This is a genomic window from Methylocystis sp. (assembly GCF_051062815.1).
Classification (GTDB): domain Bacteria; phylum Pseudomonadota; class Alphaproteobacteria; order Rhizobiales; family Beijerinckiaceae; genus Methylocystis.
In genome coordinates this window covers 1-55465 of the sequence record NZ_JBPFDU010000029.1, presented here as the reverse complement: position 1 = coordinate 55465, position 55465 = coordinate 1, and the positions used below count along the sequence as shown (strand labels likewise).

At 62.6% G+C, this 55465-nt stretch carries 56 protein-coding genes and 1 tRNA gene (1 of these 57 cut by a window edge); 20 read left to right on the top strand and 37 right to left on the bottom strand.

Annotation, left to right across the window (positions count from 1 at the left end):
• Positions 1 to 1376, bottom strand: partial view of a hypothetical protein gene (locus ACR65W_RS04165; protein ID WP_434498024.1) — the 5' portion only. The gene continues 25 nt to the left of window position 1, outside the view; 1376 of the gene's 1401 nt are visible here — the first part of the coding sequence; its start codon is at positions 1374 to 1376; the stop codon falls past the left edge of the window.
• Between the two features lie 214 nt (positions 1377 to 1590).
• Between ACR65W_RS04165 and ACR65W_RS04160 the strand changes: the two genes are divergently transcribed.
• On the top strand, positions 1591 to 2457 hold the full coding sequence (locus ACR65W_RS04160) for a D-amino-acid transaminase (RefSeq protein ID WP_434498023.1): 867 nt from the start codon (positions 1591 to 1593) through the stop codon (positions 2455 to 2457).
• On the opposite strand, the gene ACR65W_RS04155 is transcribed toward ACR65W_RS04160, so the two are convergent.
• Positions 2454 to 3119 (bottom strand): DUF6629 family protein, encoded by a 666-nt coding sequence (locus ACR65W_RS04155; RefSeq protein ID WP_434498022.1) that lies wholly within the window; start codon positions 3117 to 3119, stop codon positions 2454 to 2456. The two genes, ACR65W_RS04160 and ACR65W_RS04155, sit on opposite strands and share 4 nt — an antisense overlap.
• Before the next feature lie 154 nt (positions 3120 to 3273).
• Between ACR65W_RS04155 and ACR65W_RS04150 the strand changes: the two genes are divergently transcribed.
• Complete coding sequence (locus ACR65W_RS04150) at positions 3274 to 3447, top strand: DUF1328 domain-containing protein (RefSeq protein ID WP_123175971.1); 174 nt, start codon at positions 3274 to 3276, stop codon at positions 3445 to 3447.
• A 64-nt stretch (positions 3448 to 3511) separates the two neighbouring features.
• Here the strand turns inward: ACR65W_RS04150 and ACR65W_RS04145 are convergent, their stop codons facing one another.
• The 3 genes from ACR65W_RS04145 to ACR65W_RS04135 all read right to left on the bottom strand — a co-directional run bounded on the left by ACR65W_RS04145 (position 3512) and on the right by ACR65W_RS04135 (position 6286).
• Positions 3512 to 5545: an NAD(+) synthase gene (locus ACR65W_RS04145; protein ID WP_434498021.1), complete on the bottom strand. Its 2034-nt coding sequence runs from the start codon at positions 5543 to 5545 to the stop codon at positions 3512 to 3514.
• A 145-nt stretch (positions 5546 to 5690) separates the two neighbouring features.
• On the bottom strand, positions 5691 to 6071 hold the full coding sequence (locus ACR65W_RS04140; RefSeq protein WP_434498020.1) for a type II toxin-antitoxin system death-on-curing family toxin: 381 nt from the start codon (positions 6069 to 6071) through the stop codon (positions 5691 to 5693).
• Positions 6068 to 6286: a hypothetical protein gene (locus tag ACR65W_RS04135; protein ID WP_154453624.1), complete on the bottom strand. Its 219-nt coding sequence runs from the start codon at positions 6284 to 6286 to the stop codon at positions 6068 to 6070. The genes ACR65W_RS04140 and ACR65W_RS04135 overlap by 4 nt, the downstream gene beginning before the upstream one ends.
• Positions 6287 to 6501: 215 nt before the next feature.
• Between ACR65W_RS04135 and ACR65W_RS04130 the strand changes: the two genes are divergently transcribed.
• Positions 6502 to 6885 carry a nuclear transport factor 2 family protein gene (locus ACR65W_RS04130; protein ID WP_434498019.1) on the top strand — a complete coding sequence of 128 codons (384 nt, stop codon included), beginning with the start codon at positions 6502 to 6504 and terminating at the stop codon, positions 6883 to 6885.
• A 79-nt stretch (positions 6886 to 6964) separates the two neighbouring features.
• On the opposite strand, the gene ACR65W_RS04125 is transcribed toward ACR65W_RS04130, so the two are convergent.
• Entirely contained in the window at positions 6965 to 9145 is a 2181-nt protein-coding gene (locus tag ACR65W_RS04125; RefSeq protein WP_434502349.1) for a sodium-translocating pyrophosphatase, read from the bottom strand.
• 344 nt (positions 9146 to 9489) lie between these two features.
• Between ACR65W_RS04125 and ACR65W_RS04120 the strand changes: the two genes are divergently transcribed.
• Both ACR65W_RS04120 and ACR65W_RS04115 read left to right on the top strand, forming a co-directional pair.
• Positions 9490 to 10140 (top strand): hypothetical protein, encoded by a 651-nt coding sequence (locus ACR65W_RS04120; protein WP_434500006.1) that lies wholly within the window; start codon positions 9490 to 9492, stop codon positions 10138 to 10140.
• A 107-nt stretch (positions 10141 to 10247) separates the two neighbouring features.
• The gene (locus tag ACR65W_RS04115) at positions 10248 to 11762 is read left to right on the top strand and encodes a tyrosinase family protein (protein ID WP_434500005.1); all 1515 of its coding nucleotides are present in this window, start codon (positions 10248 to 10250) and stop codon (positions 11760 to 11762) included.
• A gap of 160 nt (positions 11763 to 11922) precedes the next feature.
• Here ACR65W_RS04115 and thiL read toward each other — a convergent pair whose 3' ends face one another.
• The 7 genes from thiL to glyA all read right to left on the bottom strand — a co-directional run bounded on the left by thiL (position 11923) and on the right by glyA (position 17959).
• Positions 11923 to 12894 (bottom strand): thiamine-phosphate kinase, encoded by a 972-nt coding sequence (gene thiL, locus ACR65W_RS04110; RefSeq protein WP_434500004.1) that lies wholly within the window; start codon positions 12892 to 12894, stop codon positions 11923 to 11925.
• 143 nt (positions 12895 to 13037) lie between these two features.
• Positions 13038 to 13490 (bottom strand): transcription antitermination factor NusB, encoded by a 453-nt coding sequence (nusB, locus tag ACR65W_RS04105; RefSeq protein ID WP_018408555.1) that lies wholly within the window; start codon positions 13488 to 13490, stop codon positions 13038 to 13040.
• Positions 13487 to 13969, bottom strand: coding sequence for a 6,7-dimethyl-8-ribityllumazine synthase (gene ribH / locus ACR65W_RS04100; protein WP_434498016.1), 483 nt, complete (start codon positions 13967 to 13969; stop codon positions 13487 to 13489). Before ribH ends, nusB begins: the two co-directional genes overlap by 4 nt.
• A 327-nt stretch (positions 13970 to 14296) precedes the next feature.
• A complete protein-coding gene (locus tag ACR65W_RS04095) occupies positions 14297 to 14899 on the bottom strand; it encodes a riboflavin synthase (RefSeq protein ID WP_434498015.1) in 603 nt (200 codons plus the stop codon).
• Complete coding sequence (gene ribD / locus ACR65W_RS04090; RefSeq protein WP_434498014.1) at positions 14899 to 16029, bottom strand: bifunctional diaminohydroxyphosphoribosylaminopyrimidine deaminase/5-amino-6-(5-phosphoribosylamino)uracil reductase RibD; 1131 nt, start codon at positions 16027 to 16029, stop codon at positions 14899 to 14901. The genes ACR65W_RS04095 and ribD overlap by 1 nt, the downstream gene beginning before the upstream one ends.
• On the bottom strand, positions 16026 to 16523 hold the full coding sequence (gene nrdR, locus ACR65W_RS04085) for a transcriptional regulator NrdR (protein ID WP_434498013.1): 498 nt from the start codon (positions 16521 to 16523) through the stop codon (positions 16026 to 16028). The genes ribD and nrdR overlap by 4 nt, the downstream gene beginning before the upstream one ends.
• 161 nt (positions 16524 to 16684) lie before the next feature.
• Positions 16685 to 17959: a serine hydroxymethyltransferase gene (glyA, locus tag ACR65W_RS04080; RefSeq protein WP_434498012.1), complete on the bottom strand. Its 1275-nt coding sequence runs from the start codon at positions 17957 to 17959 to the stop codon at positions 16685 to 16687.
• Positions 17960 to 18367: 408 nt separating this feature from the next.
• Here glyA and ACR65W_RS04075 point away from each other — a divergent pair, with 408 nt between their 5' ends.
• From ACR65W_RS04075 to ACR65W_RS04060, 4 genes are all read left to right on the top strand, one after another.
• The gene (locus ACR65W_RS04075) at positions 18368 to 18976 is read left to right on the top strand and encodes a hypothetical protein (protein WP_434498011.1); all 609 of its coding nucleotides are present in this window, start codon (positions 18368 to 18370) and stop codon (positions 18974 to 18976) included.
• 10 nt (positions 18977 to 18986) lie between these two features.
• On the top strand, positions 18987 to 19634 hold the full coding sequence (locus ACR65W_RS04070; protein WP_434498010.1) for a TetR/AcrR family transcriptional regulator: 648 nt from the start codon (positions 18987 to 18989) through the stop codon (positions 19632 to 19634).
• A 114-nt stretch (positions 19635 to 19748) separates the two neighbouring features.
• Positions 19749 to 20582, top strand: coding sequence for an intradiol ring-cleavage dioxygenase (locus ACR65W_RS04065; protein ID WP_434498009.1), 834 nt, complete (start codon positions 19749 to 19751; stop codon positions 20580 to 20582).
• Between the two features lie 46 nt (positions 20583 to 20628).
• Positions 20629 to 20772: a hypothetical protein gene (locus ACR65W_RS04060; RefSeq protein ID WP_434498008.1), complete on the top strand. Its 144-nt coding sequence runs from the start codon at positions 20629 to 20631 to the stop codon at positions 20770 to 20772.
• Between the two features lie 33 nt (positions 20773 to 20805).
• Here ACR65W_RS04060 and ACR65W_RS04055 read toward each other — a convergent pair whose 3' ends face one another.
• The gene (locus ACR65W_RS04055) at positions 20806 to 22386 is read right to left on the bottom strand and encodes a peptide chain release factor 3 (RefSeq protein ID WP_434498007.1); all 1581 of its coding nucleotides are present in this window, start codon (positions 22384 to 22386) and stop codon (positions 20806 to 20808) included.
• Between the two features lie 226 nt (positions 22387 to 22612).
• Between ACR65W_RS04055 and ACR65W_RS04050 the strand changes: the two genes are divergently transcribed.
• The gene (locus ACR65W_RS04050; RefSeq protein WP_434498006.1) at positions 22613 to 24421 is read left to right on the top strand and encodes a family 1 glycosylhydrolase; all 1809 of its coding nucleotides are present in this window, start codon (positions 22613 to 22615) and stop codon (positions 24419 to 24421) included.
• Complete coding sequence (locus ACR65W_RS04045; protein ID WP_434498005.1) at positions 24414 to 24953, top strand: hypothetical protein; 540 nt, start codon at positions 24414 to 24416, stop codon at positions 24951 to 24953. Before ACR65W_RS04050 ends, ACR65W_RS04045 begins: the two co-directional genes overlap by 8 nt.
• Positions 24954 to 24978: 25 nt before the next feature.
• Here ACR65W_RS04045 and ACR65W_RS04040 read toward each other — a convergent pair whose 3' ends face one another.
• The 7 genes from ACR65W_RS04040 to ACR65W_RS04010 form a co-directional block, all read right to left on the bottom strand.
• Positions 24979 to 25569 carry a DUF3501 family protein gene (locus tag ACR65W_RS04040; RefSeq protein ID WP_434498004.1) on the bottom strand — a complete coding sequence of 197 codons (591 nt, stop codon included), beginning with the start codon at positions 25567 to 25569 and terminating at the stop codon, positions 24979 to 24981.
• A gap of 153 nt (positions 25570 to 25722) precedes the next feature.
• Complete coding sequence (locus tag ACR65W_RS04035) at positions 25723 to 27069, bottom strand: heterodisulfide reductase-related iron-sulfur binding cluster (RefSeq protein ID WP_434498003.1); 1347 nt, start codon at positions 27067 to 27069, stop codon at positions 25723 to 25725.
• Positions 27070 to 27220: 151 nt separating this feature from the next.
• Entirely contained in the window at positions 27221 to 27640 is a 420-nt protein-coding gene (locus tag ACR65W_RS04030) for a rubrerythrin family protein (RefSeq protein WP_026223003.1), read from the bottom strand.
• Between the two features lie 155 nt (positions 27641 to 27795).
• The gene (locus ACR65W_RS04025; protein ID WP_434498002.1) at positions 27796 to 28806 is read right to left on the bottom strand and encodes a methyltransferase; all 1011 of its coding nucleotides are present in this window, start codon (positions 28804 to 28806) and stop codon (positions 27796 to 27798) included.
• A 42-nt stretch (positions 28807 to 28848) separates the two neighbouring features.
• The gene (der, locus tag ACR65W_RS04020) at positions 28849 to 30249 is read right to left on the bottom strand and encodes a ribosome biogenesis GTPase Der (protein WP_434502347.1); all 1401 of its coding nucleotides are present in this window, start codon (positions 30247 to 30249) and stop codon (positions 28849 to 28851) included.
• A gap of 38 nt (positions 30250 to 30287) precedes the next feature.
• Positions 30288 to 31073: a tetratricopeptide repeat protein gene (locus ACR65W_RS04015; protein WP_434502345.1), complete on the bottom strand. Its 786-nt coding sequence runs from the start codon at positions 31071 to 31073 to the stop codon at positions 30288 to 30290.
• 86 nt (positions 31074 to 31159) lie between these two features.
• A complete protein-coding gene (locus ACR65W_RS04010; RefSeq protein ID WP_434502343.1) occupies positions 31160 to 32494 on the bottom strand; it encodes a PQQ-dependent sugar dehydrogenase in 1335 nt (444 codons plus the stop codon).
• 164 nt (positions 32495 to 32658) lie between these two features.
• Between ACR65W_RS04010 and ACR65W_RS04005 the strand changes: the two genes are divergently transcribed.
• The gene (locus ACR65W_RS04005) at positions 32659 to 33468 is read left to right on the top strand and encodes a DUF72 domain-containing protein (protein WP_434502341.1); all 810 of its coding nucleotides are present in this window, start codon (positions 32659 to 32661) and stop codon (positions 33466 to 33468) included.
• A 105-nt stretch (positions 33469 to 33573) separates the two neighbouring features.
• Here the strand turns inward: ACR65W_RS04005 and ACR65W_RS04000 are convergent, their stop codons facing one another.
• Both ACR65W_RS04000 and ACR65W_RS03995 read right to left on the bottom strand, forming a co-directional pair.
• The gene (locus tag ACR65W_RS04000; RefSeq protein WP_434502339.1) at positions 33574 to 34686 is read right to left on the bottom strand and encodes an endonuclease/exonuclease/phosphatase family protein; all 1113 of its coding nucleotides are present in this window, start codon (positions 34684 to 34686) and stop codon (positions 33574 to 33576) included.
• Positions 34687 to 34772: 86 nt separating this feature from the next.
• Positions 34773 to 36329, bottom strand: coding sequence for an MFS transporter (locus tag ACR65W_RS03995; RefSeq protein WP_434502337.1), 1557 nt, complete (start codon positions 36327 to 36329; stop codon positions 34773 to 34775).
• A 162-nt stretch (positions 36330 to 36491) separates the two neighbouring features.
• On the opposite strand from ACR65W_RS03995, the gene rlmN reads away from it, so the two are divergent.
• The 3 genes from rlmN to ACR65W_RS03980 are packed head-to-tail and all read left to right on the top strand — an operon-like array spanning position 36492 to position 38286.
• Positions 36492 to 37673, top strand: a complete 1182-nt coding sequence (gene rlmN, locus ACR65W_RS03990) for a 23S rRNA (adenine(2503)-C(2))-methyltransferase RlmN (protein WP_434502334.1) — start codon at positions 36492 to 36494, stop codon at positions 37671 to 37673.
• A complete protein-coding gene (locus ACR65W_RS03985; protein WP_434502332.1) occupies positions 37674 to 38021 on the top strand; it encodes a BrnT family toxin in 348 nt (115 codons plus the stop codon).
• Positions 37987 to 38286 (top strand): BrnA antitoxin family protein, encoded by a 300-nt coding sequence (locus ACR65W_RS03980; RefSeq protein WP_434502330.1) that lies wholly within the window; start codon positions 37987 to 37989, stop codon positions 38284 to 38286. Before ACR65W_RS03985 ends, ACR65W_RS03980 begins: the two co-directional genes overlap by 35 nt.
• Here ACR65W_RS03980 and ACR65W_RS03975 read toward each other — a convergent pair.
• Together ACR65W_RS03975 and ACR65W_RS03970 are read right to left on the bottom strand one after the other, a co-directional pair.
• On the bottom strand, positions 38261 to 38800 hold the full coding sequence (locus ACR65W_RS03975) for a disulfide bond formation protein B (RefSeq protein WP_434502328.1): 540 nt from the start codon (positions 38798 to 38800) through the stop codon (positions 38261 to 38263). The two genes, ACR65W_RS03980 and ACR65W_RS03975, sit on opposite strands and share 26 nt — an antisense overlap.
• Positions 38801 to 38817: 17 nt before the next feature.
• Positions 38818 to 39396 (bottom strand): YqaA family protein, encoded by a 579-nt coding sequence (locus ACR65W_RS03970; protein ID WP_175095167.1) that lies wholly within the window; start codon positions 39394 to 39396, stop codon positions 38818 to 38820.
• 131 nt (positions 39397 to 39527) lie between these two features.
• Here ACR65W_RS03970 and ACR65W_RS03965 point away from each other — a divergent pair.
• Positions 39528 to 39612 (top strand) — tRNA-Leu (locus ACR65W_RS03965).
• 151 nt (positions 39613 to 39763) lie between these two features.
• A complete protein-coding gene (locus ACR65W_RS03960; RefSeq protein WP_434502326.1) occupies positions 39764 to 40993 on the top strand; it encodes a tyrosine-type recombinase/integrase in 1230 nt (409 codons plus the stop codon).
• 1199 nt (positions 40994 to 42192) lie between these two features.
• On the opposite strand, the gene ACR65W_RS03955 is transcribed toward ACR65W_RS03960, so the two are convergent.
• Positions 42193 to 42441 carry a hypothetical protein gene (locus tag ACR65W_RS03955; protein WP_434502324.1) on the bottom strand — a complete coding sequence of 83 codons (249 nt, stop codon included), beginning with the start codon at positions 42439 to 42441 and terminating at the stop codon, positions 42193 to 42195.
• A gap of 942 nt (positions 42442 to 43383) precedes the next feature.
• Between ACR65W_RS03955 and ACR65W_RS03950 the strand changes: the two genes are divergently transcribed.
• Positions 43384 to 43839 (top strand): hypothetical protein, encoded by a 456-nt coding sequence (locus tag ACR65W_RS03950; protein ID WP_434502322.1) that lies wholly within the window; start codon positions 43384 to 43386, stop codon positions 43837 to 43839.
• Between the two features lie 910 nt (positions 43840 to 44749).
• Here ACR65W_RS03950 and ACR65W_RS03945 read toward each other — a convergent pair.
• From ACR65W_RS03945 to ACR65W_RS03915, 7 genes are all read right to left on the bottom strand, one after another.
• Complete coding sequence (locus tag ACR65W_RS03945) at positions 44750 to 45268, bottom strand: hypothetical protein (protein WP_434502320.1); 519 nt, start codon at positions 45266 to 45268, stop codon at positions 44750 to 44752.
• A complete protein-coding gene (locus tag ACR65W_RS03940) occupies positions 45253 to 45522 on the bottom strand; it encodes a hypothetical protein (protein WP_434502318.1) in 270 nt (89 codons plus the stop codon). The genes ACR65W_RS03945 and ACR65W_RS03940 overlap by 16 nt, the downstream gene beginning before the upstream one ends.
• Before the next feature lie 89 nt (positions 45523 to 45611).
• A complete protein-coding gene (locus ACR65W_RS03935) occupies positions 45612 to 46259 on the bottom strand; it encodes a hypothetical protein (protein WP_434502316.1) in 648 nt (215 codons plus the stop codon).
• The gene (locus tag ACR65W_RS03930) at positions 46256 to 46543 is read right to left on the bottom strand and encodes a hypothetical protein (RefSeq protein ID WP_434502314.1); all 288 of its coding nucleotides are present in this window, start codon (positions 46541 to 46543) and stop codon (positions 46256 to 46258) included. The genes ACR65W_RS03935 and ACR65W_RS03930 overlap by 4 nt, the downstream gene beginning before the upstream one ends.
• Positions 46540 to 47970, bottom strand: coding sequence for a DUF4055 domain-containing protein (locus ACR65W_RS03925; RefSeq protein WP_434502312.1), 1431 nt, complete (start codon positions 47968 to 47970; stop codon positions 46540 to 46542). Before ACR65W_RS03925 ends, ACR65W_RS03930 begins: the two co-directional genes overlap by 4 nt.
• Positions 47970 to 49400 (bottom strand): hypothetical protein, encoded by a 1431-nt coding sequence (locus tag ACR65W_RS03920; protein WP_434502310.1) that lies wholly within the window; start codon positions 49398 to 49400, stop codon positions 47970 to 47972. The genes ACR65W_RS03925 and ACR65W_RS03920 overlap by 1 nt, the downstream gene beginning before the upstream one ends.
• Positions 49397 to 49774 carry a hypothetical protein gene (locus tag ACR65W_RS03915; protein ID WP_434502308.1) on the bottom strand — a complete coding sequence of 126 codons (378 nt, stop codon included), beginning with the start codon at positions 49772 to 49774 and terminating at the stop codon, positions 49397 to 49399. The genes ACR65W_RS03920 and ACR65W_RS03915 overlap by 4 nt, the downstream gene beginning before the upstream one ends.
• Positions 49775 to 50018: 244 nt before the next feature.
• On the opposite strand from ACR65W_RS03915, the gene ACR65W_RS03910 reads away from it, so the two are divergent.
• Complete coding sequence (locus ACR65W_RS03910) at positions 50019 to 50594, top strand: recombinase family protein (RefSeq protein WP_434502306.1); 576 nt, start codon at positions 50019 to 50021, stop codon at positions 50592 to 50594.
• Positions 50595 to 51154: 560 nt separating this feature from the next.
• Here ACR65W_RS03910 and ACR65W_RS03905 read toward each other — a convergent pair.
• From ACR65W_RS03905 to ACR65W_RS03895, 3 genes are all read right to left on the bottom strand, one after another.
• On the bottom strand, positions 51155 to 51589 hold the full coding sequence (locus ACR65W_RS03905) for a hypothetical protein (RefSeq protein ID WP_434502304.1): 435 nt from the start codon (positions 51587 to 51589) through the stop codon (positions 51155 to 51157).
• Positions 51586 to 52395, bottom strand: coding sequence for a hypothetical protein (locus ACR65W_RS03900; protein WP_434502302.1), 810 nt, complete (start codon positions 52393 to 52395; stop codon positions 51586 to 51588). The genes ACR65W_RS03905 and ACR65W_RS03900 overlap by 4 nt, the downstream gene beginning before the upstream one ends.
• Positions 52396 to 52806: 411 nt before the next feature.
• Positions 52807 to 53109 carry a hypothetical protein gene (locus ACR65W_RS03895; protein WP_434502300.1) on the bottom strand — a complete coding sequence of 101 codons (303 nt, stop codon included), beginning with the start codon at positions 53107 to 53109 and terminating at the stop codon, positions 52807 to 52809.
• An 812-nt stretch (positions 53110 to 53921) separates the two neighbouring features.
• Here ACR65W_RS03895 and ACR65W_RS03890 point away from each other — a divergent pair.
• Positions 53922 to 54155 (top strand): hypothetical protein, encoded by a 234-nt coding sequence (locus ACR65W_RS03890; protein WP_434502298.1) that lies wholly within the window; start codon positions 53922 to 53924, stop codon positions 54153 to 54155.
• Positions 54156 to 54334: 179 nt separating this feature from the next.
• Here the strand turns inward: ACR65W_RS03890 and ACR65W_RS03885 are convergent.
• On the bottom strand, positions 54335 to 55465 hold a 1131-nt coding region (locus ACR65W_RS03885; RefSeq protein ID WP_434502296.1), incomplete at its 5' end, for an efflux RND transporter periplasmic adaptor subunit.

Below are 55465 nucleotides of genomic sequence, written 5' to 3'. Positions count from 1 at the left end.
GCGCCGCTCCGCTGGCGCTCGCAATAGGCCGCCATCAGGCCATAAAGGTCCCCGCCGCGCGCCTCAAGGGCTTTTCGCTGCCAAGCCGCCCCGGTCTGCCGCGTCTGCACCCGAGCTTCGATGATATCGAGGAAATCGGCTTCGGCGACGCCCAGGTCGCGCAGCCCCGCCCTGGCGTCGGGAATGAGCCGTTCCAGCAGCAGACGATCGGCGGCGATCTGCCCTTCTCCCGGCCATTCGAGCTTGGCGTCGAGGCCAAAACGCGCCGCGGCGTAAAAGTTTCGTTTGGCGTCAGCGAAGCCGACGCCGCCGGCGCCGCAGTTCCCGCTCATCGCGATGGCGCGCGCGAGACCCAAATAAAGCGCGGCGTTCGCCATCATATCGATGAAGGTCGGTCCGGCGGGCAGAATGCGGTGTTCGACGCGCAGATGCGGCGCCCCGCTTTCGTCGAAGCCGATCAGCGGACGGTTCCAGCGCCAGATGACGCCATTATGCAACCGCAGGTGACGCATCGCCTCGGGCGGATCGTCATAGGCCATCGGAAGCAGCGAGTCATAGTCGCGCAAATTCTCCTCGAAGATTTCGATGAGAGAATCCGTCGCATAGCCTGAACCCATGCTGACCCTGGCCGGGCCTGGCACCTTCACCGCCTGTTCGAACAGCGGAATGCGCGTTTCCTCCCATAGCGCCTTGCCGAACAGGAAAGGCGCGTTGCCGCAGGCCGCCAGGATCGGCCCCGACGCCGCCACCGAGGCGTTGTAATAGAGATGCGCCAGATCGGCCGGGGCCTTGAGATGGATCTGAAACGAGGTCGTCGCAGCTTCGAGCATCACATCCTTGTGCTCGGACGCAAGCCGGTCGCGGCCGGCGATGTTGACGTGCAAGGGCTGTCCGCCGCGCAGACGAAGCACTTCCTTGTTGAGCGCATAGTAGCGGTTGAGCGGCGACATATTGGCGAGCGTCAGATCGGCGTCGCGGATCGTGGGCAGCGTGCCGATCATCACAAGATTGGCGTCGAGCTGATGGGCCACGTCGTTGCATTTCGCCCATAGATCCGTCAGCGAATTATGCGCCTGCGTCAGCGCATCGCCTTTGAGGCGGAAGGGCGCGCAATTCAACTCGACGTTAAAGCGCGACAGCTCCGGCACGACGAGCGGATGATTGAGGGTTTCCAGGAGATTTTGGTTGATCGAGGACGGCGCATAATTGTGGTCGACGATCCAGGTTTCGATTTCGAAGCCGACCATGTGGCCGTCACGCGAAAATTTGTCCTGTTCAAATAGGGCGCGGGCGAGATGCGTTTCCTGCGCGAGCCGGCCGGCAAAGCGCGCCTTGTCGGCGGGCGTGAAGCCCGTGGTCTTGATTTCTTCGCCCAAGTATCCCCCTTCCCGCCCGTAGGCGGAGTTTTCCGCTTCTCACGCGCGCCAGCGCAACGGCGTCCGCGACCGAGGTCGCGAGGGGCCCTCATGAGCGATCCGCCGCAGATGATTCTATTTAGGCATCCCCCGCCCTATCGATAGAGCCCGAAGCGTCGGCAGGACAAGCCGCGAGCGCTGCTGTAGATTGCGCTCCCCTCACCCGGAGCCGACCGTGTCTGATATCGCTTACGTGAACGGAGCTTACACCCCCATCGACGAGGCGCGCGTGTCGATTCTCGACCGCGGCTTCCTGTTCGCCGACGGCGTCTATGAGGTTGCGGCCGTCATCGGCGGAAGGCTGATCGATAATGAATCGCATCTTTCGCGCCTCGAGCGCTCTCTACGCGAACTGCGTATCGGAAGTCCCATTCCAGTGTCGCGCATCGCGGAAGTTGAAGCCGAACTCGTCGCAAGAAACGGTTTGAGCGAAGGCCTCGTCTATCTGCAGATCACCAGAGGCGCCGCCGCCGAACGCGAGTTCGGGTTTCCCGCGGAAGCGGCGCCGACCTTCGTCGCCTTCGCTCAGAAGAAAAACATCATCGCCTCGCCCGCCGCCGAAACCGGCGTGAAGGCGCTCACTGTTCCGGATCTGCGATGGGCGCGACGCGACATCAAGAGCGTCGCGCTTCTCGCGCAGGTTCTGGCGAAGCAAGCGGCGCTCGAGGCAGGTTGCCAGGAGGCTTGGATGGTCGATCAGGATGGTTTCGTGACCGAAGGCTCATCCTCGACCGCCTTCATCCTCACCCGCCAGGATGTGCTCGTGACGCGTCTAAACTCCTCCGCAGTTCTTCCGGGCTGCACACGGAGAGCCGTGCAGGTGATCGCGGAGCGGGAAGGGTTGACCGTCGAGGAGCGGAGTTTCTCGGTCGCCGAGGCCTATGACGCAAAGGAAGCCTTCCTCACGAGCGCCTCCAATCTCGTCCTGCCGGTCGTCTCGCTCGATGGCCGCCCCATCGGATCTGGCGCGCCGGGCGACACGAGTCGCCTGCTGCGCCGGCGCTACATCGAATGGGCGACGAACACGTCCCGGACCGACTAGCGCTGCATTTCCAGCTCATCGTAGTCAGAACTGCGCTCTTCTTCGATCGCGAAGGCAATGACAAAACTGAACACCGCCGCAGCGAGACACCACACGGAATACCAAGCCGGTCGATTTGCTGCGAGCGCCATGACAAACGTCAAGAACACCGCGACGCCGAAAATTTTGATCGCCCTGCGCTCGCTCAAGATGAGCGGCGCGACCGTCAACAAGAGATAGAGAAAGTCCGTCGCCAGCGGCGGGCGCTCGAACAACGGATCATAAGCGAGCGAGTGCCGATAGACCGACAGGTCGATGCCGTCGGCGCCGGCGAGTTTGGCGATAAGATAGGCGGCCAGGATAAAGCCTACGCCGCCCATGGTCCACCAAAGACGATTTCGCTCCGGATCCGATTCCGCATAAGCGGCGGCCGCTGGCGTCAGCACAGGCCACATCGCAAAGGCGATTAAGGTGTAGAGATAGCGGAAGGGCTGCCCGGCGACGGGATCGTTCCGCGTGAGCCACACCGCAGCCTCGACGAACTGATGCGCAGAAAACACCAGCGGGAATGCGGCGAACAGCAACATGCGCCGGTCGTGGCGCAGCGCTTTTGCAACCATGCCGTAGCCCGCCAACCCCAGGCCGAGCCCGGCCGTAATGCTTGCCTCAAGCGAATAGCACATAGCATTTCAGCCCAAATGGACGTTAACGCTTCGAACTACTTTAATTGCGGATTTCGCCTGCGTCGAGACCTGAGCAATAGCTGGGATGAGTTCGCGCCGGAACATGTATGGAGCAGACGCGTTCTAGGACGTGAGTTCACACGCGGAGGTCAAAATGGGCAACCTTCTGTATTGGGCCGTCGTGTTTCTGGTCGTCGCTCTCATCGCCGGCTTTCTGGGCTTTGGCGGCGTCGCCGGCGTCGCGGTGGATGGCGCGCGGATATTGTTCTGGCTGGCGCTGATTCTGCTGGTCGTGTCGGTCGTTCTCGGCCTGATCCGGCGCGCCTGAGCGGTCGTCGCTCGTCCGCTCGTTATGAGCCGGCCGCTTTTCGTGAGCGGCCGGCTTATCGGCGTCAGGGAATGTCGTCGAGCGAACTCAGCCACGCGTCCGCAACCGAATCCGATGGCGCGCGCCAATCGCCGCGCGGCGACAGCGATCCTCCCGAACTGACTTTCGGGCCATTGGGCAGCGCCGATCGCTTGAACTGGCTTCCCTCAAAGAATCGCTTCACGAAAACGCCGAGCCAATGTTTGATCGTCGAGAGGTCATAAGCGACCTTGTCCTCTTCGCCGACGCCTACAGGCCATGAGCCCGCGGCCGCATGCCGCCAGGCGCGCCAAGCGAGAAAGGCGATCTTCGCCGGCGTAAATCCATAGCGCGTCGCATAGTAAAGATTGAAATCCTGCAGCGCATATGGCCCGACCGTTTCCTCGGTCCGCTGTCTCGCTTCGCCGGGCACAAGCTCGGGGGAGATTTCCGTCGCGAGAACGTCCTCAAGCACCGCCGCCGTTTCCGCGCCAAATCGCGCGTCTCGAGCGCACCAGCGGATGAGGTGCTGAATCAGCGTCTTGGGGACAGAGGCGTTGACGTTGTAATGCGACATCTGATCGCCAACGCCATAGGTGGACCAACCGAGGGCGAGCTCGGACAGGTCGCCAGTGCCAATGACGAGCGCCCCATGGCGATTGGCAAGACGAAACAGCAGCGACGTGCGCGCGCCCGCCTGCACATTCTCGTAAGTCGTGTCGTAAACCGCCTCTCCGCGCGCAGCCGGGTGATCGATGTCGGCGAGCATTTGCTTGCAAGCCGCGGTGACGTCGATTTCTTGCGCGGTGACGCCGAGCGCGCGCATCAGCCGCCAGGCGTTGGCCTTGGTGCTTTCGCTCGTGGCGAAGGCCGGCAGCGTGAAGCCGAGCACATTTTCGCGCGGCAGACCGAGCGCATCCATCGCCGTCACCGCGACCAACAGCGCCTGAGTAGAGTCGAGTCCGCCAGAGACGCCGATCACCGCCTTTTTGATTTTCGTGGCGCGCAGCCGTTGTTCGAGGCCGTGCGATTGTATGTTGAACGCCTCGAAACAAAGCTCGGCGAGCCGCGTTTCATCCGCCGGGACAAAGGGAAAGCGTCCGACCTCACGCAGAAACCCAAGATCGCGGTCGCAAGACGCGGCGAGTTCGAAGGCTATGCGACGATAATGCGTCGCGCCCTGCTCCACGTCGGCGCAGGCGCCGAATGTCCCCTGCCGCATCCGTTCGGCGAGAAGACGACCGATGTCGACATCGGCGAGAGCCAGCTGCGGTTCGTCGGAAAAGCGCGGCGCCTTGGCGAGAACCTCGCCCTTCTCGCAGATCAGCGCTTCTCCGTCCCAAGCGAGGTCCGTCGTCGATTCGCCCTGCCCCGCCGCCGAATAGAGATAGGCCGAAAGGCAACGCGCCGAATGCGCGCTGCATAGCGTCTCGCGATAGTCGGATTTGCCGACGATCGCATTCGACGCCGAGAGATTGAGCAGCACGGTCGCCCCCGCCAGCGCGGCGCGCGCCGAAGGGGGAATGGGAACCCATACGTCCTCGCAGATCTCGGTGTGGATCACCAGTCCGGGAAAATCCGTCGCTTCAAGAAGCGTATCGGAGCCGAACGGCGCGGTTTGTCCGGCGACCTTGATGTCCTCGCCGGAGATGAATGCGCCCGAGGCGAAATGGCGCTGTTCGTAAAACTCGCGATAGTTCGGCAGATAGACCTTGGGCGTCACGGCGAGCACGCGGCCGCGCAGGATCGCTACGGCGCAGTTGTAGAGACGGCCTCTGTGGCGCAGCGGCGCGCCGACGACGATCAGCGGATGAATGCCGCAAGAAGCCTCGACGAGTTCGACGAGCGCTGCCTCGACGGCGTTGAGCAGCGCCTCCTGCTGCAAGAGATCGTCGATCGCATAAGAGGAGATCCCCAACTCGGGAAACAGCACGAGCGAAGCGCCGTGCTTGTCAGCTTCTTGGGCCAATTCGATCGTCCGACCGACGTTGAAAGCCGGATCGGCGACCCGCACATTCGGCGTTGCGACGGCGACTCGGACGAAGCCATGCGTGTGCAGACAATAGAAAGGATGGGTCATGTCGTCCGCCTGCGCCGCCCAAGCTGCAACGGGGGCGCTCGTCGGCCGCGATAATGCAAGACGCCCGCGGGAAAGTCACATGGCGCGGACTGGCCCGCGCCAGTCGTCGAGAGGCGCAGGTGGTTCAGACGTAAGCTGAATGCTTTCATCGGCAGTTCTGGCGCAACCACGCCTCCAACGTCTCGAAGCGAAACGCGTCTTTCTCGTAGAGCGCAGAAGCGAAGGTCCACGCTTCGTCCGCATTCGCCGTAAGTGAAATTCCATTGACGGTGAGAAAGGCGAACATCGCTGCGAAGGCGACACGCTTGTTGCCGTCGACGAAAGCGTGGTTCTGTGAAAGACTTTCCCACAACGCAGCCGCTTGCGCGATCTCGTCGGCGTAATAGCCCGTTTGCGGGCGAAACAACGCCGCTTCGAGCTGACCAAGATCGCGCCCGCCCGCCGCGCCGCCGTATCGTTCGATCAGGTCACTGTGAATGGCGAGTATCTCGGCGACTGTCAGATAGTCGGTTCGCCTGCCGCTCACTTGGCGAGTTTTTCGTAAAGCCCGCCATAGCGCGACACGCTCGAACGATAGGCGTCCATGACGTGACGCCGCGGCTTTGCCTTGCTGCGTTCCTCGACATGCGCGCGCAGCGCGTCCTCGATGACGGACTGAAGCTGCCGCCCCTCATCCTTTGCGATCTTGCGGATCTCGGCGAGCAGATCCTTATCGACCTGAGTGGCGAATTTTTCGCGCATGGCGGCCGTCGTCTTCCTGCAGACTGAAATATCTATCTTGTTTCATCAAGAACCGTCAAGATACGTCAGTGGATCGGTTGGAATTCCAGCAAGGACGGAAAGCGAAAGCTCCGCTCTGCAATCGGCCGAAACATTCCATTCAGACAGGAGGGTTAACGACCCGTCCGTTTTGTAGAGCAGTCAATCTATGATGGTGCCTGGCGATGGAGACCGGAATGGACGCGGAAGCCCTCTGCAAAAGCTACTTGAACGCGCTGGACCGGAGCGATCTATCCGCCGTGTGCAGCCTTTTCACCGCCGACGCTGTTGCTCACTCTCCGCTTTATGGCGTCCGACCCGCCAGGGAGTTCTATGCCGAGCTGTTTGCAGGCACGAGCCGTTCCGAAACCACGCTCCTGAACATCTTCGACAGCTCCGCCAGCGGGTCTGCGGTGGCGCTTCATTTTCGCTATGTCTGGACATTGAAGAGCGGCAGGGCGGCCACCTTCGAATGCGTAGATGTTTTCGAGCTTTCGGAGGACAGAAATCAGTTCACGAAAATCGTGATCATTTACGACACGGCGCATCTTCGGGCGGATTTTGAGACATCCCGGAGGTGAATGAAGGGGAGAGCGGACCTTTCCCAAAGCAAAAGGGCGGGGTCTCCCCCGCCCTCTCAAAATTGCCTTGCGCGACGCCTCAGTGCGCCAGGATCGCCAGCATCAGCAGCGCGACGATATTGGTGATCTTGATCGCCGGATTCACGGCGGGGCCGGCGGTGTCCTTATAGGGGTCGCCGACCGTGTCGCCGGTCACCGCCGCCTTGTGGGCCTCCGAACCCTTCTCATGCTTCACGCCGTCCTTGTCGATGAAGCCGTCTTCGAAGGATTTCTTGGCGTTGTCCCAGGCGCCGCCGCCCGAGGTCATCGAAATGGCGACGAAGAGCCCGTTGACGATAACGCCCAGCAGCAACGCGCCCAGCGCCGCGAAGGCGTTGGCCTTGCCGCCAAGGATCCAGGCGATGACGAAGGCGACGATCGGCGCCAGCACCGGCAGCAGCGAGGGCACGATCATTTCCCTGATCGCCGCCTGCGTCAGCATATCGACGGCGCGGCCGTAATCCGGCCGGTCCGTGCCCGCCATGATGCCGGGCTTTTCCTTAAACTGGCGGCGCACCTCGACCACCACCGAGCCCGCCGCGCGCCCCACCGCCGTCATGGCGATGCCGCCGAAGAGATAGGGAATGAGGCCGCCAAAGATGAGGCCCGCGACGACATAGGGATTGGAGAGCTCAAAGTCGATCTTCCCCAGCCCTTTGAAAAACGGCACGTCGGTGTCGATGAAATGCTTCAGATCGTTCGTATAGGCGGCGAAGAGCACCAGCGCGCCGAGGCCCGCCGAGCCGATGGCGTAGCCCTTGGTCACGGCCTTCGTCGTATTGCCCACGGCGTCGAGCGCGTCGGTGTTGCGACGCACCTCCTTCGGCAGACCCGCCATTTCGGCAATGCCGCCGGCGTTGTCGGTGACGGGGCCGAAGGCGTCGAGGGCCACGACCATGCCGGCGAGGCCGAGCATCGTCGTCACCGCGATCGCCGTGCCATAGAGCCCGCCAAGCTCATAGGTGAGGATGATGCCGAGAACGATGACGAGCGCCGGCGCCGCTGTCGATTCAAGCGACACGGCGAGGCCCTGGATGACGTTGGTGCCATGTCCGGTCACCGACGCCTGCGCGATGGAAACCACCGGACGCTTGCCTGTGGCGGTGTAATATTCGGTAATGTAGACGATGGCGCCGGTGACGATCAGGCCCAGCACCCCGGAGAGGAACAGGCCGTAGCCGTGGATAGCTTCGCCATTCGCCCTGCCGATTTCGCCCCAGCCGACGGTAAAGGTCGTCGCCAGAAAGAGCCCTCCGACCGACAGCACGCCCGCGGCGATGAGGCCTTTGTAAAGCGCGCCCATGATGGAATCGTCGATGCCGAGCTTCTTGAAATAGGGCGCGGCGAATTTGCCCCATTCCGTGTCGTCGTCGCCCATTTTCACGAAATAAGTGCCGGCGATCGAAGTGAGAATCGAAAGGCCGCCGATCGCGAGCGGATAGATCATCGCCGACGACAGGCCTTCCTGACCGGCGAAAAAGATCGAGGCGAGCACCATGGTGGCGACGACCGTCACCGCATAGGTCTCGAAGAGGTCGGCCGCCATGCCGGCGCAATCGCCGACATTGTCGCCGACGTTGTCGGCGATCGTGGCGGGATTGCGTGGGTCGTCCTCGGGAATGCCGGCCTCGACCTTGCCGACGAGGTCGGCGCCGACGTCAGCGCCCTTGGTGAAGATGCCGCCGCCGAGGCGGGCGAAAATCGAGATCAGCGATCCGCCGAAGCCGAGCGCCACCAGCGCATCGACGACCGTGCGATCGGAGGGCGCATAGCCGGCGAACCAGGTCAGGATGGCGTAATAAACCGCCACGCCAAGCAGCGCGAGGCCGGCGACCAGAAGTCCGGTGACCGCGCCGGCCTTGAAGGCGATGTCGAGGCCGCCGGCAAGCGATTTCGTCGCCGCCTGCGCGGTGCGCACATTGGCGCGCACCGAGACGTTCATGCCGATATAGCCGGCCGCGCCAGAGAGCACCGCGCCAAGCATGAATCCGAAGGCGACAGCCCAGCCGAGCAGAATGACGAGAATGACGAAAATCACGCCGCCAACCATGGCGATGGTCTTGTATTGGCGGTTGAGATAGGCCTGCGCGCCTTCGGCGACCGCGCCCGAAATCTCCTGCATCCGCGCCGACCCCGGATCTGCCGCCAGCAATTCCTGAGACGTCTTGACGCCGTAGACGATAGACATCAATCCGAAGACGATGGTTAGAAACAGAACCATTTTGGCTTCGCCTTTTCGTTCTTCGACCCCGAATTGGCCGAATTGGTCGCGTCGCCGCGAACGGAGTCGCGCAACAAAAAAAGGAGCAGCGGCCCCGCCGAGCGAATCGGGCGGGGACAGCAGCTTTCCGGCGGGCTTTCTGCCAGAAACGTGGCCGCACGGCAATGCTGCGCGCAGAAGCCAGGAAAATCCGGATAAGGAGTTCCTCCCAATTTCCGGGGGGCGCCGCCGCCCCGCCTTCTAAAATTTCGCAGCGCGCCTAGTTAAATTCTTTGCAACCGGCCGGAAGGCCCCGAAGGGCCCCAAGCAGCGCTGATCGCGAGCGGCAGCACGATAAGGCGAAAATGGGCGACCGGAGCGCACAGCGGGCACATTCCAGCATCGGCGTGACGATCATGGTCATCGCCGCGCTCGCCGCAGTTTCGCAGCGCGCTCACTCATGCGAAGCGGAGAATCTAGGCGTCCCCGGCTCCGAGAAACCGCCTGAAGCCAAAAAAAACGTCATGACGCTTGCAGATCAAACATTTGGGGAGACAATTGCCTGCTCGGGCCACGCCGACGGCGGAATAACGCTCGGCGAACAACCCCAGCGCATCATCCTCACGCCTGCGACCAGCCTGCTCGCCTCGCCGAGGACGTCTCTCGCTTCTCGCTTGCGCTCCCTTGCTTCGGACCATGCGATCTACATCGTTTTTGAAGGCCTCAGCGCGCAGACGCCTCCGGGGAATGTCTATAACGCTTTCTTCGATCTTGAGGAGGCAGTCGCGCCTCCGGATGCGTCTGATCCCCGCTACATGGGCACGTTGCAATTCTATGACGCGCCTGACGCGGCGGAACGGAAAAGCGCAAAGAGCGTTGCCTTCAACGTCACTAATCTCCTGCGCAAGTTACATGAATTGAACAAGGCCCAGATGAGCGTCACGTTGGTTCCCGTGGGAAGTCTTGCGGAGGGCGCCCGTCCGAGGATCGCCGAAATCAAACTTGTCATGAAATGAGGTTAAAATATTTCCCTGATCGCGCTGCTTGCCTCATCGAGGAAATTCTCTATCATAATCATATTGTTAAGTGATGTGGTTCAAAACTTTTATCGAGGAAGTTAAAAATGCCGAATTTCTCTCGCCGATTTGTTCTCGCCGCCGGCGCCGCTTCCGGATTATTCACGCCTGGCTGGCTTAAGGGAGCCGAGAAGGCCTATAGCGGATCCTACACGCGCTATAACGCCGCCAGTCCCGAAGGGCAAAAAATGCTCGCCAAATATGCGCGCGCCGTCGCGCTCATGAGCGACGCGACAAACTATCCCTTTGGCGATCCGCGTTCGTGGTCTTTTCAGTTTCACACGCATTGGCTACCGCCGGGTCCAAGCGGGAACTATGCTCTGTCGAGCCAGCAGAAGGCTGAAATGATCAAGCAAGTTCCCGCCAAATTCCGGCCGATCGCTCAAGCGATGTGGAATGACTGCCAAGCCCATAGCAGTAATCCAGCCGATCCAACGGAGTTTCAGGAGACCTTTTTTTGCCCATGGCACCGTTGGTACCTGTATTATTTCGAACAAATCGTCAGATATGTACTCGGGGACGATGAGTTCTCGCTTCCTTATTGGAATTATCTCAGCGGCGACGTTAAAGACCTTTCCATCCCCGAACCCTTCCGCGACAGCGCGAGCCCGCTGTTCCGAGCCAACCGCAATCCCTGGGTGAACGCGGGCGAACGCATAGATAAGCAGAATCCCGGTTCACTGAGCCTCGACGCTCTCGGAGAACCAAGTTATATCGACCAGCCGAATGGCGGCATCGGCTTCTGTCCGCAGCTTGACGGCAATCCGCACGGCTTGGTGCATGTTTATGTTGGCACGTCCAAGAACATGGGTGCCGTGCCATTCGCCGCAAATGACCCGATCTTCTACTTGCATCACTGCAACATCGACCGCCTCTGGGAAAGCTGGAGTAGGGCTGCGGGCCACAACAATCCGACCTGGACCCGCAAGTTCGCGTTTGCCGACACAGAGGGCGATCAGGTTAATCCGGAGGCCTCAGGCGCAAGCCGCGTCACCATGCTCCACTATGAGTATGATAGCTATGTCGCCGCGCCGGCCGTCGCTGTGTCGGAGTCGGAGCTGCGCGCGGCGCAGGCGACGCCCCCCACCATAATGGCCAGAAGCACGCAAGAGATCACGCTCGGTCTCCAACCGACGCGCGTTACGTTGGCGCCGCAAAGGGCGTTGACCGAAACGGGTCCCGGCGCCCTCGCCACGCGCACCGAAAGATTGGCGCCGGGCCGGCAGCTTTATCTCGTAGCGAGCGCGATTACGGCGGATGTCGACCCAAATGTCACCTATAACGCCTTTCTTGATCTGCCGGAGGGGACGACTGCGGCGGCGGCGAACGATCCGCATTACCTCGGCACGGTGCAATTCTTCGGCGCCGTAGGACTCCCTGCTGGCCATGATGCGCAGGAGCATTCACATAAATTGGCGTTCAACGTCACTAAGACGGTGCGCAACCTTGGAGCGGCCAACGCCTTGCGCCCTTCCGAAAATGCGATCACCCTCATTCCCGCCGGAACGCCCGAGGAGGGCGCGAAGGCGAGAATTGGCGCGCTCGAACTGGTTGCACGTTGATCGAAGTCACGCATAGGCGAACCGCCGGACCCTCTCCCCGCTGCGGAGAGGGAAAAACGCTCGCTTTCCCCCTGCTCCACTGAGCCATGGCAGTCGAGTGAAGGATTTCCTTGTCCGGCGGAGCCCGCGTGGCGGACGACTCGAAGGATGAAGAAATCCATCAAAAATGACGATAAGACGGGCGTTGGAAACTCACGACCTGCCCGTACCGGTCACGAAACGCCGGCGACCCGTCGTAGGCGATCGCCTTGCCGATTGTGGTTACGCGCGCGCCCGCCGCGTGCGCGGTTTCTATGAAATTGGTTGAGTCGGGCGGGACGCATGCCAGAATTTCATAGTCGTCGCCGCCGGTTATCGCCGTTTCGAATAGGGCGGGATCAATCGCGATCGCCTCGTGCGCGGCGTCCGAGAACGGAATCAGCGGCAGATCGACGACGGCGCTGACGCCCGAGGCGCGGCAAAGTTTGGCGAGATCGCCGGCGAGGCCGTCGGAAATGTCCATCGCGGCGCTGGCGTTGGCGGCAAGCCACGGCGCGAGGTCGAGGCGCGGCTGTGGCAGCAGATAGCGCCCGATCAGATAGTCGCGCGCCACATCTGACAGTCGTCGCGCGAGCGCGGCGTCGCGCCGAACGACAAGACCCAACGCGGCGTCTCCGATCGGGCCCGAGACGAAGATGGCGTCTCCAGGCTTTGCGCCGGTGCGGGGCACGAAGCGCCGGGCGCGGCCGAGCGCCGTGATCGAAATGGTCAGCGGGCCGGGAGTCGCCCCTGTGTCGCCGCCGATGAGCGGCGCGCCATACGCGCGCGCATCCTCGGCGAGCCCAGCGGCGAAAGCGTGCAGCCAAGCATTGGTCCAGTCAGGGGGGAGCGCCAAGGCCAACAGAAAGCCGATCGGCTCGGCGCCCTTGGCCGCAAGGTCAGAGAGATTGACGCGCAGAGCTTTCTTGGCGACGAGCGACGGGTCGTCGTCCGCGAAAAAATGCACGCCTGCGACGACCATGTCGGTCGTGACGACGAGCTGCGCGCTTTCGGGCGCGAGAAGCGCCGCGTCGTCCTTGAGGCCAAGCGCCGCAGCGCCCGCGATCGGCGCGAAGACGCGGGCGATGATGTCATCTTCACTGTAGCGCGGCATGGCTTCGCCCTCGTGCTTCGAGACGCGAGCTTCGCTCGCTCCTCAGCATGAGGGCGAGGGACGCGCGCCGCCGGCTTCCTCATCCTGAGGAGCATGCGCAGCACGCGTCTCGAAGGACCAGGAAGCCGGCGGCTCTGTTCCTGTCAACTCAACTCCTCGGCGCGCTCCTCATGCGCGATCCTGTCGAGCACGGCGTTCACCATGCCTGACTCGGTCGGCCCGAAAAAGGCGCCGGCGACGTCGACATATTCCTTGATGACGACGCGCGCCGGAACATCCTTGCGCGAACGCAGTTCATAGACGCCGGCGCGCAAGGCGGCGCGCATGACGGACTCCAATCGTGACAGCGGCCAGCCGCCGGAAAGCGCGCGATCAATCTGCCGGTCGATCGCGACCTGGTCTGTCAGGACTCCCTGCAGCACGTCGCGAAAAAAGGCGGCGTCCGCCGGCTTATATTGCGCGCCCTCGATCTCGCGCCCGATCCAGTGAGATTCGAACTCGGCGAAAATCTCGTTGAGTCCTTTGCCGGCGACTTCCATTTGATAAAGCGCCTGCACGATCGCCAGACGCGACGCCGAGCGTTGATCGACGCTCATACGACGCCCCGTTTGAGACGCACGAGCGCGAGCGCCGCCCGCGCCGCGTCGGCGCCCTTGTCGCCCTGTTTCGGATCGGCGCGCACGATCGCCTGCGCCTCATTCTCCACAGTGAGCACGCCGTTGCCGAGCGGCAGGCGGCGCGAGACGGAAAGATTCATCAGCGCGCGCGTGCTTTCATTGGCGACGAGTTCGAAATGATAGGTCTCGCCGCGGATGACGCAGCCGAGCGCAACGACTCCATCATAGGGCGCGCCGGCAAGCTCGGCGTCATCCAGCGCGATCGCGGCCGCCGTGGCGATCTCCAGCGCGCCGGGGACTTCGATCACCGTCGCCTGCGCCTGCAGCGCGCGCAACGCGTCAAGCGCGCCGTCGCGCAGCATGGCGACTATATGAGCGTTGAACTTGGTGGTGACGACGAGAATGCGCGCGCCGGGAACGGGCGCAGAGTCAGCGTCGTCGGGTGCAAAACCAGCCATTCAGGCGACTCCATGAGTGCACGCAACCCTCTCCCGCCGGGAGAGGGTTGGGCTGCGAAGCAGCCAAGTGAGGGTTAGCGTTCTCAATTGCAAAGGTGCGGGACGCGCCGCCACAGCGAACGCCTTATCGCTGAGGCGTAAACCCCACACCGACTGGCCAAAAGCCCGTCGTTTACAACAGGCGTCCTTACAGACGCGCTTTGGCGGGGCTCCCCTCTCCATATGGGAGGGGAAATCCGCGAGCCGATTTCTCGGCGCGTTATGTCACACGAGCGGCGCTCTGTCAGCCGGCTTGGCCGTTATACACATTCTCGCGCCAAACGCAGGCTACCCCGCTTCGCTCAGCCGCGCCGCGTAGCGCGCCATCAGATCGACTTCGATATTGAGCGCATCCCCTGCCCTTCGCGCGCCGAGAGTCGTCACAGCCAAAGTATGCGGAATGAGCAGCACGGAAAAGCGATTCTCCTCGACCTCGTTCACCGTGAGCGAAACGCCGTCGAGCGCCACGGAGCCCTTCTTGGCGATGAAGCGCGACAGAGCACGCGGCGCCTCGACCCAGAATCTGGACATGTCGTCAAAGTCATCGCGCGAGATGATGCGCGCGACGCCGTCGACATGACCGGTAACGATATGGCCGCCAAGTTCATCGCCGATCTTCAACGCGCGTTCGAGATTGACGCGCGTTCCGCAGGCCCATGTTCCGACCGTGGTGACGGCGAGCGTCTCGGCGGCGGCGTCGATCTCGAAGATCGTTTGCGCGCCCTCGCGCGCGACGGCGACGACCGTCAGGCACACGCCCGAGCAGGCGATGGAGGCGCCCAGAGCGATGCCGTCGGGATCGTATGAGCAGGCGATGCGCAGGCGGCGCAGTTCGCCGCGCGGCGTCATCGCAACGACTTCGCCCACATCTGTAACGATGCCGGTGAACATCAGTCGACCCGCGCGTATCGGGTCATCGTGTCGGCGCCGAGCGCGCGCGTTTCGATCAGACGGTAGCGCGAATCGTCATCGAGCGCGGTGCGCGCCGCGGGGGTCAGCGCGGGACGACCGGCCCTCCCAAGCGGCTTGACGGCGGTGTGCAGGATGACCTCATCGGCAAGATCTGCGGCGAGCAGGCTTTCGGCGACGCGCGGTCCGCCTTCGCTGAAGACGCGGGTGATGCCGCGATCGGCGAGAAGTCTGAGCGCGCTCATTAGATCGATAACCCCTTCTCGCGTCGTGATGCGGACAACCTCAGCGCCAGTGGCGTCTTCAAACGCTTTGGCCGCTTCATCGGCGACCGCCGCTCCGGCGATCACGAGCAACGGCGTTTCGCGCGCGGTGGACGCCAGGCGCGAACGCGGCGACAGCGACAGCTTCTCGTCGAGCACGACGCGGAGCGGCTTATATTGTTGCATCCCCGGCAGGCGCACGGTCATCAGCGGATCGTCGTCGCGCGCCGTGCCGCCGCCGACCATGATCGCGTCATGCAGCGATCGTTGCACATGCGTAAAGGCGTCAGCGATAGGTCCGGTGATGTGCAGGCGCGGATCATGCGCGGCGCCAGCGGCGTAGCCGTCCGCCGTCTGCGCGAGCTTGAGCGTAATCATCGGGCGGCGACGGCTGACGCGCAGAATGTGCCCGAGATGATCGGCGCGCGCCGCCGCCGCGCCGGGACCGACCAGCACCTCAATTCCGGCGTTTCGCAGCCGCGCATGGCCGTCGCCCGAAACGCGCGGGTCGGGGTCCTCGAGGGCGGTGACGACGCGCGCGACGCCGCCGGTGATGATCGAGTCGACGCAAGGCGGCGTCGCCCCATGATGCGCGCAGGGCTCCAAAGTGACGTAAAGCGTTGCGCCGCGCGCGGCCTCGCCCGCCGCGGCCATGGCGATCGACTCCGCATGCGGGCGCCCGCCCGGCGCGGTCCAGCCGCGGGCGATAACGACGCCGTCGCGCACGAGGAGCGCCCCAACGGCCGGATTTGGCGCGGTGCGGCCCAAATTGCGCCGGCCGAGCGAAAGCGCCGCCGCCATATAGGCGTCGTCCGTCGCCGCTCCCGGAAAGGACTCGTGGATCGTCATGCCTTCTCTGGGTCGTCGACGTCCGGGGCAAAAGCCCCGTCGCCGCCGCTCTCCAATTCATCGATCACGGCGGAAAAATCGCTGACCTCGCGAAAGTCGCGATAGACCGAAGCAAAGCGCACAAAGGCGACGGCGTCGAGCGAGCGCAGACCTTCGATCACCAATTCGCCGATGCGCTGACTTTCCACCTCGACTTCGCCGAGACTCTCGAGCTGGCGCACGATGCCGGAAATCATCTGCTCGACGCGGTCCGCTTCAACCGGACGCTTGCGCAAGGCGATCTCAACCGAGCGGGTCAGCTTGTCGCGATCGAAGGGCGCCCGCCGACCCGATTTTTTCACGACGATGATTTCGCGCAGCTGCACGCGTTCAAATGTCGTGAAACGGCCGCCGCAGGTCGGGCAGACGCGGCGACGCCGAATGCAGGACGAGTCCTCGGCAGGACGGGAATCCTTCACCTGCGTGTCGACGGAGCCGCAATAGGGACAGCGCATGTTGGGCGCCTTTCCCCTCTCCCGCTTGCGGGAGAAGGTGGCCCCGCGAAGCGGGGACGGGTGAGGGCTATCACAACTGACGCGACGGAGAGAACCCTCATCCGTCGCGCCTTCGGCGTGGCGCCTTCTCCCGCAAGCGGGAGAAGGGAACGTCCACCTTTTTAATAGATCGGGAACTTCGCGGTCAGCGCGTGAACCTTTTCCTTCACCGCCGCTTCCGTCGCGGCGTTGCCTTCTTCGCCCTTCGAGGAGAGCCCGTCGAGCACCTCGACGATCATCTGCCCGACCTGTTTGAACTCGTCCTGGCCAAAGCCGCGCGAGGTCGCCGCCGGCGAGCCGAGACGAATGCCGGAGGTGACGAAGGGCTTTTCCGGATCGAAGGGAATGCCGTTCTTGTTGCAGGTGATGTGGGCGCGGCCCAGCGCGGCCTCGGCCGCCTTGCCGGTGATCTTCTTGGGGCGCAGATCGACGAGCATGAGATGGTTGTCGGTGCCGCCCGAGACGATCGCAAGACCGGCGTCGACGAGCGTCTGCGCCAGCGTTTGCGCATTGTCCTTGACCTGCTGCTGATAGGTCTTGAACTGCGGGGTCAGCGCCTCGCCGAACGCCACAGCCTTTCCGGCGATGACATGCATCAGCGGACCGCCCTGCAGGCCGGGGAAGACCGCCGAGTTGATCTTCTTGGCGATGGCCTCGTCGTTCGTCAGCACCATGCCGCCGCGCGGACCGCGCAGCGTCTTATGCGTGGTGGTGGTGACGACATGCGCATGCGGCAGCGGCGACGGATGAAGTCCCGCAGCGACCAGACCGGCGAAATGCGCCATGTCCACCATGAAATAGGCGCCGACGCTGTCGGCGATTTTGCGGAATCCTTCGAAGTCCCAGATGCGGGAATAGCCCGAGCCGCCCGCGATGATGAGCTTCGGCTTATGCTCCTTGGCGAGTTCGGCGAGCTGCTCCATGTCGATGCGCTGATCGTCCTTGCGCACAGTGTAGCTCACGGGCTTGAACCAGCGGCCGGAGACATTGACCGGCGACCCGTGCGTCAGGTGACCGCCGGCGGCGAGATCCAGCCCCATGAAGACGTCGCCCGGCTGAAGCAGCGCAAGGAACACCGCCTGATTGGCCTGCGAGCCGGAGTTGGGCTGCACATTGGCGAAACCGCAGTCAAACAGCTTCTTGGCGCGGTCGATCGCGAGATTTTCCGCGATGTCGACGAATTGGCAGCCGCCGTAATAGCGCTTTCCGGGATAGCCCTCGGCGTATTTGTTGGTGAGAACCGAGCCCTGGGCCTCCAGCACCGCCTTGGAGACAATGTTCTCCGAGGCAATCAGTTCGATCTCGTGCCTCTGGCGGCCGAGTTCGAGTTCGATCGCCTTCGCGATTTCCGGATCGGAAGCGCTGAGGGAGGCGGTGAAGAAACCGGATTGGCTCATTGGAATGGACCTCTATGCCTAACGGCGCTGAACGAAAACAAAAACCGGCTCCCGGTCTTAATCGGCGAAGCCGGTCCTTAGGACGCGCATCGTGAGACGCGTCGCTTATCACGGCGAAGCCGCGACGGGAAGAGCGGCAGATCGGCACGGACTGAGGCCATATCAAGTGTGGCTCCCGTTTTCGCCAGTCGCCTTTTTATGGAGGCGATCTTTCGCGCCAGCGCCAGCGAAATCCGCTTTTGCGGCGAGGCCGCGCTTCGCTCGCCAGCGTCTTCGTTTCCTCAAGCGCCAAAATGACGCATGTCGCCCTCGATCCGATCGGCGCAAAGCCGCGTCGCCGACTGCGCCATAATTTCGCTTCAAACGAGCGTTTGAATTTCAATCAGTCGTTTTAAACGGAGGTTCGTCGTGAGCGATCATCTGGAAACAAAATTTGCCGCGCTCAGCGCCAAGTCACGCAGGCTGCTCATCGACGCCGCGGTCTGTTTCGTCGCGACCTGGCTCATCGCTTTCCTGCCTCCGCAATGGAAGAATGTCGAAGCGCTGAAGGAAATCGCTTTCACGACCGACCCGGTGAGCGGCAAAATCATCGACCGGATCGATTCCGCGGAGTCGGAGCGCCCATCCTTGAAGTTGAAAAGCGCTTCGCCGGCTCCGGCGCTGTTCGCGGTCTATCCGCAGGTGCGCATCGCGGATTGGTCGAACGAAGCCGTCATCGAAAAGACGGAGACGATCCCTGTCAGGCCGACGAAAGTCGTCGCTCTGCGCAAGTCGTCTCCGGAAAAGAGAAACCCTGTCGAGTCGACGCCGCCGGCGCCCCCGACCTACAACGCCGAGCCGCCCGCCTCTCCCCAGACAATGGGCGAGAATGCGGAGCACCAGGAACGGAGTTTGTTGGCCAAGCTCGACCCGACAGGGCTCTCATCCAAATTGGCTCCGCTCGGCCGCAAGGCCTGGAATAGCGCGACGTCGCTCGGCGGCGCAGTGTCGAGCCTCGTCAACATATATCCGTTTTGAGGATGACGTTTTGAGTAATCTGGATCAGGCGCGCGTCGCGTCTCGCTCGACAGAGACGACGCGCGCCGCGCTCATCAAAGCGGCCACGTCGGTTTTCGCGGAATATGGGTATGACGGCGGCTCGGTGCGGCTCATCACCCAAAGGGCGATGGCCAACCAGGCGGCCGTCAATTACCACTTCGGCGGCAAGGACGGACTTTATCGCGAAGTGCTGATGGCTGCGACCAAGACCCTTGAGCAGAACAGTTTTCTGTGCCCGGAAGAACTGGACGCGCGTTCTCCCGAAGAGGCGCTGCGGCTCTATCTGCGTCAATTTCTGCTGCCGCTCGTCAAGCGCGATCGCGTCAGCAGGTATTTGCGCATTTTCGCTTGGGAAAGCGTGCGGCCGAGCGAAGTATTCAACGCCTTCATCGTGGCGTCGCCGCCGCGCATCTTTCACCTGGCGGAGCGCGTCGTGAAACGCTTCCTGCCCGAAGAGGCGCCCGCGGAAACCGTCACTTTCGCAACGCTGTGGCTCGCGCATCAACCGATGTTCTTCGTGCGCGACGCGGAGCGGCTGGCGCGCGCCCCATTCGCGCTGAAATTCGACGAATCGTCGCTCGAACGACTGGTCGACACACTGGCGAGCTTCAGTCTTCGCGGACTGGGAAACCTGTAGCTCGTTTCCGCGCGTCTTTTAATGATGAAGCCGCTCAAATTCTTGAATCGACACATTTTCTGACGCGAGGCCGCGTCCGCTTCGACGGAAAATGTCCAAACGACAGGCTCAGCCATGAATGACGGAAGAGGATGGCCGGATCGGCGCGACGTTCTGGCGATGGTCGCCGCTTTGACCGCCGGAGGAACGACGCGCGAGAGTTTCGCTCAGACGCCGACCGAGGACTCGGGACCTCCCCTGCTTGGGGCGCGGGCGTGCCTTCTGACTCCGGAAGCGGTGCAGGGCCCCTATTACTTCGATCCAAAACTGGTTCGCTTTGACATTCGCGAGAACAAGACGGGCGTTCCGATCATGTTGCGCCTTCAGATCGTCGATCAGGCGTGCCGGCCGATCGCCGGCGCGCGAGTCGACGTCTGGCATTGCGACGCGGCGGGCCTCTATTCGAACTATCAGGGACAGGGCGACGACCGCGCGCAACCCATCAGCACGAAAGGCGAAACCTTCCTGCGCGGCTCTCAGCTCGCGGACAACGCCGGCGTCGCGAGCTTCAAGTCCATCTATCCGGGCTGGTATCCAGGACGCACGCCGCATATCCACTTCAAGGCGTTTATTAACGACGCCAACGTATTGACTGGACAACTCTTCTTCCCGGACGCGCTGAGCGAATTCATCTATCGCGACATTCGTCCCTATTCGGAGCGGACGGCCAAGCGCGACACAATGAATAAGGATGATTTCATCGCGATTGGCGCCGGCCCTGGCTCCTTCGCGAGCGTCACCGAGGAAGACCAGCGCTACCTCGTCACGCTCGTCATTGGCGTCGACCCTGCCGCCCGATCGAAGGCGTCGGCGAGCAGACCCCCGGAAGGACTTGGGCCGCCGCCGTCCGGCGCGCCGCCTCTTCGCGACCCAAAACGCGTTTCGCCGCTCGTTCCGGGAATCGACTGACGCGCCCTGTCGAAGTTTCGCTGCCGTTGAGCAATCGAGGACCGAAATGCAGACGCTATGGTATAGCAGATATTATGAGGCTGTTCTGATCGAGGCTCAACGATATGTGGAGCTGACCCAGAATCTCTTCATCATTGCGATGACGATCGCGCTCGTCATCGCCCTCTGGGCGCTTGTCAAAGGCGCATAGGCTTTTCGCCTTTTGTGGATTTCAAGCGCCCCGTCAGGCGCCTTTCTGATAGTCCTTCACATCCGAAAATGTGATCGCCGGATTGCGCTCGGCGTCATAGTTGAGCTGGAACGCCGACGAACTCATGAACACCGGAGACCCGTCGAGATCTTCGGCGATGCTGGAGCCGTTCGAATCGATGAAGCTTTTCAGCTTCGATGGGTCGTCAGATGCGATCCAGCGGCAAATGGCGAAGCGCGGCTGTTCATAGCGCGTCTGCAATCCATATTCCCCCTCGAGCCGCGTCGCCAGCACGTCGAGCTGCAGCGCGCCGACGACGCCGACGATTGCGCCGGAGCCGTCATGCGGCGTGAAAACCTGCACGACGCCCTCTTCCGCAAGCTGCTGTAAGGCTTCACGCAGCTTCTTGGCCTTCATGGCGTCGCCGATGAGAATGCGGCGCAGGATTTCCGGCGCGAAGCTCGGCACGCCGCGAAAGACGATCTCTTCGCCCTCGGTCAGCGTGTCGCCGATGCGCAATTGCCCGTGATTGGGCAGGCCGACGACGTCGCCGGCGTATGCTTCGTCGGCGATCGAGCGGTCGCGCGCGAAGAAGAATTGCGGCGCATTGATCGGAATATTCTTGCCTGTGCGAATAAGTTTCGCCTTCATGCCGCGCGTGAGACGGCCCGAGCAGACGCGCATAAAGGCGATGCGATCGCGATGGTTGGGGTCCATATTCGCCTGGATCTTGAAGACGAAGCCGGTCATCTTCGGCTCCTTCGCCTCGACCAGTCGCTTGTCCGCCTCCTGCGCGCGCGGGCTCGGCGCATATTCCGCCATCGCGTCGATCAGATCGCGAACGCCGAAGTTGCGCAGCGCGCTGCCGAAGAAGACGGGCGTCAGATGGCCCTCGCGGAAGGCGGCAATGTCGAAAGGCTTGTTGCCTTCCTCGGCGAGCATCGCCTCCTCGCGCCATGCATCCGCGCCGTTCGGCAGGAGCGTGTCGAAGAGCGGATCATCGAGCCCGCTGGTTTGCAGCAGCTCGGCGTCCTCGTCGATCCGGCGCACAGTTTTCGTCGCGAATCGGTAGGTGCCGGCAAAGCTTCTGCCCGAACCGATTGGCCAGGTGATCGGCGTCGCGTCGAGCGCGAGAGTCTTCTCGATTTCGTCGATGAGATCGAAAGGATCGCGCGCCTCGCGATCGAGCTTGTTGATGAAGGTGACGATCGGAATGTCGCGCAGGCGGCAGACTTCAAAGAGCTTGCGCGTGCGCGCCTCGATGCCTTTGGCGGCGTCGATCACCATCACCGCGGCGTCGACGGCGGACAGCGTGCGGTAGGTGTCTTCCGAAAAGTCCTCGTGGCCTGGCGTATCCAAGAGATTGAAGACGCAACCGCCGTATTCGAAGGTCATCACCGAGGTGACGACCGAGATTCCGCGCTCGCGCTCGATGCTCATCCAGTCCGAGCGCGTCTGCTGGGCGTTGCGCTTGGCCTTCACCGCGCCGGCGAGCTGGATCGCGCCGCCGAAGAGCAGCAGCTTTTCGGTGAGCGTCGTTTTGCCGGCGTCGGGATGCGAGATGATCGCGAAAGTTCGCCGCCGCGAGACGGGGTCGTTGGTGGCGTTGTTCAAGGCCCTGGTCGTTTAAGAGGGAAATGCTGGAGACGACTTAGCGGCAAGCGCGTCCAGCCGCAATCCCGTAATTATTCAGCGCCGTGAGGCTCGGCTCGCACGCAGCTGAGCCGCCGCTGTGTCGGGGCGCGCAGCGCGCCGATCCTTCCGCAATACCGGAACCTCACGCGTCGCGCGGGGTTGCGCTCACGGGGCTAGCTCCAGATGTCAGCTCGAGGAGCAAAGCATGATCCGCCGAGTCGCATACGGTAAGGCGGTGTTGGCCGGCATGGCCGGAGCCGTCGCCTGGGAAATCGTCGCCAGGCTGCTGATCTTGGCGGGCGCGCCGGTTTTCGACATCGTCGGCACGCTTGGCGCTCTCGCGCAGCCTTACGCCAGCGGATGGGCGCCTTGGGCGGTGGGCATGGCGCTGCATCTCACGGTCGGTGCGATCTTCGCCGTCTTCTACGCCTATTTTTTTTGGTCCACCTTGCGCCTTCGGCCTATGTTTCAGGGCCTTCTATTTTCATTCATCCCTATGCTCCTGGCCATATTCATCATGCGCCCGCAGTTCGAGCTGATGAATCCCTTCCTCGTCAGCGGCGCGTTGCCCCATTCGGGTCTATTTGGGTTAGCGGGAGGCGTGAGCGGGCCGATCTCCATCGCGGCTGGGCATCTGATCTGGGGCGCGACGCTCGGTCTCATTTACGTGCGGCCCGTCGGCTATCCTGTCGAACGACGGCCAAACCTCGGATCCGAGCGTCGCCGTAGAACAACCCTTCCAGCGAAACTCCCCGATCCTCCTCCTGCAGACAGATTCATGTTCGCAACAGGCGTCGAATGCAGCTATCCGACTCTCGATCGCGGACGCTGGCGCATGGACGAGATGGCCGCCTGCAGTCACTATCGCTACTGGCGCAAAGATCTCGAGCTGGTCCGGCAGCTAGGCCTTCGCTATCTTCGCTATGGCCCGCCGCTTCATCTGACCAACCCACGCCGGGGCTGCTACGACTGGGCCTTTCTGGACGACGTCGCCGTCGAGATGCGGCGGCTGGGCGTCATTCCCATCATGGACCTATGCCACTTCGGACTGCCCTACTGGCTCGAAAATTTCCAAAATCCTGAGACGCCGCACGCGCTCGCGGATTACGCGCGCGCCTTCGCGAAGCGCTATGATTGGGTACGCTTCTATACGCCAATGAACGAGATGTATGTCTGCGCGAAGCTCAGCGCGCTTCTAGGATTGTGGAACGAGCAAGCGCAAGACGAGCGCGCCTTCGTCACCGCCGTTCGCCACCTCGCCAAGGCCAGCGTGCTCATGATGCGCGCCGTTGCGGCCGAGCGACCCGACGCGATCTTTGTGAACAGCGAAAGCGGCGAATTCTTCCAGTCGTGCTGTCCCGATCCGAGGCTTTGCAAGATCGCCGACTTCGAAAACCAGCGTCGTTTCCTCGCCCTCGACCTGCTTTACGCGCATCCGGTGCGCGAGGACATGCGCGACTATCTCTTTAAACACGGCATGCCGCCCGAGGAATACGCCTGGTTTATGCGACAGGACGTCGGCAAGCGCGCCATTCTTGGCGTCGACTATTACGAATGGAATGAGAAGCTCGTCGACTCCGATGGTCGCATTCAGGCGCTCGGCGAATTGTTCGGTTGGCATGTCATCGTCGATCAATATTACCAGCGCTATCGGCGGCCGATGATGCATACCGAGACCAACTGTCTGGACGCGCGCGAAGCTCCACGTTGGCTCTGGCGGCAGTGGCACAATGTGCAACTCATGCGCCGAAGCGGCGTCCCGATCGTCGGCTTCACCTGGTACTCGCTCACCGACCAGGTGGACTGGGACATCGCGCTTCGCGAGCCTCTTGGCAATGTCAATCCGGTTGGGCTTTTCGATCTCAACCGCGATCCTCGTCCTGTGGGACAGGCCTATCGCTATTTGATCAGTCTGTTCTCACAGGAGCTGAGCGAGGCGCCTCCGATCGAGACGGTCATCGACGACTGCCGCCAGCAGCGTGAACGCTCAAACGAGAGGCGGCGTCATGCTTAGCATGCTGCGTGCGCATGGACTGGACGCCGGCCCAACGCAGCGCCCGCTCTTGACCGGCTTTTTGACGAGCCTGCCCGCCGACGTTCCGGCTATCGCGACATTGCACGCCTTCGGCACGCTCGGCGCCTTGGCCGATGCGGCCAACATCTCAGCCGCTTCTGCGATCCTGGTCGTTGTCGCCTGTATGGCGCTTGGCGGCTTGCTCTACGGATCGCTCTTTCGGAGAGCCGCCAACGACCGGCGCGGGGGCTGGTTGTTTGGCTTGGCGTTCGGGTTCCTGTTGTGGATGTTGGGGCCAATACCTCTGCTGCAGTGGCTCCCGGAGCGGCCGATCCTGAGCGGATACCCGGCGATGGGGCTGCTGCTGGGGCAGTTGATTTGGGGCCTGACGCTCGGGGTCGCCTTTCCGCTCGTTCATCAGCGGCTCCTGGGTGGGCTCGAGGATGAACCGCCGCAGCGCTCAGAGTCGACTGGGCCACAAGCGGCCGCAGACCCGCATTTGAAGCGCAAGGCGCCCGAAGCAGAGCAATGAAGCGCTGAAGCGCAGGATCTTCGAATTAACTGAAATCCTCCGCGAGCGATGCGCGCGTCGCTTCCGACAATACGGCCATATGGCTGTAGTTGGGATGCGACAGGCCCAAAATCACGCGCGTGTTCGGCTCCCTGAACGCCGCAATCTGCGCCTCCGTAAAGGGAAAGTGCACGAATTGCACGCTGCTCGCCTTGCCTTCAGCCGTGGTGCGATCCTGATCCTGCTCGGCCTTGCCGACGACACGCTCGCCGCCGACTTCGATGGAGGCCGTCTCCTCGACGCCGCCGAGTTGCGACAATACGCGCGCCCGCCGCAGCGCGTCGTCGATCTCGATCATGAACGTCGCGACGAGTTCCTTGCCCTTCGGCACCAGCGGATTATAGGCCGCAAGCTCGTCGGCGAGCTGCGCCTCGCCGCCTTTTTCGATGTGCAGCATCTCCTGCACCTGCAGCCACATCGTGTCGAAATTCTCGAAGTAGAAGGTGACGTAGGGGCCGACCTCGACCCGGCGGTTGCGCTTGATCGCGGTGAGACGTTTGCGATGCTCGGCGCGGCCTTTGGCGTATTCCGCCCAAGGGAGAATATCGGCGGGGGTCAGTTCGTGACGGCTCGTCATCTTCTTGGTGCTCCATCGACCTGAACCCTCATGCTGAGGAGCATCCAGGGGATGCGTCTCGAAGCACGAGGGCGAGGCATCCTACGCAAATTTTCTCTCGTCCTTCGAGACGCGAGCTTCGCTCGCTCTTCAGGATGAGGAAAAAACTCGCCGTTACGCGCCTGTAAGTCCATAAGCTCTCGCCATAAGCACGATCGGATGGCCGACGCGTTCGGGCTTCGGCGTCTCGCCGCCGAGCGTCTCGATCTCCTGTTCGATATGCAGTCCGGCAAGCGGGCATTCGGAAACGACGTGCTTCTTGTCGGCGTTCTGCAACTGCCGCGCGGCAGGCTTGCCCACCTTCATCGCCGTTTCGAAATTGCCCTTCTTGTAGCCCCAGGCGCCGCCATGACCCGAGCAGCGCTCGACCACGGCGACGTCGGCTTGCGGGATCAGCGCAAGCAGCTCGGCGCCTTTCTGGCCGATATTCTGGGCGCGCGAATGACAGGACACATGGAAGGCGACGCCGCCATCGAGTGGCGCCATGCCTTCGGCCAGCCCCTCTTTGCGCGCGATGTCGACGACATATTCGGAGAGGTCGAAGGTCGCCTCAGCCAAACGCTTGACGCTTTCGTCCTCCGGCAGAATCAGCGGCCACTCGAATTTCAGCATCAGCGCGCAGGACGGCACCGGCGCGACAATGTCGTAGCCCTCGTCGATATAAGGCGCAAAGGCCGCGGCGACCTTGCGCGCCGCCTCCGCCACGTCGTCGAGCATCCCCTGTTCAAGCTTCGGCATGCCACAGCAGGCCGGGTGCACGACTTTGGTCTCGACGCCGTTTTTTGCGAGCACGGCCAGCGCCGACATGCCGATCGACGTATCGTTATAATCGCCGTAGCAGGTCGCGTAGAGTACGGCCTTTCGGGCTTTTGCCGGCGCCGACTCGTCACGCATCGGCGGGTGCGCCGCGACCTGCGCTTCAAGCGTCTTGCTGGCGTATTTTGGCAGCTCGGCGTTACGATCGACGCCCGCGACTTTCTCCTCAAGGCCGCGCATCATTGTGTTGTCGCGGCGCGTCGCCCAATTGGCCGCGCCTGAGATCAGCGTCGCCCATTTGCCGTAGCGGTCAGTGTCGGCAAGCGCGCGATCGACGGCGGGCACGCCGTTCTTCTTCGCTTCAACCGCACGGTAGCGCAGGATCAGATGCGGAAAGTCGATGTTGAACTCATGTGGCGGCACATAGGGACACTTCGACATGAAGCACATGTCGCAGAGGGTGCAGGCGTCCACGACCTGTTTGAAATCCGCGCTCGCGACGGTGTCGAGCTCGCCGCTTTTCGATTCGTCGATGAGATCGAACAGCCGCGGGAAGGAGTCGCACAGATTGAAACAGCGCCGGCACGTGTGACAAATATCGAAAACCCGTCGCATTTCCGCGTCGAGCTTGGCATCGTCATAGAAATCGGCGCTGCGCCAATCCAGCGGATGCCGGATCGGAGCCTCGAGGCTGCCTTCTCTCATGATGGTCCTATGATGCGAACGCCGGACGCCCTCTCCCGCTTGCGGGAGAGGGTGGCTTGCGAAGCAAGCCGGGTGAGGGCGGCCCTCATCCGACCCTTGCTACGCAAGGGCCACCTTCTCCCGCTCCGCGGGAGAAGGACTCCACACGCCCTTACTTCAGCTCGTCCAGGGCGCGCTGGAAGCGGCCGGCATGCGAACGCTCAGCCTTGGCGAGCGTCTCGAACCAGTCGGCGATCTCCTCGAAGCCCTCGTCGCGGGCCGAGCGCGCCATGCCGGGATACATGTCCGTATATTCGTGCGTTTCCCCGGCGACGGCGGCCTTGAGGTTATCGGCGGTCTTGCCGATGGGCAGGCCGGTCGCAGGATCGCCGACGGTCTCCAGGAACTCCAGATGGCCATGGGCGTGGCCGGTCTCGCCTTCGGCGGTGGAGCGGAACACGGTGGCCACGTCATTGTAGCCCTCGACGTCGGCCTTTTGAGCGAAATAGAGATAACGGCGATTCGCCTGCGATTCGCCGGCGAAGGCGGCCTTCAAATTTTCTTCGGTCTTGCTGCCCTTGAGCATAGCCATTTTCTTGCCTCCGAGTATTCGAGTTGGCGCAGCCGTCAGGCCCGCGACACAAGAATTAGAATAATTCAAAACTAGCGTCTGTCCAACCAAAATCCAGCGCGGCGACGCGGGGATTCGTCGCAGGCGCCGTGGAAGCGTTCGCGCGCGCGGCGGCTCTATTTGACGCCGACCACCATGGAATCCGGCCCAGTCAGATGCTCAACCCGGGAGCTGGAGAACCCGGCTTCCTTGATCCAGCCCTCGCAGTCGGCGCCCGTAAAGTCGAAGCCGCCGTCGGTCTCGATCAGCATATTAAGGCTCATCAGCAGGCCGAAAGCGTTCTCGCGACGATCATTGTCGATCATGGCTTCATAGACGATGAGCGCGCCGCCTGCTGGGAGAGCGTCATAGGCCTTCCTCAACAGCAGCCGCTTTTGCTCAAGATCCCAGTCATGAAGGATGTGCCCCATGATGATGACGTCGGCCTGGGGCAGATCATCCTTGAAAAAATCGCCGGGGTAGAACCGCAGTCGCTCCGCGAGCCCATTGGCGACGACAAACTCCTCGAATATCGGTCCGACTTGGGGAAGGTCGAAGCCGCCGCCCGAAAGATGTAGATGCGCCCGCGCGATTGTCACGGGAACCATGCCCTGCGCGGCGCCGACGTCGATGAATGTCCGATAGTCCCGCCAGGAGAATTTGTCGGCGATCGCCTGGGCGGCGCCGGCGCTCACGCCGCTCATCGCGGAGAGGAAGCCGCGCAGACGTTGCGGATCGGCGTAAAGCGCCGCGAAAAGATCGCTGGCGTCCTGATCTTCGCTCTGTCGGCGACCAGTTTTCAGCGCCTCCGACAGATGTCCCCAGCTCTCATAGAGACGCGCATTGGCCATCTCCAGCAGCCCGCCGACATAGCTCGGCCGTCCGCGCACAAGAAAAAAATCCGTCTCGGGCGTATTGGCGTAACGCCCGTTGGCGTCGCGCACCAAAACTTTCATCGCCACGAGCGCGTCGAAAAAGTCGCGCGCGGAGCGTTCATGCAGGCCGAGTTTCGCCGTCAGCGTCGCAAGGTCGGCGGGGCCGTCGGCGAGAGCGTCGAAGACGCCGAGCTCCACTGCCGAGAGCAGCGCCTTGGCGTTCCAGAACGACATGCCGAGAGCGAGAAGTTTTTCAGGAGAAGGCTTGAGCATGGCGCCACAATCTCGCGAGCGGCGTCATGACACAAGAGTCGCTCAGCCCTTGTGACATCCTTCGAACGGGTTCTCCCCCGCCTTTTTTGAAATCCTGATTGGCACGCCGGGAAGGTCGAAAGTCTTGCGCAGACCGTTAATCAGGAACCGCTCGTAACTCGTCGGCAGCTCGTCGAGCTGATTGCCGAAGAGCACGAAATGCGGCGGCCGCGATTTCGCTTGCGTCATGTAGCGTATCTTGATGCGTCGCCCGGAAACCGCCGGCGGCGGCGTCTCCTCGATTTGCGTCAGCAGCCATCGATTGAGCCGGCCGGTGCCGATGCGCTTGTTCCAAATTTCATGAACCGAGACGATCGCTTGCATGAGCTTGTCCAGCCCCTGCCCCGTCGCGCCTGACACCGGAACCACCGGACAGCCGCGCAGCTGCGCCAGAAGGCGTTCGGCGTCTTCGCGCAGCTTGATGAGCGTCGCGCCGCGGTCCTCGACGAGGTCCCATTTGCCAAGCGCAATGACGACGGCGCGCCCCTCGCGAGCCGCGAGGTCGGCGATGGAGAGATCCTGCTTCTCGAAAGGAATCGTCGAATCGACGAGCAGCACGACGACTTCCGAGAACCGCACGGCGCGCAGCGCGTCGGCGGCCGACAGCTTTTCCAGCTTGTCGACGACGCGGGCGCGCTTGCGCAGACCGGCCGTGTCGAAGAGCTTCATCTTCCGGTCGCGCCACACGAAATCGACAGAGATCGAATCGCGCGTGATTCCCGCTTCGGGTCCCGTCAGCAGGCGGTCCTCGCCGAGAATGCGGTTGATGAGCGTCGATTTTCCGGCGTTGGGCCGCCCAACAACCGCGATGCGCAGCGGCTTCGTTATATCGAGGTCGCTGCCGTCCTCCTCGTCGTTGCGCAGATTTTCTTCAATGGCGACGTCGTCTTCGAAAGGCTCGGCGGTCTCCTCGGGCAGAGCCTCGCGCAGCGCGTCATAGAGCGCGCTTATGCCTTCGCCATGCTCGGCGGAAAACGGCACGGGATCGCCAAGGCCCAGCGAAAAAGCGTCGTAAACCCCTGGCTCGCCAGCCTTCCCTTCCGCTTTATTGGCGATCAGGATCACCGGCTTGCCGGCGCGACGGACGAGATCGGCGAAATATTTGTCGTCGGGCGTGACGCCGGCGCGCGCGTCGATGAGAAAGAGAATTGCGTCGGCGGCGAGGATCGCGCTCTCGGTCTGGGCGCGCATCCGCCCTTCCAACGTCGGGCCCGGGCCTTCCTCCAACCCGGCCGTGTCGACGATGGTGAAACGCAGATCGGCGAGCTTGGCTTCGCCCTCCCGGCGATCGCGGGTGACGCCGGGACGATCGTCGACAAGCGCCAGCTTCTTGCCGGTCAGCCGGTTGAACAGCGTCGATTTGCCGACGTTCGGCCGGCCGATGATCGCGAGCGAAAAGGACATGACTCGTTTCTCGCTGCGCTGCCGCGCCCCTACGCCAACTATTTCGAGGGCTTCACCTCGAACGGCGCCTCGCCGGACGACGCAGCGCCTTCCTGTTCCGGCTCGATCACCGGCGTCACGGTGACATTGCCGCCGCTCGCGGCTGCCCCTGCCCCGGCCGCCGGCGCCGCCGCCGGCTTGGGTCCGCGCTTCGCGTGCAGCAATCCCTGATAGGCAGCGGCCCGCTGGCGCATGGATTGCGGAGCGTCGCGATCGCTGAGCAGAATGTTGAAGTCCCTTTCGGCCTCTTCGAAATCGTCATTGGCCAGCGCGTCGAGACCATTCAGTTCTTGCGCCGAGAAGCGGAAAGCGCCGTTCGACGTCATCATGGGTCCGAGCGCGCGTTCCATTTTCTGGCGGTCTCCGCTCTCGATGATGATCAGCGCGGCGCGCAGCAGAGCGACTTCCTGATTCAGTTTGTCGACATTCTTGTCATCGGCGATCGCCTCCAAATCTTGGAGCGCGCGCGCCTTGTCCTCGCGCAGTTCCGCAGCCCGGATGCGCGCGAGCGTCGCATAGCCTTTGGGACCGTCCTTGGCGAGCGCGTCGAAAGCGGCCGCCGCGTCCTGCGCCTTGCCCTCGTTGGCGAGCGCGACCGCAGCTTCAAAGCGGGCGTTCGCGGCTTCCGCCATTTTCTGACGGTTGGTCTGGTAATAGCTCCACGCGCCGGTCGCCGCGACGATCAGCACGGCGAAGATCAGGATCGGCGTGTGATAGCGCCGCCAAAGCTCCGCCGCCTTGTCGCGCCGGACATCTTCATCGACCTCATGGAAAATATCGGACATGTGCTCCAGACCCTTGACTCCGCCCGAAAAAACCGGGCTGACCGCAGCCGTTAGCACAGGCGGCGGCCAAATGCGAGCGAAGCCGGCTATTCAGCTTGCTTCTTGGCGCCGCTCGCCCGCCACACGACGCCGCCGACGTCGTCGGCCACCAGCAGTCCGCCGCGCTTATCGACGATGACGCCGACCGGCCTGCCCTGCGCTTCGCCGCGCTCGTTCAGAAAGCCGGTCAGCACCTCTTTCGGAGCGCCGACCGGCGCGCCATTCTCGAACTTTACGAAAATGACGCGATAGCCCACGCGGGGACTGCGATTCCACGATCCGTGCTGGCCGATGATGGCGCCGTTCTGGAACGGCCCAAGGTCCGCGTCGCCGACGAAGGTGAATCCGAGCGAAGCGGTATGCGAGCCGAGCGCATAATCCGGCCGGATCGCCTGTTTGACGAGTTCCGGATCCTGCGGCTGCACGCGCTCGTCGACATGCTGTCCGTAGTAGCTGTAGGGCCAGCCGTAAAAGGCGCCCTCTTGGACCTTCGTCATGTAGTCGGGCACGAGATTGTCGCCAATCTCGTCGCGTTCGTTCACCGCGACCCAGAGGTCGCCTGTCGCTGGATTCCAATCCATCCCGACGGGATTGCGCAGTCCCGAAGCGAAAACCCGCGTGTCGCCGGTCGCCGGATCGATCTCCAGAATGGCGGCGCGGTTATGCTCTTCCTCCATGCCGTTCTCGGCGGCATTGGAGTTGGACCCGACGCCGACGTAGAGACGCGAACCCACAGGATCGGCGACAAGGCTCTTGGTCCAGTGATGATTGCGTCCGGCCGGCAGATCCGCGACCTTTTCGGGCGGCGCTTCGATGCGCGTATCGCCTTCCTTATATGGAAAGCGCACGAGCGAATCGGCGTTGGCGACATAAAGCTGATCGCCCACCAGCGCCATGCCGAAGGGCGAATTCAGGTTTTCCAAAAAGACTTCCTTCGTCTCGGCCACGCCATCGCCGTCTGCGTCGCGCAGCAGCGTGATGCGGTTGGCGCTCGGCTTATCGGACCCGGCCTGGCGCATATAAAGGCCCATGAAGAAGCCGCGAACGCCGCCGCCGCCTTCATTTTCGGATTTCGCCGGCGCATCGGTTTCCGCGACAAGAATGTCGCCGTTTGGCAATTCGTAAAGCCAGCGCGGATGATCGAGCCCCGTCGCAAAAGCTTCAACGCCCAGCCCCTCGGCGGGCGTGGGTTTTTCAGCGCTTGGCCAGCCCACGGCGCGCGCGATATTCACGTATGGAAAGGCGCCGGTCGGATGCGGCTCCGGCAGCGTCGGATTGGGGCCGTACCCAGCGCTCTCCGGTATTTCGGGGCCGCGATCGCAGGCCGCGAGCGCGATCGCTGTCAACGCGAATAGAAATCTCCCGAAAAAATTCGCCGCCATGGCGCCCCCTCCCCAAACGAATCCCCGCAAACACGAGAAGCCGCAGCTTCAACCATCGACAGCCGGCGACGACGACAAATATGTTGTCGACGACGCCGCTAGAAATGGCGCAGCGGGGGCAAGTCTCAAGCCCTCGCCAGTCGACACGCGAGGCTGCAGCGCAAATGAGTCAAAAGACGGGACGCATCTATGTCGGCGTCGGGGGCTGGAATTACGCGCCCTGGCGCGAATCCTTTTACCCCGCCGGCCTGCCGCATAAGCGCGAACTCGAATATGCGAGCCATAACCTCACCTCGATCGAAATTAACGCCACCTACTATCGCACGCAGAGCGCCGCGAGCTTCGCCAAATGGCGCGACGAAACGCCCGAAGGTTTCATCTTCAGCGTCAAGGCGCCGCGCTTCGCGGTGATGCGCAAGACGCCAAAGGAGGCGAGCGAATCGATCGAGCGCTTCTTTAAGAGCGGGGTGATGGAGCTTGGAGACAAGCTCGGACCCATCTTATGGCAGTTTCTCCCGACGAAGAAATTCGACGCGGCGTTCTTCGACGCCTTTCTTTCGCTCCTGCCGAGGAACATCGGCGGACGGTCGCTGACGCACGCCATTGAGCCGCGCCATGAGAGCTTCAAGACGGCCGAGTTCGTCGCACTGGCGCGCCGACATGGCGTCGCCATCGCCGTCGCCGGCGATGCAAAATATCCGCTCATCGCCGACGTGACGGCGCCCTTCGTCTATGCGCGCATCATGGGAACGCTGGAGACTGAGCCGAAGGGTTATGACGCCGCCGCTCTCGACGAATGGGCGCAGCGCGCACGACAATGGTCGAGTGGCGCAACTCCGAGCGGGCTCGACTATTTTGCGGAAACACAACAGAAGGCGGCGACGCCCCGCGACGTCTTTCTATACGTCATCAGCGGCGCGAAGGAACGCAACCCGGCCGCCGCCATGGCGCTGATCGAGCGACTCTCCCGCTAAAGCAGGTTCCGAAAAAGTTGACAGACTTTTTCGATGAGAACCTGCTACAATATTTTGATTTAGAGCGCTGCCCGATCACATGATTCCATGTGATCGGGCAGCGCTCTAAAGGTCGATGTCCACCCAAATCGCGGCATGATCCGACGCTGCGTCCTCCTTGCGGGCGACTTCCGGATAGGCCTCCCAGCGTTTGGCCCGCGCGCCGGGCCACATGCCTTTGCGAAACACGCCGCCGCTCGTGACCCTGTCGAACAGCGCCGGCGACAGCAGAATGAAGTCGATCTTGTTGTCCGCGGCGCAACTGCCGTAGGTGCCTGGGAAACCGCCGTCGTCAAATTTCGGATGCAAAAAAATGTCCTTCAGATCCGTCCCTTCGATAAGAGGACTCAAAGGTTCGCTGTCCGGCGTGTCGTTGAAGTCGCCCATCACGACGATGTTCTTGATCCCCATGGCGACGCGTTCGTCGTAGATTTCAGCGACGCGTTTCGCCTGCGCGCGACGTTTGGCGTTGGATGATTGCTGCGAGCCGAAACCCTTGCTCTTGAAGTGATTGAGCATCACCAGGAGGCGCGCGCCGGACGGCGCCGTCACCTCGAACTCGGCGCAGTCACGCGAAAAGATCGGATTCCGCTCGGTCAACATGTCGTCGACATGGCTGCGCAGCACGCCAATCGGAAACCCCTGCCGCGTCAACAGGCCGACGTCGATGCCGCGCGTATCGTTGCCGTCGATCACCATCGCGTGGCGGAATGCCTCGCCGCCGAGCGCAGCGACGACGTCCGCGTTGAAATCCCGCAGCACCGGCCGGCTCTCGACTTCGACGACGCCGAGAACGTCCGCCTCGACATCTCTCATTACCCGCGCCGTATTCCGCATCGCCTGTTCGTCGACGGGCTCGTCGCGCAACTCCAGCGAGCCGACCCAATCGGCGCGCCCGCTCGCGACTATCTGAACGCCGCCCGACTTGGGGCGTTTGATCAGTGCGCCCCTATTACGCCGCAGAATGACAAAATCGCCGACGTCGGATTTTTCCAAATCAAGTTCAATGACAAGTTTCGCCATGCGCGTCTTGTCGGCGGCGCTGTACGAAGGCTGCGCCAACAACGTATTCAGTTCCGCGAAACGTTCGAGAATAGGCTTGCCTTGCGAAAGGCTCTTGAGATTCATGGCGCGTGCGCGGTCGAAAAGATTCTCAACATTGTATGAGGCGAGTCTCATGAAATCCCCCAAGCGCAAAAAACAACAGTATGCGCTGGAGGCTAAAGCTCGACGCGCGCCGTGACAAGCGCATGACGGACGACGTGCTACGCCGGGGCCGAACTGGGCTTTTCGCCTGTGCCTTGCGGAGGACGCGCTTGCTTGAGCGCAATCTTCGTCGCGAACGCCGCGCCGACAAGCCCCAAGGCGCCCAACCAGGCGGTCGCCTGAAAACCGGCGCAGAAGGCTTCGCGCGCGGCGGAGAGCGTCCGCTCGGCCTGCTCCGGCGGCAAGAATTTGACCGCATCCGCCGCGCCGCCGAGCGTCGCGCCGGCCGCCCGCGCGACGTCCGCCGGGAGCCCCGCGACGACGTGGGCCATTTTGGCTCGATAGATCAGTGTGCCGAGACTGCCGAGCGCGGCGATGCCGAGCGCGCCGCCAAGTTCGATCGCCGTTTCCGACAAGGCTGACGCCCCGCCCGCGCGCTCGGGCGGCGCCGATGTGACGATGATTTCCGTCGTCAGCGCGATCACCGGCGTGAAGCCGACGAGAAGCAGAGACGAAAGAAGCACCCCGTAGAATCCGCCGGCCAGCGCAAGGCCGACGAATCCAGCCGCAGCGACGATCAGGCCGCCGGCGAGAAGATTGACGGGCGCGATGCGGTGCGCCAGCGCGGGCGTGGCGAAGGAGCCGATCATGAAGACGATCGCCGACGGCGTCGACCACAGACCCGCATCGAGCGGCGTCAAACCAGCAACGAGCTGAAAATACTGTGCGAGCAGAATGAACGACCCGAACATGAAGAAGACGCCGAGCATGTTGATGCAAAGCGCCGTGTTCAGCGACCGCGAGCGAAACAGCGCGAGATCGATCAACGGATCTTCGAGCCGCGCCTGTCGGCGTAGGAACAGGAGCGCGAGTCCGACGCCTGCCGCCATCGATCCGATTGAATCGACGCCAAAGCCCGCCTCGGCGGCGCGCTTCAATCCGTAAATGAAGGACAGCACCGCCGCGAGCGACAGAAGCGCGCTGGCGAGATCCAGCCGGCCCGCGTCGGGATCGCGATATTCCGGCAGAAGCACCGGCCCAAGAATAAGCAGAAGGACCATTACCGGGACGCCCGCGAGAAAGACCGATCCCCAGCCGAAAGACTGAATGAGCGCGCCGCCGACGAGCGGCCCGATGATGGCGCCGGCGGAGAAGCTCGAAATCCACATGCTGACCGCAAAGGTGCGTTCCGACGGATCGCGGAACATGTTGGCGAGGAGCGACAGCGTCGACGGCGCGAGGGTCGCTCCCGCAACGCCGAGCGCGGCGCGCGCTAAAATCAGCATCTGCGCCGATTTCGAGAAAGCCGCCAGGACCGATACGGCGCCGAACGCCGCGGCGCCCAGCAGCAGCACCTTGCGCCGGCCGATGCGATCGCCGAGCCCGCCCATGATCATCAGGAAGCCGGCGACCATGAAGCCGTAGACGTCGATGATCCACAGCAGTTGCGACGCGCTCGGCCGCAGCTCCGCCGTCAGCGCCGGAATGGCGAGATTGAGCACCGTGAAGTCCATCGCATAGACCAGGCAGGGCAGAGCGAGGACGGCGAGCCCGATCCACTCCCGGCGCGTCGCCTTGAGCGAAGGATCGGATGCGTCTGGCGCGGCGCTATGCAAAGGGAGTCGCTCCGTCGGCCCTCTTGGGCGTGAGCGCGCAGCGTTTATCGTTTTTGAAGGGCGACATCAAGGAAGGACGACGCCCTCAAACGACGACGTAGCGGCGGCCTCTCAAAAAATTGCGCGAAGGCATGATATAAGGAACGCTGTTCCGAGGACGTCATGAGCCTATCCGATCTTTCCGCTGCGCCCACGTCGACGCTTAAGCCTTCGCTCGCCGGAATGACCCGCGCCGAGATCGCCGACGCCTTGCGCGCCTTCGGCCTGCCGGAGCGCGAAATCCGCATGCGTGTGTCGCAGCTCTGGCATTGGGTCTATTTCCGCGGCGCGCGCGACTTTGGCGAGATGCTGAATGTCTCCAAGGCGATGCGTGCCCAGCTCATGGACGCCTTCGCGCTGCGCGTGCCAGAGATCGTCGAGGAGCGGATTTCCGTCGACGGCACGCGCAAATGGCTGCTGCGGCTGCAGCCGGTCGACGCCTTCGACAAGGGCGCCGAAGTCGAATGCGTCTATATCCCGGAAAGCGACCGCGGAACGCTTTGCGTCTCCTCGCAGGTCGGCTGCACCTTGAACTGCAGCTTCTGCCACACGGGCACGCAGCGGCTTGTGCGCAATCTGACGACCGCCGAGATTGTCGGGCAATTGCTCGTGGCCCGGCAGCGGCTCGGCGATTTTCCCGATCGCGAACGATCGACGGACGGGCTGGTGCCAGCGGGCGAAGGCGTGCGCGCCGTCTCCAACATCGTTTTCATGGGCATGGGCGAACCGCTCTACAATCTCGACAGCGTCATGGCGGCGGTCGAGGTCATGGCCGACGGCGACGGACTGGCGCTGTCAAAGCGCCGCATCACCGTCTCGACCTCGGGCGTCGTGCCGCAGATTGAGCGTCTGGGCGCGGAGTGCGGGCCAGCGCTGGCGATTTCGCTGCATGCGGTCCGCGACGAGCTGCGCAACGATCTTGTGCCGCTCAACAAGAAATATCCGATCAAGGAGCTGTTGCAGGCCTGCCGTGACTATCCCGGCGCGTCGAACGCAAGGCGCATCACCTTCGAATATGTGATGCTGAAAGGCGTGAACGACTCGCCCGCCGACGCCAAGGAGCTGGTGCGGCTCCTGAAAGGCCTGCCGGCGAAGATCAATCTCATACCCTTTAACCCCTGGCCGGGCGCGCCCTACGAATGTTCGGACTGGGAGATGATCGAGCGCTTCTCCGACATCGTCTTCAACGCCGGCTACGCGAGTCCCGTGCGCACGCCGCGCGGGCGCGACATTCTCGCCGCCTGCGGTCAGCTGAAGAGCGAGACGGAAAAGTTGCGGGCAAGCGCCAGGATGACGGCGGGGTGAGTGCTGCCACGCTTGTTGTCCGATTTACATTATTGTATATACAGGATTGGGATATCGAGCGTGGAATTCGAGTGGGACGCTAGCAAGGCGCGGCGAAACGTCGCCAAGCATGGCGTTTCATTTGAAATTGCACGACGGGTTTGGGACGATCCCCTGCATGTCATCCTCCCGGACCGTTTCGAGGATGGCGAAGAACGTTGGCATGCGATCGGAGTTGTTGGCGGAGTGGCGCTTTTAGTCGTTGTGCATTGCTACCCCCACGCAAACGAAGGCGAGCGCGTGCGGATCATCGGCGCGCGAAAGGCGACGCCTCATGAGAGAAGGCGCTATGAGCAAGAAGGAGTTTAGCCCCAAGGAGCTTTGCGAGCTTGAGAAGCTTGCCGCCTTGTCTGACGACAAGATCGATACGCAGGATATTCCTGAAGCGCCCGCCGAAAACTGGGCTTTCGCTCGTCGCGGCGCGTTCTACAAGCCCGTCAAACAGCCGGTGAGTATTCGCATCGATGCGGACGTATTGGACTGGTTCAAGCGCCATGCAGAGGGAAGAGGCTATCAGACAGAAATCAATCAGGTGTTGCGGCGCCATGTCATGGCGAAGGAGAGCCAGCGTTGAACTTGCGCCGGTTAAACCGGTAAGCGTAACCCGCCAGCGCCGCCAGCGCCGCGGAAATCGCGACGTTCCAATTCGCCAGCGTCAGGCCGAAAATCCATAGATTCGGCTCGTCGCAGCGCACGACCTTCACCGATTGAAGCTGCTTCATGAAATCGGCGACCGACGGCGCGGTCGACAGCGGCCCCGAGCAGTCGGACGGCCCGGCGAAAATCTTCCACTCGACGCCCGAATGATAGATCGAAAGCATGGCGTCGCCGGCGAAGAGCAGCGCCATCAGCAGGAAGGCCGCGCGGGCCATTCCCCTCCGCCCCGTCTGCGCGGCGAAGGCGGCGAGCGGCGCGAGCACGAAAGCCGCGTAATAGGGAACGCGCTCCTTGTAACAGAGTTCGCACGGCAGATAGCCGAGCGACTCATAAGCCCAGGCGCCGCCGATCGCCGCAACGGCGGCGGCGAGGATGAGAAGCGATGCGTTGCGCGGCTCGACGACGCAATGAACGACGCTGCGCCACTCCATTCGACAGACTCGCACGCTTAAAACATTTTCGCCGCAAGCGCGAAGCCGGCGACGACGATCACCGCCAGCGACGCGATGAAAAGTCCGAAGTGGCTCTCGAGCTTCGAGCGAATCGGATCGCCAAAGCGATTGATCGCCGCAGCCAGCACGAAAAACCGCGCGCCCCGCGTCACCATCGACAATACGATGAACAGCGGGAAATTATAGGCGAGAAGCCCCGAGACGATGGTCACGAGCTTAAAGGGAATGGGCGTGAAGCCCTTGACCAGAATGAAGATCGCCCCCCACTGCGCGTAGAAGGCGCGCAGCGCCTCCATCTTCTCGCCGTAGCCGTAGAGATTGATCAGCCACTGACCGATCGTGTCATAGAAGAGCGCGCCGAAGGCGTAGCCGAGCGCCCCGCCCGCGACCGAGGCGATCGTGCAGATGCCAGCGAAATACCAGGCCTTCTTCGGCTCGGCGAGCGTCATCGGCACGAGGATCACGTCGGGCGGCACCGGGAAGAAGGAGCTCTCGGCAAAAGCGATCGCGCCAAGCGCCAGGGGCGCATGCCGGCTCGCGGCGAGCGACATGGTCCAGTCGTAGAGCTTTTTCATCTGTTCCCGGGGTTGGCGCGGCGCGCTGCCCGCGCATAGCACGTAAGCGTTGAAGAAAGAAGTTTCTCGGGTTGACGGGCGCCGAGGCGCGGCTAATATCCGCGCCGCTTCGCCGGCTTCCCGCCGGCCGGGCCCCTGTGGCGGAATTGGTAGACGCGCTCGACTCAAAATCGAGTTCCGCAAGGAGTGCTGGTTCGACTCCGGCCAGGGGCACCAACGGTTATTTCGCCGACCTTCGCAAGCCTCCATTAAATCCTCCAAAACAATAGGATGCGTCCTATTTCCGTTTCACCTACATTCACGAAAGAGCGTTGGTAGCCCAAAAATCCGTTGGTAGGTTTGCTGGTATGGTGACGATACCACCACCATGGATACCAACATGCCGCTCACCGAACTCCAGATCAGGAACGCGAAGCCCGGAGAGAAGCTGATCAAGCTCTCAGATGGCGCCGGACTCCAGCTTTGGATCACGCCGGAGAAGAAGCGCTATTGGCGCTACGCCTATCGCTTCGATGGGAAGCAAAAGGTCTATGCGATCGGCGTCTACCCCGACGTAGGGCTCAAAGCCGCGCGAGAGGCTCGCGACAAGGCCAAGCAGCTACTTGCGCAGGGTCGCGACCCGATGCTCGCCAAAAGGCTCCGCAGGGCCGCCCAGGCCATGTCCTCGGCCACGACGTTCGAGGCGATCGCCGATGAATTTCTCCAGAAGAAGGCGACGGAAGGAAAGGCCCGGAAGACGCTCGCCAAGCTTCAATGGCTTATCAGCATCGCCCTGCCCTCGATCGGCGCGCGCCAGATCAGCGATCTGAGTCCACGCGAGGTGTTGGCTGTTCTGCGAACCGTCGAAACCCGTGGCCAGCATGAGACCGCTCGGCGCCTGCGGGCAGTGCTGAGCGAAGTCTTCCGATATGCGATCGCGACAGACCGGGCGGAGAACGACCCCACGATAGCTCTCAAGGGCGCGCTGATCGCGCCGAAGGTGAGGCACAGGGCGGCGTTCGTCGACGCCCAGCCTTTCGGCACGCTGCTCCGCGCGATTGATGGCTACCAAGGTCAGCCGGAAACCAGGATCGCCCTTCAGCTGCTCGCCTTGACCTTCGTGCGGTCTGGAGAACTCCGCAACGCGGACTGGAGCGAATTCGATCTCGAAAAGGCGGTCTGGTCCATCCCCGCGGGCAGGATGAAGATGAAGCGCGCGCATCGCGTCCCGCTGGCGCCGCAGGTGGTGACCTTGCTCGAGGAGCTCAGATCTATCTCGCTGGGCCGCGGGCCCCAGCTCTTCCCCGGCCAGCGGAGCGCGGAGCGCCCGATCTCGGAAAACACCTTCAACGCGGCGCTCCGGCGGCTCGGCTACGCCAAGGAAGAGGTCACCGCCCACGGATTCCGGGCGACTGCCTGCTCAATGTTGAACGAGTCGGGCCTGTGGAGCGTCGACGCGATCGAACGCCAGCTCGCGCATGTCGAGAGCAACAATGTCCGCCGGGCCTATGCCCGCGCCGACTATTGGGACGAGCGCGTGCGCATGATGGCGTGGTGGGCCGACAGGTGTGACGAGATGAGGTCGGCCAACGCTTGCCAAGGGATGCGCCACAAATGACCCCACGCGAATATCTCGACACGATCTGTCGACCAAGCTTCGAAGATTTTAGGGCCGAACCTTCGTCGATAAGGCGAGCATGGATCTCGGCGGCGGCTCTGTATCATTTTGTGGACTGCCTGGCGGTGAACCGAAATCAGAAACATCCGATCATTTGGAAGGAGCTCGAGGTCACCTTTCCGAGACTGCAAGCGCTCGCGGACATAGCGAACACGAGCAAACATCTCCGATTAAAGGATGGACCTGGCAAGGGCTTGGCGGCTCAACACTTTCAGACGGGACTAGGCGCAGCTTTCTCAGATGGGACTTATTTCAGCGACGGAGAAACCTTTTCTGATGCGCCCGAGGTAGTTCGGATGGAGTTCAAGGGCAAGATCCTCGACGTCCTTTGGCTTTGTGAAGCCGCGCTCGCCGCTTGGGAGGGAGTGACGTAAGAGTCAAGGAACCGGAATGACGCCCGCCCCCCCTACGCCCTTCCCCTCCGGATCCGCAAGGCCGCCGAGTCCTTCGTTGTCGAAGATGCCGGCGGGGTCGCCCTGGCCTACGTCTATTTCGAGGAAGATCCGAGCCGCCGCGGGCTCGTCAACCGCCTCTCCAGCGTCGACGCCAAGGCCGTTGCGCAGACGATCGCGCGGACGCTGACGACCTGCGGCTCCAGCGCATAAGAAAGCCTGGTCGTCGCCGGCCGGGCTGGAGACGCAGGGACGTGCATGAGCGACGCGTCGCGCGCCTCTCCATAGGCTACGCCTTCGACCAGAAAGAAACGTAGCCGAAAATGCCACGAGGTGTTTCCGGCTACATTATCGTCATTCGCTAACTTCGGCGCTTAGCGACGATCGTCGCGGCGTTGTTCACGCTCGCCCTGGCGCCCGCTACGGGTATCCTGGCGCTCGCCCTGACGGTCTTGACGTTCTTTCTGAGCCGCAAGGACAAGGTTCGAGTTGGAGATTGCGCCGCCCTGAGAATTTGGCACTGGGGCTGCATGAGCACTCGCTCCTAAGCCAAACATCAACAACGCGCCCACCGCCCCTCCAAAGAATTTATGCATGGGCATTCCTCCCCATATCTTCCTCTTCGCCCCACCTAGGGCGAAAACTCTTATGTATCGCGCCGCAGCCACTTGGTAAGCCGCCGCTGATCCATTCTGCGAACAGCGGCGCACAAATGACACGCTGCAGCTTGTCTTCGTTTTCCGTTTATCAGCTAAGCGCGGCCGTGGGGCGCTCTACTTTACAGCGAAGAATTATCGTGACGCCGGCACTTTTCGCATCCTCCAACCGCTTCCGCGCCTCGCGGAGGCGCTCAGACAATGGGTTGGGCCGCCATGCATCTTTCCCGCGAACTTTTACGAAAGCGCGAAAGGTTCGCCCTTCGTACTTGGCGAGCAACCGGGCGTCGTCCTGAAGCTGACGCGCGATCGCCGCCTGGTCTCTGATTTCGATGGACATGCGTGACCTTCCTCGCGCCCAAGCGGGCGCATTTCGACTGTGATGTGAGGAAGGTCGCGGCCCGACTTTGCCTGGATTCCGTCGCTGGACACTGGCTCGAAAGAGCGCTCGTCTCTGGACCCTATCGCTCCCGGCGCGGGATGCCGCTCGCGCGACCGTGATCAAGATAGGCCGTGGGATTCGTCACGACAAGGGCGAAAACGCAAAAACGCCCCGCCAGTTCATCCGTGGTCGGGGCGTCTCTGTGACGGCCAAGGGCTTGGGGGCCGTGGCCGTCAATCTGTCCTCAGAGTAGCACGCGCATCTTACGCCGCAAGTCGTAAGGCCTGAGCCTTGCGCCGTTCCTTCGCCGCCGCCCAACAGCGCCCAAAGCTCCATTGGAGCCCGAGGCGCTTGCCGTCTCGGAAGCGCTTGTGGGCGTTGCGCATGATGGCGGAGCGGTCAGGCCCTTTCAATGTTGAGTCCGACTTAGCGGTGTTGGCGGCAGGTCAAGTCGGATCTGATCGCGGGCTTCGGTTCGAAGGACAGCCTTCACGCGGGCCGCTCGGGCCCAATGAAGGACGTGGTCGCGTTCCGGATGCCCGACCATTGTGTCCGCCGCGAGCAGCAAGATCTTTGACGCTTCGTTGAACCTGCGACGCCTGAGCAGCCTCTGTGCGATCGGTAGAAGCTCTATGTAACTGAGCGCCCCGGCACCGAGTTCGGGGCGTGTGCTAATATCCTGAACGGTCATCGCGAGCTCCATTCTTGCGTTGATCAGGGCGGTCCTGGCGTTGCTGCGCCGTGGCCGCCCGCCCCAAAGCATGCCCTCGCTTCAAAGATTGTCAAGAAAAAGCGAGAAAGTAGGAACGATCCTACTTTGTTTAAGCAGCCATCCTACTTTTGAATATGGAATTGCACTGCACTATTACTTGATTTTGCGAGCTCTTGCTCGAAGGTTTCTTGCGGGACAGACGCGAGGCGCTGAAACGTCTTGGCCTGATCATGCGTCAAACCAGCCTGCTCAATTTGCTGTTTCTTCGTTGGGAAACTAGGGGTGACGCCCCCCTTAGTTTTCGACGGCCTCCCGCCGACCGCCTTCTCCAAGTCCTTCAGCAGCTCGCCGGCGCGGCGCTCGGCGCGCAGACGAATTTCGCAAGCCTGGCGCTCGGCGTCGCGGATCTGACGGGCCTCGTGGATTTCCTTGTGGGTGAGGCCGAGGTCGGAGGCTGTCGCCGGAGCAAACTTCTCTTCTGGAAGTTTGGTTCTATCCCCGCCCTGCGACTGAACCTCCCCCCGATCCTGGGCGGCATCGTACTCATCGGCAAGGCGCCGCTTCGCCAGCGCTTCGATTTCAAGCGCATCAGCTTGCGCGTGAACTCGGCGCGCTCGGACTCGATCACCTTCGCCTCGTCATAGGCGACGGCAAGCGGCTTCTCCCCGGCGATCACCGATTGCGCGACGGTGGGAGTCACGCGGAGCACGAAGCGGGCGTTTGAAAGCAGCGCTTTATCGAAGCCCAAAACCGTTGAATTATTCAACGCTTTCTTGCCGCGCCCGCCCTTCTCTGGCTCGGGATAGGCCATCGCGACGGCCATCGCGCGCGCACCTTTGCTCATGTGCCGGCGATTGACGTTGACCTCCAGCGCATAGCCGTCCGGGTCGGCGCCTTCGTAAGTCGTGAAGCTGGGCTCGACCCCGGCGAGCCTGCACGCGGCGAGGCGGTTACGGCCGTCGAGGACTCGGCCTTCTTTGTCCAGAACGATCGGATGCTCGAGCCCGCGCTCACCTCAGCGGTGAATCTGAATCAGCAGCATCATGCCGCCCAGAATCTCGGCGACGACGATGGATGCGATCACGGCGTTAGCGATCGGAACGCGGATCATGCGCGGATCTTTGGGCGCATGCGCTCCAAGATTCAATTAGGCATGTCGCCGCAACGGTTTGCAAAAAGAACCCGCGACCGTGAAGCCGCGGGCAAAGGGGACAGAACATGCCTGCCGATCCGACAGGCGAGGCGCACACCATATCCGCTGATCCGGCGAGAGCAAGCGTGACAAGGCGCTGGGCGCGTCGACTCAGCTAGAGCTAGCCTGATAGCGCTATCTCGCTTCTCGCCTCCCCAGCGCCCACGGCGGCGGCGCGTAGCCTGGATATCGATCGAACCCGCCGTTGCGGATTCCGTAGGAGCGGGAACCGCGAGGGCCGCGCGATTCGACATCGCCGTTATCGCAGGTGACGACCGATTGGCCGGCGTAGTTGCCGTATCTGCAATCGCCAGCGAACGCGGGCGCGGCGGCGAGTGCGAGGATGGTGACGATCATGCACATCATTGCTTTTCGTCTTCGTCCATTTCGGCAAGCTCTTTGGCGTCGTCCCAGGCCTTGTGAAGGATATGCGAGATGAGATGCCATCGGTCAAATCGCGCTTTGAAGAATGACGCAGCCAATATTTGGTGCACTTGCGGCTCGCAGGCCATTGCCGCCGTCGACAGGAACGGGCGCGGCGGGATTTTGACCGTCCCGAGTTCCTGATAGCGTGCGATCGGCGAGTCCGAGTAAACATACCCGAAGACTTCCTCGCCGTTTCGATATGGCGCATCCACTTTGATCGACCTCTTTAAGTCGCCTTCTCGCAACAGCGGCGCCGGAACCTTGTAGCCCTGGCGCGCCTTATCTTCGATCGTCGACTCGGCGAGCGGCGGCCAGAAAGGCTGGTCTACTCCGATCATCCCGCGAGCCTTGCGCGCGACGAGTTTGCACGCGCGTGTGATCCCTTCGCCTTCAGCCTCGCTCACGCGCGCGGCGTCCATGAGCATGTTTGCAAATTCGTTCAGTGTGATCGGCAAGGCTCCCTCCCTCCCGCTTCGGCGACTTCGATTTTTTCCAACAACAAGACCTCGAACGTCACCCGACAGGCGCGAATGAATTCCAGCGAGGCGCCCTGGCGATGAAGCTCGGCGGCGAAGTCCTCCGCAGCTGATGTGATCTCGGCGCGCTTTTCTTCAATGGGCTTGCCGGCGAGCTTTAAGGCCAGATCATCGATGACCTGAGACGACTCATGGGAAAGAAGAAAGCGCTTTGCCTGTTGAAGCGGATCCATCGCAGCATCCCTTTGCCTTGGGCGGCGACGGGTGTGGGAGAAACCCGCCGCCGCCACGCGCGGCCTGTGCAGCTCAGGTGGCGCGAACCTTATGCTGCCTCTGGCCTTGCGAGCTTTCCGAAACCTTCCCTGGTGACGCCTACCTCTCTCGCGATTTCGTCCGCCGCGACTGTGCAAGCCGCGCTGGCGTTTTCCCACGCGTTATGCTCGATCTCCAATTGGGCAAGGCGCTCCGAAAACATGCTCTCCACAATGCGCTGCTCGACCGCAGCGTGGATATCGGGATCCAGTCCGGCGAGGAACGGCGAGACTTCTAGAATGGCCGCTTGGAGCAGCCGATCGTCGGTCTCTAGCGCAAGCCGGCGACGATCGTTTGGTGTGAGCATGTGAAGCCGGCCGCGGGCCTCCCGACGCAGCTCTGCGCTAAAGCCGTCCGAGAGCAACTCAACCGCCCTTTTCTTCAGGCCGCCGATCTCGCCAGCAATGCCGGCGAGCGCCTTGTCAACTTCCTTGCGGAGCTGGCTGTAGTGCGCGGCGAAGCCCTTGGAGGCGACGACTACCAGCTCTTCTCGCTTGCCCTGGGCGGATAGTTTCTGGTTGCTGCGGATCTCCGCTGCCTTCTCGCTGAATCGATCGGCGAGCTTGAGCGCTGTTTCGACATTCCTCGCGACCGCCGGCGGCGCGTTCGGCGGGACGCGTTTGAGGAAGTTCTTGATGCGGAGTTCACTCGGGGTCATTGCTCGAATCCTTTCAAGATTTCGTCGCGACGTGACGTGATTTCGCTGCGCCAACACACCCCCTCTCCGCGTGGCGCGAAGACAGGGTGCGCGAACGCTTCCTGATGCTGCGGCAGTTCGGCGAAGGTCCGCACGTCCGGCGCGCCGTCATGGCCGATGCCGCCGTTCATCAGCGCCTGATCGATAGCGGCGAGATTGACATAGGCGACATGTAGCGCCTCGATTGCCGCGGCATAAGTCGAGCCGGCGATGGAGCGGGCATTGATCAATTCTTCCAAAGTCACGTCTCGTTCCTTTCTGCGGCCGCAAGGCGGCGATCTTCTTCAACAGGGTCAAAATTCGGTCCCAGCATCCCGCGCCGCGCGAGCTCATCGCGCGCCGTCTGCTTGGAGATCACGCGCTCCTTCTCGGCGTTGAGGATGACGCTGGCCTCGGCCGCCGCCATGATGTCGGCGGAGAAGTCGGTATGGACGTCGACGGCTATCGGCCAGGCGCCGATCGCTCTCCGATCGTCATGATTCATCCAGGGCACCGTGAACGTGAAGGCCTGCTCGAGCGCGTCCTTCAAATTCAAAGCCCAGCTCTGCAAAGCGCTGTGCGCCTTAGCCGACGCGATCGCGAATTCCGTTGCTGAAACATCGCCATCGCGCTCGATCGTCGGCGCCATGCCGAGTCGCTGCATGTTTTCGATGATCGAAGCGACGTGCTCGCGGATTTCCTTCAGATTCCGGGCGTCGGGTTGGATGTAGGAGTAGGAGCCGTTTCGGCCGTCCGGACCAGGCGGCGCGAAAAGGCACACCTTGGGGCCGACCGCCATTTCGCTCGCATCTTGCGGGCGCTCGACGCCGCTCGCGGAAAGCATCGGCGAGCCGGCGTACGTCAAAATTTCTTCCTGACGGCTGAGAGCTCTGAACAGTTCGACCTGCATGTCGGCGAGGTCGCGCAGCGGCGGCCGCGCGCGGATCGCGCCCATGCGCTCGCCAAGGAAGAGCGGCACCGCCTTAACGCCGTCGTCGGACGGTTCAGTCGTCCCCTCTTCGAAGAGTGCCCAATCTTCTGCAACCCCATTCGGCGATTGTTCCTTTCGCCAGGTCTGCCAGGTCCCAGGCTCCAGCACGCGGACCTGTTCGATCTGCGTCTCGCCCCATTGGCCATCCGGTTCTGTCACGCATTCACGCAAGCGCAGGTGGACGATGCGTTCGCGGCCGCCGATGCGTTCGGTCCGGCACGCGATGATTGTCTCGGCTGGATAATGTGACCAGTAAGGCCTCAAACCGAGCCGCTTCTCATCGGCAAGCGTGCGCGCGCCGTTCGGCGGGTAGTCGACCAAGATCAGCGAGACGCCGTTCGCCAGCGCGTCGCGGAAGAGCTTGCGCGCGAACACGTGAAGGCAGTTCCCGCGCGCGTCGACGTCATCGGCGAACCTTAAAATCGGCTCCGGCGCGCCTTCGGCGAAACCGACCGCGCGAGAGAAGGGCTTCGAGGCCAAGGTCAGCAAAACATCGCTGAACTCCCCGCGCCACGGCGAGCACGCCACGCGTCGGCGCCACTCAGCATCGTCTTCCGCGGCGTAACGCGGGAGGTAAACGCCAGCCTTTGCGCGCATGGCTTTGAGGCCAGCACGAACATCGACGATCAGTCCGATGTCATCCTGCATCGCCTCGACTTCGGCACTCGGCGTCGCGACAGTTGCCGGTGTTTTTTGCATCATCACCCCCACCTGAACGGCATGCTGAACGCCGTCGGCGCCGTGGCCGGGGAACCGGCCATCGCGACGACTCCGGCGACTGAGTTGATGATGTCGTCGCGGGCTCCGGCGCCGGCGGGATGGTCGACGCTATCTTTTCCGCTTCTGCTTGTTCGTCTCTCCAGGGCGATCAGCTGCGCCGCCATGCGCGGGTGATCGAGGAGCTCGACCCGTCCGCCGTTCAACCGAGGCAACAGCTCGAGGTAGAGTGTGCTCTTTGGCCGGCCGCACGGCTCATAGTTGATGCCGCGCTTGCGGAACTGCTCTTTCGGCCACTGGCCGGCGTAGTTGTCGCCCTCGATTCGGCTCACGCCGTAACTCTTCAGCAAATCGGCATATTCGGCGACGACGTCGGATGGATTAAAGGGCGGCCGCCGCTCCCTCAGCGCGTCGATGACGACAAGGTCGCCCTCGGCATGGCCGATGGCCAGTGTGAAACTGTCCGCGCTGCCGCCAGAAGGATCCGTGAAACCGGCGTAACGGACACCGGCTGCGCGCGGCAGCTCGAAGCGGTTCGGCACCGTGCACGCGATGACGACTTCGCGGCGCACGAATTGCTCGAGGTCGCTTCGAAACTCGCCGCCCCACTCAGACGCCGCGACCTGGGGATCGCGCTCATACGCGCGGTCGATGACGGACTGCGGAATCGTCGAGTTGAAATCGCGCGTAGCGCCTTTCGCGACAAGGATGCGCGGATCGCCGTCCTTGCCGTGATGTCGTGAGAAGGTGGTGAAGGCGTAGCCGCGCCTGCTATACGGCGACGTGATGGCCACGAGCTGGCCCGACGCCGTCGCCAGGCCTGGCCGGATGGATTCGATGACCTCCGTGTCAGGATTGCTCGAGCCGCCGCTGTCATCGCGCCAGAAGCTGATTTCGTCGGCGATCGCCATGACGAGCGTGAGCCCGCGTAAGCTGCGGAAGTCGCAAGCCCTGACCTCGACGTCGATTTGATTGGACAGGCTTAGCGAGCTCGACGTGCGATTCGTGATGAGGCTGCGGAGCGCCGCGTTTCCGTCGAACACGCCGGCGATGTAGCCCAAGATCACGCGGGCTTGCTTGGTGTTTTCGGCGGTGATGAGCACGACACCGCGCTCGCCGGCCTGCAGCCTGTCAGAATAGTCGCACAGCGCAGCCGCATAGACGGCCAAAGCCGCGACGCCCGATGATTTGCCGGCTCTGCGGCCAGCGATGATCAGCGCCTCTTCGACGCGCTCCGTGGGCGATGTCTCGCGGCCTGTCAGGCGATGGAAGTGCGAAAGCTCGGACGCCGTCAGCTCCTCGCCCTGCGAGGCCAGCAACAGCGCCCGCATCGGCTCCCGGCTGTCGCCGCCCATGACGGGCCCGAGGAGGTGCGGATCCTCAAGCGCGGCGCGAAGGCTGAGCAGCGGCTTCATGCCTGCTCCTGGTGACGCGCCAGGATATCGTCGAGCGCGGTCTTAGGCGCCGGACCGGCGGCGCTCAGGACCGCTCGCTTCTTGGCGACAAGCCGGCTCAGGCGCAGCGCATCGCTCCGGGCGCGGACGCGCATCTTTGGATCGTCAGAGCCGATGGCCTCGCCTTGCGCCTGATCAAGCTGCGCGGCGAGCGCGGCCAGGTCGCGAATGGCGGCATGATCGCCTTCCGGGAACTCACGGGCAAGGTCACGGAAGTGGCGGGCATATAGTTGGCCGGCGGCGGAACGAAGATCGAGGCCGGGCAGCCGGTCCGGCCGGAATGTGCGGCCGCTCTTGCCGGAAGCCCTTTTCGGGCGAGCTGCGGACTTCGTCATTGACATTGCCGCTCAAACTGTGCGCGGACGCCGCGCGAATCACTTTCAATGTGAATACGCCTCACATCGAAGCTTGGCAAGAACGGCGCAGGAACGAAATGAGGCGGGTGACGCCCAGATTTGAATGGGTGCAAAAACGTTCGTATTCGCACAGGCTAAAAATACACCTGTGCAAAAGTAGCGATTGCATGTTTTGCGCATATGTGCGCTAATGTCTGCCATATTCGCACATATGGAGAGAGCCGTGTCACGGGTTTTCGCTTATTGCAGAGTTTCGACCGTCGATCAGACCACCGAGAACCAGATCCGGGAGATCGAAGCCGCCGGTTTTTCCATCGATCGGCGCCGCGTTGTCGAAGAGACGATCAGCGGCGGCGTTCAGGCCGCTCAGCGGCCGGGATTCGCCAAGCTTCTCGACCGACTGGAGGCCGGCGACGTCCTCGTTGTGACCAAGCTGGACCGTTTGGGCAGAAACGTCATCGACGTGAGGCAGACCGTTGACGCCCTCGCCGAGCGCGGCGTCCGTGTCCATTGTCTGGCCCTGGGCGGCGCCGATTTGACCTCAGCCGCCGGCAAGATGGTGATGGGAGTCCTGAGCGCCGTCGCAGAATTTGAGCGCGATCTCTTGCGCGAGCGCACTGCAGCCGGAATGGAGCGGGCAAGGGCCGAGGGCAAGGCGCCGGGACGTCCCGCAAGGCTCACCGATGCGCAGCGCGCCGAAATCCGCGCCCGCCTGGCGAAGGGCGCCACAGTCTATTCGCTGGCCAAAGAGCTTGGCGTCGCCCGCCGGCTGATTCAGCGGGCCCGAGACGCCGCCTGATCGCCTCCGACCTCGAAAGGCCCGCCCTCACCGGCGGGCTTTTTTGCGCCGCCGCTGCGCGTGGTCGAAATTTTCCCGTCGCGCGCGTGAAAGAGGCGCATGGGCTTTTTCGATGTTCTCGGCGCGCTTTGATGGGTCTTGTTCCTCGGTCTGTTTGAAGTCCCGGTTGATTGGTGTTTGCCGCCTGACCTGGTGGTCTTTTCTGGTCGCTGCGATAGCGTAATCACCGCAGCGAGAGCCGTGATGCGCATTGGCTATATACGGCTCCCCAGCGGCGCTGAAGCGCCCCGCAACTTCCTTGTCGCTTACTCTGTAGCTGCGCGATCTGCCTTTGCATGCCCAACCCATTCTCCGTCGCATCTGATTTTTGGACCCGCGCGCGCCAAAATTCGGCGAGTCCTTTTCATTTTCGGATCACGCGGAGCCGAAAATCAGCAAAGGCAGATTTTTGGTCCCGCGCGCTCCAAAAATCCCCGAGACGCCAACGAGAGCGGCGGCCTCTTTTGATTTTTCCGCCAGCTGGCGAGAAATTCCCCGCCGGGGTTTTGGGCCCCGGGAGCCTAAAACCCCAAGGGGCTATCGTCGTACCACATCCGGGGCGTCGGGCTCGGCCGCTTCCTCTCCCGCCTCCGGTCGCCGTCGAGGCCGATTGTGACCGTTTCGTCGCGGACGATATTCCGCATCACGAGCGAATCGGGCTGGTCGTCGAGAGGCGCTTTCCACCAATTCGCGCGGCGCTCTCGCTCGGCCTCCATTTCCTTGTAGAGCGCTTCGACGCCGGCGCGTGCTTCATCGAGGCGTGCACTTGTGCCATCGTCTGCGTCAGCTGCGTCGGTCTGGCTCGGACTTGTGCCAGCGGCATGCTGCGGATCCGCGGCACTTGTGCCACGCCGGCGATACCAGCTCCGACGCGAAACGCCTTCTTCCTCCCATGGGCGACAGCGAGAAAGCGAGCGCGCGAGATATTCCTCGCGGGTCTGACGAGGCTTGCTCATCGTGCGGCCTCCCGGATCCGTCCGGAAGATCGTTCGCGCATATAGAGCGCCAGCAGCGCGAGCTCGGATAGCGACAGGTTGGGCCGCCCACAATCAGCGCCGCCAGGCGCTGACAAGCGCTGCGCAATATTCTGCGCAAGGGCCGCGAGCTGAGAGGTTTTCTCGCTATCGCTCGAATTTCCGAGCGAAGAAGGATGGCCGATCGCTTGAGAGGATCTTCGATCGATCGAAAAATCATCCGTTGGCGTAGGGCGTGGCACAAGTCCGTCGCCAGGAGAATTATCTAAGAACCCGTAGGGTTCTTTATTGTGGAGCGACGGACTTGTGCCATCACGACCGTCGGCCTCTTTCAAGCGCCGGTAATAGGTCCGACGGGAAATGCCGAGGGCTTCCCATGGACGAGTTCTCGAGGCTGAATTCCGCTCGTATTCTTCTCGAGGCTGAGCGCCGCCCGCCCGACGCATTGTTTCTTTTTGTGCCCGATCGCGTTCGAGTTTCTTATCGCGGGCCTGCGCCCGAATGACTTCTGGAGTCGAGTCGACGGCGCCGATCGAACGAAGGCAGAGATCTTCGCGTTCTTCATAATCGACGCCAAGGCGCCGCGCCGCCTCTTGTGGACTTACCAGGCAGCGATTCGTTGCGGTCCAGCGCTCGCCGTCGCGCATGCCTTCAGCGATGGAGTCCAGGATCCGCTCCCCGATATAGATCCCGTGCCGATCTACCTGCGCATGTATGGCCAGGCGCGCTGGCGAATTCTTCGCGCCCAGAGCAGTCTCGACCGTCGCTTCAGGCCAGCGCTGCGGCACCTTTCGGCCCGGCTCAAAATAACGACCCGGCCTGAAGAGCGTGAGCGCGTTCGCGGCGAGGAAGCCGAAAACTTCCCAATATCCCATCGAACGAGCGCGGCCGGTTTCGGGCGCCATGGCTCGGCGCAAATCACCAAGTCGGCGAGCAGCTGCGCCGTGGCGAATGTTGTTGACGCTGCGTGGGGCCGATCCTATTTTGTTGGTGTCGGGTTTGAGCGCTCGGCGATCTCTATCTTCTGGAAAAGTCGCCCTCGCCCGGGCGGCTTTTTCATTTCTAACGCAGCGGTCGCCCGCTGTTTCTTGTGCGTGCATTTTTTCTCTCACGATTGTTCATGGTTTTCTCCGTGGCAGGTCCCGTGGCAGGGGAAGCGATCGCTTCGCAGAGCGCGCAGTACGCGCTCGCCGAAAAGATCACGCGGCAGCGACAGTCTCGACTTTGCGCGGGCGACCGCGCTTCTTTTGCGGCGCAGACTCGGCCGCCGGCGCGACGCGCGCCGCCTCTCCGGCGACTCCCTCGCCGGGCACGTAGTTACGAGCGTCACGACCAAGAACGCGCGTGCTCCGGCCGCGCTTCACGACCGGCAACAGACCGCTGTTGATGTCGTTGTAAACCCTCGTCAGACAGACGTTCTTGAGCTGGCAAATTTCCTTGAGCGAAAATTCACCATACTCGAATCGATCCGCAGTCGTGATCGTGGAGATTTTTTCACGCATGATCTGGCCTCGTGCGCCGGTTGATACATGACGACGAAATTGAGCGCACAAGAATAAAAGCGCAAGGCTGTAGGATATCTCCTATTTGATTGCAGGTTAGGAGCGTCAAACCCTAATAGATTGAATTCACAATTTTATGCTCAGAAAAATAGGACTTGCCCTATTGGCGACGCCCTCGAAAAAATGACCGGAAAACTTTCGCAGACCCCCCACACTCGACCTTAAATTCGGAGCCGAACCGGCATAGTGACTTGCGGACGTTGGTAGTCGCGTTGGTATCAGGCAATCCACAGATTTATTATTCTGCTTTAATTCAGTTCGTTATCTAACTGGTTGGTCTCCGGCCAGGGGCACCACGGATGAATTATCTAATTGATTTGGCCGCCAACGCCTATTTATGCCTCGCGTTCGCCTCGTCAGCTAACTAAATCGCGATGATTTTTGGACAGCTCAACTCAGTGACATGCTGAGTTTGGCTCTGAATGCAGGGGAGCCACAGAATCCGCCAGATGCCACCCGGAATTCGGGCAGTCTAGTCTATCCATGTTCCGCCGCTCATAACGGTCTGGTTGCAGTTTCGAGTCCTGCCTGGCCTGCCAGGCGGTCTTGATTCCGCGAAAAAAGCGGCGCCTGGATAAGGATAGGCCAGGGATAAAAAAAGGCGCTCGTTATTGCCGCCCACAGCTGGTGACGTAGTTAGTTCGCTTCATCCCGCAGAACGAAGGGAGCGTTCATGGCGCTCTGCTTCAGGTCTGAAACGGAGGCAGCTATGCTACGCAAGTTATCCCTAGTCCTCGCACTGGCAAGCGCGCTTGCTTTGCCATCGGCTACGCAGGCTGGGCCCGGCGATCACAGAGGCGGCGGTCGAGGCGGCGACGGGGGTCGAGGCGGCGATATGCGCCGTGGGGGTGGCTGGGACGCTGGTCGCGGCGGCTGGCACGGCGGCGGCGGCTGGCGTCATGGCGGGCGTTGGGACCGTGGCCGACACTGGGGTCACGGCGGACGAGGCCGCTTCTGGGGAGGCCGTTGGTATCCCTATGGCGTAGGTCGCTGCTGGCGTCCAATCCCCGGCGGTTGGGTCTGGATCTGTTAGCAGCACCGTAATTCCGCTCTGATGTCCGAATGTCCGCAACGAACTCAGGCGAACGCAAGACGATCGGAGCGCTGGACGAAAAAACCGCGCGGGCGCGAGACCGCCTCGGGATTGTCTCCAGCCCGCGCCTGCTCACAGGGCGCTTGATGCGGCCGCCCGCTCCTCGATTCCGATACGCGCCGAAGCCGCCATTCCCGGTCGAAGCGCCAGCTCGGGATTATTGACCTCGACGACGACGTCGACGGACGCGCCCAATTCTGATCGGCGCGCCTCGGCCACCTTTCCTGAAAACGTCCGGCCAGGGACCGACTCACTTGTCACGACCGCCTCTGCGCCCGGCGCGATCGCCAGGGCGCCCTCCCCCTCCGCCTTCGCATGAAAGCGAACGATCTTGGCGTCGCCGATCATGAACAGCGGCGCGCCCGTTTCAACGCGCGCGCCGACAGCAGCCCTTCGCTCTATGACGAAACCTGCGACCGGCGCGACAATCGCGGCGCCCACTCGACCCGCCTCCGCCTTCGTCACCGCCTCCCGGCGAAGAGCGACTTCCGCTTCAGCGGGCTCGACTTGCGCCCGCGCCCGCGCCAGAGCGCGACGCGCCGCGCTCAGCGCCTTGCGGCTGGCCGCGCGACGCCCTGACCGCGCCTCCCGTCTGTCGAGATTCGCCTGCACCCTCGCCTGCGCGCGCTCGCGCCGTGTCAATTGCCGCTCAGCGGCCGCCAGAGCGCTTTTCTCGCGCGCCAGAGCCTCGTCGGAGGAAGATGGCGCAAGCGTCGCGCAGGTTTCGCCCTTCTCCACTTGCGCGCCGACGTCGCAAGAGAGCGTCGCGACGACGCCCGCCGCCGGCGCATTGATCGGCGTCTGCGCGACCGGGACGATTACGCCGCTGACGTCGACCGTTCGACCAGCAGACGCTTCCTCGCGCGTGAGACTAACCCGCGTGTGAAGATAGAACGCGCCGCTCACGACAATGATGAGCAGCCCCAATAGACCGGCGACGACAGGTCGGACCCAATCGCCAGGCGCCACGACAGCGGCCGCGCCAGCCGCCGGCGCCGCGGGAACGCCACGAAGCGCAGGAGCCTTGGCGGGCCGCCGGAAAATGGCCTTCTCCACCTCGACGAGCAGAAACAGCACGACGCTCGCGCCGGCGATATGCCACCACATCTCCGGGTCGAGCGGCGGGGTGTTGAACAACGCCTGCATAAAGGGCGCGTAAGTGAAGATGGCCTGCAGCACGACGACGATGGCGACGGAGATCAG

Coding starts and splice junctions, on each gene's coding strand:
- ACR65W_RS04035 (WP_434498003.1), bottom strand. CDS start 27,069: ATGAGAGAAGGCAGCCTCGAGGCTCCGATCCGGCATCCGCTGGATTGG.
- ACR65W_RS04040 (WP_434498004.1), bottom strand. CDS start 25,569: ATGACGAGCCGTCACGAACTGACCCCCGCCGATATTCTCCCTTGGGCG.
- rlmN (WP_434502334.1), top strand. CDS start 36,492: ATGAGCCTATCCGATCTTTCCGCTGCGCCCACGTCGACGCTTAAGCCT.
- ACR65W_RS04000 (WP_434502339.1), bottom strand. CDS start 34,686: ATGAGACTCGCCTCATACAATGTTGAGAATCTTTTCGACCGCGCACGC.
- ACR65W_RS04135 (WP_154453624.1), bottom strand. CDS start 6,286: ATGCGCGAAAAATTCGCCACTCAGGTCGATAAGGATCTGCTCGCCGAG.
- ACR65W_RS04005 (WP_434502341.1), top strand. CDS start 32,659: ATGAGTCAAAAGACGGGACGCATCTATGTCGGCGTCGGGGGCTGGAAT.
- ACR65W_RS04050 (WP_434498006.1), top strand. CDS start 22,613: ATGATCCGCCGAGTCGCATACGGTAAGGCGGTGTTGGCCGGCATGGCC.
- ACR65W_RS03980 (WP_434502330.1), top strand. CDS start 37,987: ATGAGAGAAGGCGCTATGAGCAAGAAGGAGTTTAGCCCCAAGGAGCTT.
- ACR65W_RS03975 (WP_434502328.1), bottom strand. CDS start 38,800: ATGGAGTGGCGCAGCGTCGTTCATTGCGTCGTCGAGCCGCGCAACGCA.
- ribD (WP_434498014.1), bottom strand. CDS start 16,029: ATGACGATCCACGAGTCCTTTCCGGGAGCGGCGACGGACGACGCCTAT.
- ACR65W_RS03915 (WP_434502308.1), bottom strand. CDS start 49,774: ATGACGAAGTCCGCAGCTCGCCCGAAAAGGGCTTCCGGCAAGAGCGGC.
- ACR65W_RS04010 (WP_434502343.1), bottom strand. CDS start 32,494: ATGGCGGCGAATTTTTTCGGGAGATTTCTATTCGCGTTGACAGCGATC.
- ACR65W_RS04015 (WP_434502345.1), bottom strand. CDS start 31,073: ATGTCCGATATTTTCCATGAGGTCGATGAAGATGTCCGGCGCGACAAG.
- ACR65W_RS03925 (WP_434502312.1), bottom strand. CDS start 47,970: ATGATGCAAAAAACACCGGCAACTGTCGCGACGCCGAGTGCCGAAGTC.
- ACR65W_RS03970 (WP_175095167.1), bottom strand. CDS start 39,396: ATGAAAAAGCTCTACGACTGGACCATGTCGCTCGCCGCGAGCCGGCAT.
- ACR65W_RS04025 (WP_434498002.1), bottom strand. CDS start 28,806: ATGCTCAAGCCTTCTCCTGAAAAACTTCTCGCTCTCGGCATGTCGTTC.
- ACR65W_RS04095 (WP_434498015.1), bottom strand. CDS start 14,899: ATGTTCACCGGCATCGTTACAGATGTGGGCGAAGTCGTTGCGATGACG.
- ACR65W_RS04130 (WP_434498019.1), top strand. CDS start 6,502: ATGGACGCGGAAGCCCTCTGCAAAAGCTACTTGAACGCGCTGGACCGG.
- ACR65W_RS04030 (WP_026223003.1), bottom strand. CDS start 27,640: ATGGCTATGCTCAAGGGCAGCAAGACCGAAGAAAATTTGAAGGCCGCC.
- ACR65W_RS03905 (WP_434502304.1), bottom strand. CDS start 51,589: ATGAGCAAGCCTCGTCAGACCCGCGAGGAATATCTCGCGCGCTCGCTT.
- ACR65W_RS03935 (WP_434502316.1), bottom strand. CDS start 46,259: ATGACCCCGAGTGAACTCCGCATCAAGAACTTCCTCAAACGCGTCCCG.
- nusB (WP_018408555.1), bottom strand. CDS start 13,490: ATGAGCGTCGATCAACGCTCGGCGTCGCGTCTGGCGATCGTGCAGGCG.
- ACR65W_RS04060 (WP_434498008.1), top strand. CDS start 20,629: ATGCAGACGCTATGGTATAGCAGATATTATGAGGCTGTTCTGATCGAG.
- der (WP_434502347.1), bottom strand. CDS start 30,249: ATGTCCTTTTCGCTCGCGATCATCGGCCGGCCGAACGTCGGCAAATCG.
- ACR65W_RS04145 (WP_434498021.1), bottom strand. CDS start 5,545: ATGACCCATCCTTTCTATTGTCTGCACACGCATGGCTTCGTCCGAGTC.
- ACR65W_RS04125 (WP_434502349.1), bottom strand. CDS start 9,145: ATGGTTCTGTTTCTAACCATCGTCTTCGGATTGATGTCTATCGTCTAC.
- ACR65W_RS04155 (WP_434498022.1), bottom strand. CDS start 3,119: ATGTGCTATTCGCTTGAGGCAAGCATTACGGCCGGGCTCGGCCTGGGG.
- glyA (WP_434498012.1), bottom strand. CDS start 17,959: ATGAGCCAATCCGGTTTCTTCACCGCCTCCCTCAGCGCTTCCGATCCG.
- ACR65W_RS04045 (WP_434498005.1), top strand. CDS start 24,414: ATGCTTAGCATGCTGCGTGCGCATGGACTGGACGCCGGCCCAACGCAG.
- ACR65W_RS03895 (WP_434502300.1), bottom strand. CDS start 53,109: ATGCGTGAAAAAATCTCCACGATCACGACTGCGGATCGATTCGAGTAT.
- ACR65W_RS04150 (WP_123175971.1), top strand. CDS start 3,274: ATGGGCAACCTTCTGTATTGGGCCGTCGTGTTTCTGGTCGTCGCTCTC.
- thiL (WP_434500004.1), bottom strand. CDS start 12,894: ATGCCGCGCTACAGTGAAGATGACATCATCGCCCGCGTCTTCGCGCCG.
- ACR65W_RS03920 (WP_434502310.1), bottom strand. CDS start 49,400: ATGAAGCCGCTGCTCAGCCTTCGCGCCGCGCTTGAGGATCCGCACCTC.
- ACR65W_RS03960 (WP_434502326.1), top strand. CDS start 39,764: ATGGATACCAACATGCCGCTCACCGAACTCCAGATCAGGAACGCGAAG.
- nrdR (WP_434498013.1), bottom strand. CDS start 16,523: ATGCGCTGTCCCTATTGCGGCTCCGTCGACACGCAGGTGAAGGATTCC.
- ACR65W_RS03955 (WP_434502324.1), bottom strand. CDS start 42,441: ATGTCCATCGAAATCAGAGACCAGGCGGCGATCGCGCGTCAGCTTCAG.
- ACR65W_RS04065 (WP_434498009.1), top strand. CDS start 19,749: ATGAATGACGGAAGAGGATGGCCGGATCGGCGCGACGTTCTGGCGATG.
- ACR65W_RS04120 (WP_434500006.1), top strand. CDS start 9,490: ATGGGCGACCGGAGCGCACAGCGGGCACATTCCAGCATCGGCGTGACG.
- ACR65W_RS04115 (WP_434500005.1), top strand. CDS start 10,248: ATGCCGAATTTCTCTCGCCGATTTGTTCTCGCCGCCGGCGCCGCTTCC.
- ACR65W_RS03940 (WP_434502318.1), bottom strand. CDS start 45,522: ATGGATCCGCTTCAACAGGCAAAGCGCTTTCTTCTTTCCCATGAGTCG.
- ribH (WP_434498016.1), bottom strand. CDS start 13,969: ATGGCTGGTTTTGCACCCGACGACGCTGACTCTGCGCCCGTTCCCGGC.